This is a genomic window from Nonomuraea sp. NPDC049637 (assembly GCF_040675235.1).
Classification (GTDB): domain Bacteria; phylum Actinomycetota; class Actinomycetes; order Streptosporangiales; family Streptosporangiaceae; genus Nonomuraea.
This window is the reverse complement of record NZ_JBFAOM010000002.1, coordinates 1-55,540: the sequence shown is the minus strand read 5'-3', so window position 1 is coordinate 55,540 and position 55,540 is coordinate 1. Positions and strand designations below refer to the sequence as shown.

The 55,540-nt window shown below is 72.3% G+C and carries 55 protein-coding genes (1 of these 55 cut by a window edge); 22 read left to right on the top strand and 33 right to left on the bottom strand.

Features of this window, described 5'->3' with window-relative positions; translation table 11 throughout:
- A protein-coding gene (locus tag AB0J71_RS02680) for a helix-turn-helix domain-containing protein (protein WP_352324179.1) crosses the window boundary here: on the top strand, positions 1-390 show its end. Its footprint begins 591 nt before the window's first position; 390 of the gene's 981 nt are visible here — the last part of the coding sequence; its start codon lies beyond the left edge, outside the window; the stop codon is at positions 388-390.
- Between the two features lie 348 nt (positions 391-738).
- Here AB0J71_RS02680 and AB0J71_RS02675 read toward each other — a convergent pair whose 3' ends face one another.
- Both AB0J71_RS02675 and AB0J71_RS02670 read right to left on the bottom strand, forming a co-directional pair.
- Positions 739-1,230, bottom strand: a complete 492-nt coding sequence (locus AB0J71_RS02675) for a hypothetical protein (RefSeq protein WP_364391731.1) — start codon at positions 1,228-1,230, stop codon at positions 739-741.
- Between the two features lie 465 nt (positions 1,231-1,695).
- Positions 1,696-2,178 carry a DinB family protein gene (locus AB0J71_RS02670; protein WP_364391734.1) on the bottom strand — a complete coding sequence of 161 codons (483 nt, stop codon included), beginning with the start codon at positions 2,176-2,178 and terminating at the stop codon, positions 1,696-1,698.
- Positions 2,179-2,526: 348 nt separating this feature from the next.
- On the opposite strand from AB0J71_RS02670, the gene AB0J71_RS02665 reads away from it, so the two are divergent.
- Complete coding sequence (locus tag AB0J71_RS02665; protein WP_364412250.1) at positions 2,527-2,952, top strand: nuclear transport factor 2 family protein; 426 nt, start codon at positions 2,527-2,529, stop codon at positions 2,950-2,952.
- 213 nt (positions 2,953-3,165) lie between these two features.
- On the opposite strand, the gene AB0J71_RS02660 is transcribed toward AB0J71_RS02665, so the two are convergent.
- Positions 3,166-3,354: a hypothetical protein gene (locus AB0J71_RS02660; RefSeq protein ID WP_352331174.1), complete on the bottom strand. Its 189-nt coding sequence runs from the start codon at positions 3,352-3,354 to the stop codon at positions 3,166-3,168.
- 76 nt (positions 3,355-3,430) lie between these two features.
- On the opposite strand from AB0J71_RS02660, the gene AB0J71_RS02655 reads away from it, so the two are divergent.
- Positions 3,431-4,489 (top strand): cobalamin-independent methionine synthase II family protein, encoded by a 1,059-nt coding sequence (locus AB0J71_RS02655; protein ID WP_352331176.1) that lies wholly within the window; start codon positions 3,431-3,433, stop codon positions 4,487-4,489.
- A gap of 218 nt (positions 4,490-4,707) precedes the next feature.
- Here AB0J71_RS02655 and AB0J71_RS02650 read toward each other — a convergent pair whose 3' ends face one another.
- Together AB0J71_RS02650 and AB0J71_RS02645 are read right to left on the bottom strand one after the other, a co-directional pair.
- Positions 4,708-5,712, bottom strand: a complete 1,005-nt coding sequence (locus AB0J71_RS02650; RefSeq protein ID WP_364412247.1) for a hypothetical protein — start codon at positions 5,710-5,712, stop codon at positions 4,708-4,710.
- Positions 5,709-6,194 carry an RNA polymerase sigma factor gene (locus AB0J71_RS02645; RefSeq protein WP_364412244.1) on the bottom strand — a complete coding sequence of 162 codons (486 nt, stop codon included), beginning with the start codon at positions 6,192-6,194 and terminating at the stop codon, positions 5,709-5,711. The genes AB0J71_RS02650 and AB0J71_RS02645 overlap by 4 nt, the downstream gene beginning before the upstream one ends.
- A gap of 1,228 nt (positions 6,195-7,422) precedes the next feature.
- Between AB0J71_RS02645 and AB0J71_RS02640 the strand changes: the two genes are divergently transcribed.
- From AB0J71_RS02640 to AB0J71_RS02630, 3 genes are all read left to right on the top strand, one after another.
- Positions 7,423-7,839, top strand: coding sequence for a hypothetical protein (locus AB0J71_RS02640; protein ID WP_352322684.1), 417 nt, complete (start codon positions 7,423-7,425; stop codon positions 7,837-7,839).
- 122 nt (positions 7,840-7,961) lie between these two features.
- Entirely contained in the window at positions 7,962-11,360 is a 3,399-nt protein-coding gene (locus AB0J71_RS02635; RefSeq protein ID WP_352322683.1) for a WD40 repeat domain-containing protein, read from the top strand.
- A gap of 391 nt (positions 11,361-11,751) precedes the next feature.
- Positions 11,752-12,807 (top strand): FAD-dependent monooxygenase, encoded by a 1,056-nt coding sequence (locus tag AB0J71_RS02630; RefSeq protein WP_364412241.1) that lies wholly within the window; start codon positions 11,752-11,754, stop codon positions 12,805-12,807.
- Between the two features lie 75 nt (positions 12,808-12,882).
- On the opposite strand, the gene AB0J71_RS02625 is transcribed toward AB0J71_RS02630, so the two are convergent.
- The gene (locus AB0J71_RS02625) at positions 12,883-14,745 is read right to left on the bottom strand and encodes an ABC transporter ATP-binding protein (protein WP_364412238.1); all 1,863 of its coding nucleotides are present in this window, start codon (positions 14,743-14,745) and stop codon (positions 12,883-12,885) included.
- A gap of 82 nt (positions 14,746-14,827) precedes the next feature.
- Between AB0J71_RS02625 and AB0J71_RS02620 the strand changes: the two genes are divergently transcribed.
- The 7 genes from AB0J71_RS02620 to AB0J71_RS02590 all read left to right on the top strand — a co-directional run bounded on the left by AB0J71_RS02620 (position 14,828) and on the right by AB0J71_RS02590 (position 22,711).
- Positions 14,828-15,658, top strand: coding sequence for an AraC family transcriptional regulator (locus tag AB0J71_RS02620; RefSeq protein WP_364412235.1), 831 nt, complete (start codon positions 14,828-14,830; stop codon positions 15,656-15,658).
- A 33-nt stretch (positions 15,659-15,691) separates the two neighbouring features.
- Entirely contained in the window at positions 15,692-15,859 is a 168-nt protein-coding gene (locus tag AB0J71_RS02615) for a hypothetical protein (RefSeq protein ID WP_352322679.1), read from the top strand.
- A 36-nt stretch (positions 15,860-15,895) separates the two neighbouring features.
- The gene (locus AB0J71_RS02610; RefSeq protein WP_364412232.1) at positions 15,896-18,583 is read left to right on the top strand and encodes a lanthionine synthetase LanC family protein; all 2,688 of its coding nucleotides are present in this window, start codon (positions 15,896-15,898) and stop codon (positions 18,581-18,583) included.
- A 247-nt stretch (positions 18,584-18,830) separates the two neighbouring features.
- Positions 18,831-19,034, top strand: coding sequence for a hypothetical protein (locus AB0J71_RS02605; protein WP_364412229.1), 204 nt, complete (start codon positions 18,831-18,833; stop codon positions 19,032-19,034).
- Between the two features lie 80 nt (positions 19,035-19,114).
- Entirely contained in the window at positions 19,115-19,309 is a 195-nt protein-coding gene (locus AB0J71_RS02600) for a hypothetical protein (RefSeq protein ID WP_352322676.1), read from the top strand.
- Positions 19,310-19,427: 118 nt separating this feature from the next.
- A complete protein-coding gene (locus tag AB0J71_RS02595; protein WP_364412227.1) occupies positions 19,428-19,910 on the top strand; it encodes a hypothetical protein in 483 nt (160 codons plus the stop codon).
- Positions 19,907-22,711: a tetratricopeptide repeat protein gene (locus AB0J71_RS02590; protein ID WP_364412225.1), complete on the top strand. Its 2,805-nt coding sequence runs from the start codon at positions 19,907-19,909 to the stop codon at positions 22,709-22,711. The genes AB0J71_RS02595 and AB0J71_RS02590 overlap by 4 nt, the downstream gene beginning before the upstream one ends.
- A gap of 52 nt (positions 22,712-22,763) precedes the next feature.
- Here AB0J71_RS02590 and AB0J71_RS02585 read toward each other — a convergent pair whose 3' ends face one another.
- Genes AB0J71_RS02585 through AB0J71_RS02545 form a run of 9 tightly spaced genes read right to left on the bottom strand, consistent with a single transcriptional unit; the run spans position 22,764 to position 31,011 of the window.
- Positions 22,764-23,645 (bottom strand): ABC transporter substrate-binding protein, encoded by an 882-nt coding sequence (locus AB0J71_RS02585; protein ID WP_364412222.1) that lies wholly within the window; start codon positions 23,643-23,645, stop codon positions 22,764-22,766.
- On the bottom strand, positions 23,645-24,742 hold the full coding sequence (locus AB0J71_RS02580) for an LLM class flavin-dependent oxidoreductase (RefSeq protein WP_364412220.1): 1,098 nt from the start codon (positions 24,740-24,742) through the stop codon (positions 23,645-23,647). The genes AB0J71_RS02585 and AB0J71_RS02580 overlap by 1 nt, the downstream gene beginning before the upstream one ends.
- Positions 24,732-25,520, bottom strand: a complete 789-nt coding sequence (locus AB0J71_RS02575; RefSeq protein ID WP_364412217.1) for an LLM class flavin-dependent oxidoreductase — start codon at positions 25,518-25,520, stop codon at positions 24,732-24,734. The genes AB0J71_RS02580 and AB0J71_RS02575 overlap by 11 nt, the downstream gene beginning before the upstream one ends.
- Positions 25,517-26,014 carry an NADPH-dependent FMN reductase gene (gene ssuE / locus AB0J71_RS02570; protein WP_364412215.1) on the bottom strand — a complete coding sequence of 166 codons (498 nt, stop codon included), beginning with the start codon at positions 26,012-26,014 and terminating at the stop codon, positions 25,517-25,519. The genes AB0J71_RS02575 and ssuE overlap by 4 nt, the downstream gene beginning before the upstream one ends.
- 1 nt (position 26,015) lies before the next feature.
- Complete coding sequence (locus AB0J71_RS02565) at positions 26,016-27,488, bottom strand: hypothetical protein (RefSeq protein WP_364412213.1); 1,473 nt, start codon at positions 27,486-27,488, stop codon at positions 26,016-26,018.
- Positions 27,489-27,508: 20 nt separating this feature from the next.
- On the bottom strand, positions 27,509-28,219 hold the full coding sequence (locus AB0J71_RS02560) for an ABC transporter ATP-binding protein (protein ID WP_352322668.1): 711 nt from the start codon (positions 28,217-28,219) through the stop codon (positions 27,509-27,511).
- A complete protein-coding gene (locus AB0J71_RS02555) occupies positions 28,216-29,055 on the bottom strand; it encodes an ABC transporter permease subunit (protein ID WP_352322667.1) in 840 nt (279 codons plus the stop codon). Before AB0J71_RS02555 ends, AB0J71_RS02560 begins: the two co-directional genes overlap by 4 nt.
- Positions 29,052-30,044 carry an ABC transporter substrate-binding protein gene (locus tag AB0J71_RS02550; protein WP_352322666.1) on the bottom strand — a complete coding sequence of 331 codons (993 nt, stop codon included), beginning with the start codon at positions 30,042-30,044 and terminating at the stop codon, positions 29,052-29,054. Before AB0J71_RS02550 ends, AB0J71_RS02555 begins: the two co-directional genes overlap by 4 nt.
- The gene (locus AB0J71_RS02545; RefSeq protein WP_352322665.1) at positions 30,037-31,011 is read right to left on the bottom strand and encodes an ABC transporter substrate-binding protein; all 975 of its coding nucleotides are present in this window, start codon (positions 31,009-31,011) and stop codon (positions 30,037-30,039) included. The genes AB0J71_RS02550 and AB0J71_RS02545 overlap by 8 nt, the downstream gene beginning before the upstream one ends.
- Positions 31,012-31,136: 125 nt before the next feature.
- Here AB0J71_RS02545 and AB0J71_RS02540 point away from each other — a divergent pair, with 125 nt between their 5' ends.
- Positions 31,137-31,910: an IclR family transcriptional regulator gene (locus AB0J71_RS02540; protein ID WP_352322664.1), complete on the top strand. Its 774-nt coding sequence runs from the start codon at positions 31,137-31,139 to the stop codon at positions 31,908-31,910.
- Between the two features lies 1 nt (position 31,911).
- Here the strand turns inward: AB0J71_RS02540 and AB0J71_RS02535 are convergent, their stop codons facing one another.
- On the bottom strand, positions 31,912-32,763 hold the full coding sequence (locus AB0J71_RS02535; protein ID WP_364412211.1) for a helix-turn-helix transcriptional regulator: 852 nt from the start codon (positions 32,761-32,763) through the stop codon (positions 31,912-31,914).
- 139 nt (positions 32,764-32,902) lie between these two features.
- Here AB0J71_RS02535 and AB0J71_RS02530 point away from each other — a divergent pair, with 139 nt between their 5' ends.
- From AB0J71_RS02530 to AB0J71_RS02515, 4 genes are all read left to right on the top strand, one after another.
- Positions 32,903-33,628, top strand: coding sequence for an alpha/beta hydrolase (locus AB0J71_RS02530; protein ID WP_352322662.1), 726 nt, complete (start codon positions 32,903-32,905; stop codon positions 33,626-33,628).
- A gap of 139 nt (positions 33,629-33,767) precedes the next feature.
- On the top strand, positions 33,768-34,196 hold the full coding sequence (locus AB0J71_RS02525; RefSeq protein WP_352322661.1) for an RICIN domain-containing protein: 429 nt from the start codon (positions 33,768-33,770) through the stop codon (positions 34,194-34,196).
- Positions 34,197-34,314: 118 nt separating this feature from the next.
- A complete protein-coding gene (locus tag AB0J71_RS02520; RefSeq protein ID WP_364412209.1) occupies positions 34,315-34,764 on the top strand; it encodes a VOC family protein in 450 nt (149 codons plus the stop codon).
- 184 nt (positions 34,765-34,948) lie between these two features.
- Positions 34,949-35,845: a type II CAAX endopeptidase family protein gene (locus tag AB0J71_RS02515; RefSeq protein WP_352322659.1), complete on the top strand. Its 897-nt coding sequence runs from the start codon at positions 34,949-34,951 to the stop codon at positions 35,843-35,845.
- 23 nt (positions 35,846-35,868) lie between these two features.
- On the opposite strand, the gene AB0J71_RS02510 is transcribed toward AB0J71_RS02515, so the two are convergent.
- From AB0J71_RS02510 to AB0J71_RS02490, 5 genes are all read right to left on the bottom strand, one after another.
- A complete protein-coding gene (locus AB0J71_RS02510) occupies positions 35,869-36,558 on the bottom strand; it encodes a response regulator transcription factor (protein ID WP_364412207.1) in 690 nt (229 codons plus the stop codon).
- The gene (locus AB0J71_RS02505) at positions 36,555-37,739 is read right to left on the bottom strand and encodes a histidine kinase (RefSeq protein ID WP_352322657.1); all 1,185 of its coding nucleotides are present in this window, start codon (positions 37,737-37,739) and stop codon (positions 36,555-36,557) included. The genes AB0J71_RS02510 and AB0J71_RS02505 overlap by 4 nt, the downstream gene beginning before the upstream one ends.
- Before the next feature lie 132 nt (positions 37,740-37,871).
- Complete coding sequence (locus AB0J71_RS02500; RefSeq protein WP_352322656.1) at positions 37,872-38,519, bottom strand: hypothetical protein; 648 nt, start codon at positions 38,517-38,519, stop codon at positions 37,872-37,874.
- Entirely contained in the window at positions 38,516-40,459 is a 1,944-nt protein-coding gene (locus AB0J71_RS02495; protein ID WP_364412205.1) for a M48 family metalloprotease, read from the bottom strand. The genes AB0J71_RS02500 and AB0J71_RS02495 overlap by 4 nt, the downstream gene beginning before the upstream one ends.
- Entirely contained in the window at positions 40,456-40,911 is a 456-nt protein-coding gene (locus AB0J71_RS02490) for a hypothetical protein (RefSeq protein ID WP_352322654.1), read from the bottom strand. Before AB0J71_RS02490 ends, AB0J71_RS02495 begins: the two co-directional genes overlap by 4 nt.
- A gap of 121 nt (positions 40,912-41,032) precedes the next feature.
- On the opposite strand from AB0J71_RS02490, the gene AB0J71_RS02485 reads away from it, so the two are divergent.
- Positions 41,033-41,836, top strand: coding sequence for an endonuclease/exonuclease/phosphatase family protein (locus AB0J71_RS02485; RefSeq protein WP_364412203.1), 804 nt, complete (start codon positions 41,033-41,035; stop codon positions 41,834-41,836).
- On the opposite strand, the gene AB0J71_RS02480 is transcribed toward AB0J71_RS02485, so the two are convergent.
- From AB0J71_RS02480 to AB0J71_RS02445, 8 genes are all read right to left on the bottom strand, one after another.
- Positions 41,816-43,633 (bottom strand): ABC transporter ATP-binding protein, encoded by a 1,818-nt coding sequence (locus AB0J71_RS02480; protein ID WP_364412200.1) that lies wholly within the window; start codon positions 43,631-43,633, stop codon positions 41,816-41,818. The genes AB0J71_RS02485 and AB0J71_RS02480 overlap by 21 nt on opposite strands.
- Complete coding sequence (locus AB0J71_RS02475; protein ID WP_352322651.1) at positions 43,630-44,115, bottom strand: hypothetical protein; 486 nt, start codon at positions 44,113-44,115, stop codon at positions 43,630-43,632. Before AB0J71_RS02475 ends, AB0J71_RS02480 begins: the two co-directional genes overlap by 4 nt.
- The gene (locus AB0J71_RS02470) at positions 44,115-44,612 is read right to left on the bottom strand and encodes a MauE/DoxX family redox-associated membrane protein (RefSeq protein ID WP_364412197.1); all 498 of its coding nucleotides are present in this window, start codon (positions 44,610-44,612) and stop codon (positions 44,115-44,117) included. The genes AB0J71_RS02475 and AB0J71_RS02470 overlap by 1 nt, the downstream gene beginning before the upstream one ends.
- A 121-nt stretch (positions 44,613-44,733) precedes the next feature.
- Positions 44,734-44,913 (bottom strand): hypothetical protein, encoded by a 180-nt coding sequence (locus AB0J71_RS02465; protein WP_125645566.1) that lies wholly within the window; start codon positions 44,911-44,913, stop codon positions 44,734-44,736.
- Between the two features lie 96 nt (positions 44,914-45,009).
- Positions 45,010-45,882: a winged helix-turn-helix domain-containing protein gene (locus AB0J71_RS02460; protein ID WP_364412194.1), complete on the bottom strand. Its 873-nt coding sequence runs from the start codon at positions 45,880-45,882 to the stop codon at positions 45,010-45,012.
- A 51-nt stretch (positions 45,883-45,933) separates the two neighbouring features.
- Complete coding sequence (locus tag AB0J71_RS02455; protein ID WP_352328004.1) at positions 45,934-46,377, bottom strand: S26 family signal peptidase; 444 nt, start codon at positions 46,375-46,377, stop codon at positions 45,934-45,936.
- A 203-nt stretch (positions 46,378-46,580) separates the two neighbouring features.
- Positions 46,581-46,772, bottom strand: coding sequence for a hypothetical protein (locus AB0J71_RS02450; protein WP_352328003.1), 192 nt, complete (start codon positions 46,770-46,772; stop codon positions 46,581-46,583).
- Between the two features lie 190 nt (positions 46,773-46,962).
- On the bottom strand, positions 46,963-48,240 hold the full coding sequence (locus tag AB0J71_RS02445) for a serine hydrolase domain-containing protein (RefSeq protein ID WP_364412191.1): 1,278 nt from the start codon (positions 48,238-48,240) through the stop codon (positions 46,963-46,965).
- A 275-nt stretch (positions 48,241-48,515) separates the two neighbouring features.
- Between AB0J71_RS02445 and AB0J71_RS02440 the strand changes: the two genes are divergently transcribed.
- Entirely contained in the window at positions 48,516-49,583 is a 1,068-nt protein-coding gene (locus tag AB0J71_RS02440) for a serine hydrolase domain-containing protein (protein WP_364412188.1), read from the top strand.
- Positions 49,584-49,662: 79 nt separating this feature from the next.
- Here AB0J71_RS02440 and AB0J71_RS02435 read toward each other — a convergent pair whose 3' ends face one another.
- Positions 49,663-49,803 carry a hypothetical protein gene (locus AB0J71_RS02435; protein WP_352328000.1) on the bottom strand — a complete coding sequence of 47 codons (141 nt, stop codon included), beginning with the start codon at positions 49,801-49,803 and terminating at the stop codon, positions 49,663-49,665.
- Positions 49,804-50,037: 234 nt separating this feature from the next.
- On the opposite strand from AB0J71_RS02435, the gene AB0J71_RS02430 reads away from it, so the two are divergent.
- Positions 50,038-50,730, top strand: a complete 693-nt coding sequence (locus AB0J71_RS02430; RefSeq protein WP_364412186.1) for a hypothetical protein — start codon at positions 50,038-50,040, stop codon at positions 50,728-50,730.
- 49 nt (positions 50,731-50,779) lie between these two features.
- Here the strand turns inward: AB0J71_RS02430 and AB0J71_RS02425 are convergent, their stop codons facing one another.
- The gene (locus tag AB0J71_RS02425) at positions 50,780-51,406 is read right to left on the bottom strand and encodes a DUF6461 domain-containing protein (RefSeq protein WP_364412183.1); all 627 of its coding nucleotides are present in this window, start codon (positions 51,404-51,406) and stop codon (positions 50,780-50,782) included.
- 164 nt (positions 51,407-51,570) lie between these two features.
- Here AB0J71_RS02425 and AB0J71_RS02420 point away from each other — a divergent pair, with 164 nt between their 5' ends.
- Complete coding sequence (locus AB0J71_RS02420; RefSeq protein WP_352327996.1) at positions 51,571-51,777, top strand: hypothetical protein; 207 nt, start codon at positions 51,571-51,573, stop codon at positions 51,775-51,777.
- Positions 51,778-51,809: 32 nt separating this feature from the next.
- Here AB0J71_RS02420 and AB0J71_RS02415 read toward each other — a convergent pair whose 3' ends face one another.
- A complete protein-coding gene (locus AB0J71_RS02415) occupies positions 51,810-52,820 on the bottom strand; it encodes a pyridoxal-phosphate dependent enzyme (protein ID WP_364412180.1) in 1,011 nt (336 codons plus the stop codon).
- Between the two features lie 17 nt (positions 52,821-52,837).
- The coding region (locus AB0J71_RS02410) for an MFS transporter (protein ID WP_364412177.1) at positions 52,838-55,540 on the bottom strand (2,703 nt) is incomplete at its 5' end.

The following is a 55,540-nucleotide window of genomic DNA, read 5'->3' as shown; positions in this document are numbered from 1 at the left end:
GGCCAGGCCCAGTACATCGAGCGCCCCGTGCCCGAGCCCGCGGCCGCCACCACCTCCGCCACCCGCGCCTGGGCCCTGCAGGAACTGCACCGGCCGCTCACCCTGGCCGAGCTGGCGGCCAACGCTGGAATGAGCGTCCGCACCTTCTGCCGACGCTTTCGCGAGGAGACCGGCCTGCCACCCGGCCAGTGGCTCACCCGCCAGCGGGTCGAGCAAGCGCGCCGCCTCCTGGAGACCACCGACCTGCCGGTCGACCGGGTCGCCGCCCTGGCCGGCTTCGGCACCGCCGCCTCGCTGCGCCAGCACCTCGCCACCACCATCGGCGTCCCACCCTCGGCCTACCGCCAGTCCTTCCGCGCCGCGACCGGTGCCATCGAAGGGGCGATGTGAGGGCGCGATCGGCCCAGTCCGGCTGCGGCCAGGTGACCTGACGCTTCAGCACTCACCTCGTGCCGACGGACCATGATCTCGACGTCCTCGGACGCCTGATCACGCCCAGCAAGACCGGCCATGCAGCGGGCCGTGGTGGGGAGGTGGGGAGTTACTGCTGCCGAGGTAGGACCCGCCGCCGTAGCAAGTTGCGGCGTGCGCGGTGGTGGACCGACCAGCACCCCCGCGAGCGAGGAGCAGGGCAGCAGGGAGCCGTGGCCGAGTCAGGTGGACGAGGAGGGGGTCGGTTCTCACAAACCGTAGGGCCCGGCAGACCACCCCACCCATACAGTGCCTGGCCGAGGGCGGTCAGCCTGCCGCCGGGCTCTGCTCGCCGTCATGGCGAACCGTCCCGAGGGGGATGCAGTTGTCCGGGGTGCCGGTACGTACCCCCTCGCACAGCTGAGCCCGCGACAGGTCGGCCTTCTCCGGTACCAGTTGCCAGGCGCGAGTCCAGTACGGAGTGTCCGCCGCCAGATCGCCGAACTGCTTCGATACGCCGGTGCCGTACTCGGGGGAGCGCATGTCCTCTTCGGTGAAGTAGTTGGTCCCGTTGTCCATGCCACCACAGCTGACCTGGCTGTTGGCGTCCTGGGCGGCCTTGCATCCGTCGTACCGGACCACCCAGTACGCCTGGGGATGCGGGGCCTTCAGGGGGCGTCCCGGAGTGCTGGTGACCTTCAACACGAGCTGGATGTATGTCAGGCCCCGCGGCGCCGGGGACTGCGGAGCGTCGGGACTGAGCTGGGCGTCCACAATCTGAACCGAGTGCGGATAGGGCCCCTTCTTCACAGACAACACCGGACCGCGTCCCTCGAACGAGGCACCCGACGGAGTTGGCGACGGACTCACCGGGGCAGACGTCCCGGGCGTGACCGCCAGGTCCGGGGCAGACCGGTCCGGTTGCACCCACCCTCCGCACGCAGCCAGAAGACCACTGCAGGCCAGGGCAAAACCGCCGCGCGCCCACCGGACCAGACGTATGCGTCCACCGTTCCCCATAGATCCTCCTGTTGCTTGCCATGGGGTCGGGCTCCCGGCCACCCCCTTCTGATCTTGGGCACACAGTAGCGAAGGTGGTGGGTCGGACTTACTGCGAAGTTCCCGAAAGCGGCCGAACATTATGTACGGCCCCATGCCCACGAGCACGTAAACCTTCGTCGGCCGGCTCGGCGTCCTGGAGCTACGGCTGACCACCGCTCAGCTGATCAGCGGGTACGTCGGTGAGGTGGCAGGACCTGGATACGGGTGATGCAGGGAGAGCCGCTATGCTCCCGTAACCCCATCGATGCGCTCTCGGATCAGGTCGGCGTGCCCGGTGTGCTGCGCGTACTCCTCCAGGAGGTGGATGTAGATCCAGCGGAGGCTGACCTTGCCGGTCGGCGCCCGGGGGTCGTCGGCCAGCTCCTCCAGGTCGATGTCCGCAACCGCGGCATCGCAGGCAGCCGTCTCCGCGAGGAAGGCGGCGTAGTCGGCCTCGGCGTCGGCGTCGGCCACCAGGTCGAAGTCGCCGTCTTCGTACTCCTCCGTGATGTACAGCTCGGGCAGGTTCTCGTGCAGGAACTTCTCCCGGAACCACCAGCGCTCGACTTCCGTCATGTGTCGCAGGAGGCCGAGCAGCGTCAGGTTGGACGGCTCCACGGCGGCGGTCTTCAATTGCTCGGAGGTGAGGCCCGCGCATTTGCGTAGCAGGAACAGCCGGCGGAGCTTCAACCAGCTGTCCAGCATCTCGCGTTCGCCACAGGCCATGTCCGTCCGAGGTCCCCGCTCTACGTCGGGTGCTGTCCACGTCATGTCACCATCATGACGACCTGCGCGACCGCTTTCGCCGGGTACGCGCGTCTTCTGCCCGCCGCCGGGCGTATCGCTCGAAGATGGGGCTCGACCAGGGCATCCCTGTCCCACCAAGCCCCTCGCAGCCACGGCCCTCGCGTTCAGCCTCGCGGGCCGCGTGCGGGCTGCCGCGTCATCGTCCTTTCCTGGCCGGCAGGTCGCGTCTCATCCTGTCCGAACCGGTCGGGGCAAGGCTTGAACATCGGTGCGCGACCATGATTCCGTATGCTGTACGGTACATTGTACGACTTGAGGAGGAGCAGCATGTACCAGCCGAGCGCCGAGGAACTGAAGAACATCGACGATTGGTTCGCCGCCTACGACGCGCTGGCCGAGGAGGGCGCGATCGAGCAGCTCGCCGACCTGGCGGTCTTCCCGATGAACGTGGCCACCGACGTGCCCGGCGGCCACGCGAGCGTCCGCCAGTGGACGCGGGCCGAGTACGTCGAGAGCATGAAGCAGTCCATGGACGGCGGCACCGCCGGGCTCGACCTGCGCTCCACGCGCACGCCGCGCTTCGTCAGCCAGAACCTGGTGGTCGTGGAGACCGAGGCGACGATGACGATCGAGGGCGAGGAGCACCGCATGCACTACGCCGACCTGCTGGTGCGCACCGAGGACGGGTGGGCGTTCCAGACCATGGTCCAGGGCGGCTGGGGACACGGCTGGCCGTCCGCCAGGCGCGGCTGACCCCGCGGTCGCAGGTCGGGGCGCACCTGACCGGCGCTACCGGACGCCGCCGCGGGTCATCCTCGCGGCGGCGCCCCGGAGCAGCCCGGGAGCCAGCCGGCGATGGTTCGCCGACAGTAGCGGGCCACGCGACGCGCCCGACGCGCCGGTCAAAGCGCAGGAGGGTGGTCAGCGACACCCGCCCGTCCGCCGTCCGGACGACGAGGTTGGCGGTCAGTCAGGGTCGGGGCGGTGGGAGGGCCACCGGCGGCGTGGGGCAGGGGAGTCGTTGTAGCGCAGGTGGGCGGCCAGGATGCACTGAGCCGTCAGGCGGACCTGGCGTTCCTCCTGCGGGTCCGGCCCGCCGCCGGTGGCCGAGCGTGCCGGCCCGCGGGTGCTGCACGGCGCGGATCTTCTCGACACGGTCTGTCCGCGAAGCGGGCGACCACGCGTACGGGAAGCGATTGATCAGATACGCGTCGTTATCTACGCTGTCATCATGTCACTCCCCACCGAGCCGATCGGCAGCATCCCCCGCCCCCCTGCCCTGCTGGCCATCGCAGCCTCCGAACCGGCCGAGGGAGCGTCCGCGCTGGCCGAGGCGCAGGACCAGGCCGTCCGCGACACCGTCCACCGTCTCCAGGAGTTGGGTTCGCCGGTGGTCACCGACGGCGAGCAGGCCAAGCCCAGCTTCGCCACCTACCCGATCGCCGGGCTCGACGGACTCGTCCCGGACGGCGTGGTGATCCCCTTCGCCGACGGGCACCAGCGGCAGTTGCCCCGGCTGACGGCCGGGCCGTTCCGCTACCAGGTCCACGCCGAGCGCTACCTGCGCGCCGCCCAGCGCCACGCGAGCGTGCCGGTCAAGCAGGCCGTCATCGCGCCGTCGGCGCTGAGCCTGCTCTACCCGGCCGAGGGCATCGACGGCTACCCGCGCGAGGCGTTCCTGGCCGACCTGGCCGACCAGGCCGAGGCCGACATCCGCGGCTGCCTGGAGGCCGGGGCGCACGTGGTGCAACTCGACTTCACCGAAGGCCGGCTCTCGCTCAAGCTCGACCCGAGCGGCGGGGTGCTGGACGACTTCGTCGCGTTCAACAACAGCGTGCTGGAGCGCTTCACCGACGCAGAACGCGCGCGCATCGGGGTGCACACCTGCCCCGGCGGCGACCAGGACTCCACCCACAGCCTCGATGTCGACTATGCGGCCCTGCTGCCCAAGCTGTTCCGGCTCAAGGCGGGTAACTTCTACCTCCAACTGGCCAGCGAGGCCGACCCGGACAAGGTCCTGGCGGTCGCCGCCGAACACCTGCCCGCCGACGCGCGGATCTTCGTTGGGGTGATCGACCCGGTGGACCCGCGGGTCGAGACCGCCGAGGAGGTCCGCGACCGCGTCCTGACCGCCGCCCGCCACCTGCCCGCCGACCGGCTGGGCACCTGTGACGACTGCGGGTTCGCGCCGTTCGCCGACGACACCTCCACCTCACGGGAGACGGCGTTCGCCAAGATCCGGGCCCGGCTGGAGGGCACAGAGCTGGCCTCGGCCGAGCTCGGCATCTGATCGTTCCGCCTGATGGTCGCCGTCGCCCGACCTGGGCAGGGCGACGACGGCCGTGAAGCGATCACTCTACGCTGGGAAACGATCTTCCGGCTGTCTTGGCCGACCAGGTCAGGCCCTGAACACCTTCCATCGTGCTCGATCACCTGCGGGGCGGCCTCTGGAAGTACGGCCCGGACGCGCTCTCCGTGCTCACCGCACCGCAATCCAGTACGCGTGTTCTAGAGCCGGGCCGTACAGCGGACGCATCTGGAAGGCGGCACGGGCCGCACATCGCTCCAGCCCGCCTTCCTGACGATCTCGGCGCCCCAGGCGACGCCCTCGGGAGTGAGCCGTTGCCTCCCGAGCAATCGGCCAGTCATGCGGTCGATCACGATCTGCCCCCACGGGAATTGGAGGGCCAGCCCGTCGAGCCCGAACGTCCCGGGAATGTCGTAGACCACCTTGATGCCCGGCGCCTTCGCCAGGAGAAGGTAGGCGGCAGCCCTGGTGCCAGGCGTCGCCGGCGAGTTGATGAGCCGAGAGACGGCCCCCTCCAGCCATGGCTCGCGCTCGGCGGCCACCTGAGGGTCGTAGCTTTCCAGCAGCCGTGCCCTGAGCGCCGCCGGCTCCTTGGGGAGGCTCCGCAGCTCTGTCAACGTCGGCTTCAGTCCATCGGCGAGCTCCAGCCCCAAGTCCAGGTCCGCCGAGCCGTATGCGGGCATGTTCTTGTCGCACCCCCGCGCGGGGCACAGCCTGGGGGAGCCGTCCTGCCGCCACGCTTCCAGGCCCTTGGTCGTGTACGGCTTCGACGAGATCGGCTCGTGCCAGCCGTAGACCTCGCGGTTGGGGCCGAAGGCGAGGACCTCCATGGCCCGTTCCTCAACCTTGTAGTCATTGCCGTTCACCGTCCTCATGACATGCTCGGTGTCGCGTCGCCAGAAGCGGCCCTTCGCCTCCGGTGTCGCCGCCAGCCTGGCTGCCGCAGCTTCCAGTCTCTGCATGGGCGTGACCGCGACCGGGTCCGATGCAGGTCGGGGTACGAGGATCACCACCGCGCCGACGATGAGCGCGACGGCCGCCGCGACGAGCGCCATCCCTGTCCACGACCTCCTGCCCGCCCGTACCACGGACACGGAGGGTGCCTGTGCAGCTGCGAGCACCCGCTCCCGCGCCGCCGTCAGCTGGTCGGCCGACGGGGGTGGCACATCGGGCATCACCGAGTCGATGACCTGGAACTCGTTCATCCCAACACCTCACGCAGCTTGGTCCTGGCCCTGCTCAACCGGGACGCGACCGTCCCCGAGGCGATGCTGAGCGCCGCCGCCACCTCGTCGTATCTCAACCCGCCGTACGCGATGAGGAGCACCACGTCGCGTTCCCCCTTCGACAGCCGCGCCAGCGCCCCGGCCAGCCGATCAACCGTCACGCCCGCACTGAGCCTGTCCACGATCCGCTGGTCATGTCCCTCGTCGTCAGGTGGCGGCCCTGTCCTGGCCATGGCGCGGTACCTGCGCACCTCGGCGCGCCGGTGGCGGCCGATGAGGTTGGTCGCGATGCCGTACAGCCACGGCCTGACCCCGCCCATGGCCGAGTCGAAGTGTTCGCGTTGCCTGAAGGCGATGAGGAACGTCTCCGCGGCGAGATCCTCGGCCACATCGGGGTCGAGCCTGCGACCGATGTAGCGCCGGATCTCCACGTAATGGGCTTCGATCCTGCCAGCCTGCACCCGCCGTCGCGCTCAGTTCCTCCTGCCACTCGCGGTGCCGCATCAGCACTTGCACGGTCTCTCGATCCAGGGCCACTATCCGGCATCTGGCGGCGCTCTTCGGCGGGTCGACCATGACCTGGCTGTCGGCGTGCACTCGCTGCGGCGCCACCGTCAGCTCCGCACGTTGCAGGTCGACGTCCGTCCAGCGTAGACCGGCCAGCTCGCCCCGCCGCAGGCCGCACAGCGCGGCCAGCCTTGGGCGGCGTACAGGCCGTCCTGTGTCAGGTCGGTCAGGAACGTCGCGAGCTGTTGTTCTGTCCACACCGCTGTTGCCGGACGTTCTCCTGACTGTTGCCAGCCAGCTGCCCGTCCGGCTGTCCCGATCACCGGATGAGGTCGACGGGGATGAGGCAGTTCGGTTTCGGTAGTGGCCTTGAATGCCAGCCCTACGCCGACACGAAGGCATACGCTGACTTCCCGTCAGGTACCGCGACATGAGGTCGACTGAGGGCAGATTGATGCTGACGTGGATCGAGGCTGTGGCATCCGGGGCAGCCGGTGGACTGATCGCCGAAGCAGTCGTCACCTACGGACGTCTACGAAACTGGCAAGATGCGCGACATGCGGCGCTGGCTGCAGAGACACCGCTCCCACCGCTCGGCAGGTTCATCGATCCGCTTGCGGACTCACTCGCCGCACTCATGCGCGTGGCGATGGGAGGCGCGGCCGGGTGGCTGCTCCACACCGAGGTCACCGGTATCTACGCAGCGGTGACCGTGGGAGCCGCCGCCCCGGCACTACTGGCCCAGATCGGCCGTGCGGCCACACCAGCCGAGGCTCTCCGCGCACCCGGCGAAGCTCCGCTGGAGACACCTCCGACGCCAGCGGATCAAGGGGGAGCGCCTCCCGTCCCCAGAGAGGCGTCGTCATGAGCATGAGCTCGGTCGTCCGGCGCTCCTGGCGCTCGTTCACTGGTGGCGCGGTCGCCCACCGCCCGCTGACGGGGGCTCGCGCCCGCACGGGGTACAGGCTGCGGCAGCGGCTATGGGCCTCGTTCATCGGCGCCGACCTGCCCTCCGCACCGTCCGCCAGCGAGCCTTGCCTCCGGGAGGAGCCAGCCGGGAACCCGCATGCGCCTTCCAAGGCTGCGCGTGATCGGTCACGTTCTCAGCCGCTGGGTCCGGGTTGGTTTCATCTCCCACAGCTCCCGCGGGCCGGTGGCTTGGCCGCCGCAGGAGGCGACACCGTGCTGCTGGAGGCATCGTCCCCGGACGGTGCCGCACGGTTCATCGTGCGGGGGAACAGGGACTCCGTCCCTGGGTACAGCTTGGAACTTGTGGTGCACGGCATCGAGGGCACCGCGCCCCTCATGACGGCGGTCAGGTACGCCGACGGGGCCGGTTCTGGGCGAGTGCTGCTCGTGCCTGTGGTGCGGAGGCGTTTTGGCCAAGCTGCCTCGTACGTCCGGCTCCCGGGGTACGTCGGGGAGGAGTGGACGGCTTCCCTGGTACCGGTGACGCCGGACAGTACGTGGGACGTCGCGACGGTCACGCTGTCGGTCGACGCCTCGCTCAATGACGCGACCCGTGATGCCTGGCGCGAGGTGCGGGAGCTGATCTCGGACGCCGGTCTTCGTCGCGCCATTGACCAGGAACTGCGATGACCGGGCCAACGGGGCCTGGGCATCCCGCGAGTACTCGGGAGGCAGCCCCCTCAAAGGCCGTGGCGACGCGCCGGACGGGCCGGCGCTGGCCCACGATCCGCGGCGGCCCTGCGGCTCGGGCAGTGGTCGAGAACGTGCTGGAGCGGGCCTCCGGCCCGCAGGCTGCAGTTCGGGAGATGCTGGGCGAGTCGGCGCTGTGGTGGAGCTGCTGCAGCGAGGCGGTTCGCGACGATCCGGCGTGGCTCGCCGGTCGCGGCTGCGAGGAGCTGCACGCCTGGCTCAGGGCGACCGCGCCGGACCAGGAGCGCGCGGCCGTGGTACGAGCCGATCACGCCCTCCTCCTGGCCAGGGCGCTCGTCGCGCCGAAGGACGGTGCCGAGGAGTACGACGACGAACTCGTGCGACTGCTCGAAGCGTGGGAGGACAGCGGGCTGCTGTGCTCCGAAGCCGCTCCTGGGCCCGCAGAGCCCTCCGGCAAGGGACTCGCCGAGCTCTCGCCCCGTCTCGCCGGCGGGATCGACACGCTCCTCCAACGAAGCCGGCAACTGCGCCGTGCCGCGGCTCTGGGCGGGCCGTCGCCGGTCGCCGAGAGACTGCTGGTGATCGCCGCGCTCATGATGGCGGGCGTCGCACCGCGCGGGCGCCCTGTCGTACGGGTCCCGGTGGTCTTCGGCCGCTCACGCGGGCGGAACGGGGAGATCTCGGACGTGGAGGGCGTCACCGGCATCCTGGAACTGCGCGAGTTCACGCCGGGACCGGCAGGGCTGTATCCCGACCCGCGAACGATGGACGGGGTGTGCAGCCCGAACCCCCAGTTCGCCTCCGCGCTGGCCACGGCCTGGCACCTGGCCGGTACGCAGGCAGAAGGACACTGCGTGGTGTGGCGGATCATCCTGTCCGACGAGTCCCTGCTCCCGGAACGGATCGAGGGGCCCTCTCTCGGCGTTGCCTTCGCGCTCGGGCTTCGTGCCCTGCTGCGGAGCCGGTCCGGTGCGGGCTGGCTCCGGGACGTCTTCTTCGGACTGCGCCCGCGCACTGTGGTGACGGGCGCCCTCGACGCGGACGGTCGCTTGCTCAGGGTCGCGGATTTGGACGCGAAGCTGCTCGCCGCGCGCCGCAAGGGCTTTCGGCTGGTGGTGCCCGAGCCTAACCGGCTCGAAGTCTCGGCGACTGCTCCCCGTCCCGGTGACGTGAGGTTCGCCGCCACACTGCGCGAGGCCGACCGGTACGCCCGGCAGTTGCGCGCTGGTCGCATCGCCGTCACAGCGCTCGTCCTCGCCGCCGTGACGGCGGGAGCATTCGGCCTCCACCAGCGCGATCTCGCCTGGACCCAGCAACAGAACGCGCTGTTCAGCCAGGTTACGGCGCGAGCGGACCAGCTACGCGCCACCGATCCTTCGCTCGCGGCCAGGGTCGACATCGAGGCCTATCGACTGAACCCCGCCGGCGATGGTTACACGCGCCTGATCGAAGACGCGAACAAGCCCCTGTCCACTGTCCTTGAAGGTTTCTCCCTTAGCGTCCACAAGGTGGCCTTCAGCCCTGATGGCCATACGCTCGCCGCCGCCGGCCGGGACCACGCAAAGGACACAGGCGTCGTGCGGCTCTGGGACATGACGAACCCGGCACATCCCATCCCGCTCGGCAAGCCCCTCAAGGTTCCTGGGACTGCCTGGATGGTGTTCAGCCCGGCTGGAGACGTACTCGCCACATCCGCCGGCCCGCTCGGCAACGCCGGAGTACGACTGTGGGACATCACGGATCCCACCCGTCCCCGCGCGCTCGGCGATGCCCTCCCGGACACCGTCGGTGGCAGCCCGCTGGCGTTCAGCCCTGACGGGCACACGCTGGCCACCGGCACCCGCAGCTACACGGAGGAACAACTCTGGGACGTGCGCGACCCCGCCCGCCCGGTCCCGCTGGGCCACCCCCTCAAGCACGCGTCCGCAGTCAACGTCGTCACGTTCAGCCCTGACAGCCGGTCCCTCGTCACCTCCTCCGTGGAGGACGGTGCACGGCTGTGGAACGTCACGGACCCCGCGCACCCTGTCCTGCTGGGCAAGATCTGGGACGCTCTCGGCGTCGCGCTCTTCACACCGGACGGCCACACCCTCGCCGTCGGCGACGGCGGCACCGTCCAATTGCTGAACGTGACCGACCCGGCGCGGGTGGTCGCCTTGGGCGGTCCTGTGACGAGTTTCCTCGGTGATATCCATGCGATGGCGTTGAGCGCGGACGGCCGCACGCTCGCCACCCCCGGCGAAGAGCGGACGTTCCGGCTGTGGAACATCGCCGACCCCGCTCATCCGTCGTCCATCGCTCCGCCCATGCCCAGCCGGGGCATGGGCAACATGTCATTCGCCCCCGATGGCCGCACAGTCGCCACCATTGACGGTGACCGCGTGGTGCGTCTGTGGCACCTGCCCACCGCCCTGCTGACCGGCCACACGAAAGTCGTCATCTCGACCGTGCCCTCTCCGGACGCCCGCATCCTCGCCACTGCCTCCGCCGACAACACCGTGCGACTGTGGAACACCTCGGACCCGGCGCACCCCACCCCCCTCAGCATGATCAACGGCTTCAGCGACGCCGTCATTTCCTTGGCGTTCAGCCGCGACAGCCGCATCCTCGCCACCCTCCCCAACGGCGAGAGACGCGTGATCCTCTGGAGCCTTGAGGAACCGACCAAGCCCGCTGTGCTCTCACAGATCCACTTCCCCTTGGGAGCTGGGACCGGCGTCTCGTGGGTGGAGTTCAGTCCCGACGGGCAGACCATGGCCATTGCCATCAGCACCTCCGTCGTCGGCGGCGAACACAGCGTGCGACTCTGGGACGTGTCGGATCCCGTCCACCCCCGGCAACGCGGCAAATCGATCAACACTGACGGTGACGGCGCCTACGGTCCGATGCAGATCCGCTTCAGCCCCGACGGCCGCACTCTGGTCATCGCCGGGCGCTACACGTCCAACACGGTGCAGTTGTGGGATGTGAACGATCCGGACCACCCGATCCGCTCGGGGCCCCCCATCGCCGGCGGCGCAGGGTCGATGGCACTCAGCCCGGACGGGGCCACCCTGGCCACGGTCAGCTCAGCCCCGGTCAAGGACGGCCCGGGAGACGGTGACGTCAAGCTGTGGGACATCTCCGACCGCAACCACCCCACGCTCCTCGGGCCGCCGCTGAGCGGCTACACCGGCGATGTCACCGCCCTGGCCTTCAGCCCCGACGGGCACACTCTCGCCACCAGCGGAGACGGGGTGCGCCTATGGAACGTCAGGGACCCGGCCCACCCTGTGGCGATCGGCCGGCCCCTCGCCATCAGCACTGCCGAACTCACCTCACTGGCATACGTCCCCAACAGCCAGATTCTCGCCACCGGCGGACGGGACAACACGGTGCGATTGTGGCCGCTGGCAGTGGACGTGAGCGTCCGCCGGATCTGCACCAACACCGACACCCCGACCCGCCCGCAGTGGCAGCGCTACCTGCCCGCGCTCCCTTACCACTCCAACTGCGGCTGACAGTGAATCGCCGGATCACTCGTCGGACTCCGTGGCCCGTGCCTGCCGGGCGGGGGTACGCCGACGAGACGGGCTCGGTGGCGTCCTTCGTGAGTACTCACATGCCGCTTGAACTGCATGGATGTGATTTTCGGCAGGCGTGGAGCGCCACCACCCCGATGGATGGTCGTGGATGCGTGCGAACAGCCGGCCGGGTCCGGCGTGGTGTAGCGCGCGCGGTAGCGTGCCGCGCGCATATAACTACTCTGTGTCAAGTGAAGTGCGGAAGGTGATTTGTGTCGGTGGCGGGCCCGCCGGCCTGTATTTCGCGATCCTGATGAAGCTGCGCGATCCTTCGTGTGACATTTCCGTTTTCGAGCGCGATCCAGCTGGTTCGACATACGGCTGGGGCGTGACGTACTGGGGCAGCCTGCTCGACCGGCTGTACGAGAACGATCGCGAGTCGGCCCGCGCCGTCGGAGAGGCGTCCGTGCGGTGGCATGACGGGATGGCCCTGATCGGCGGCCGCACCACCACGCACCGCGGCGACGAGGGCTTCGGCATCGGCCGCCACCGGCTGCTCGGCATCCTGGCCGACCGGGCGATCGCACTCGGCGTGCGGGTGGAGTTCGAGCGCGAGATCCTCGGCGAGGTCCCGGACGCCGATCTGGTGGTGGCCGCCGACGGGGTGAACAGCCCGCTGCGCGGCCGCCACGACTTCGGCACCGAGGTCGCCACTGGGGGCAACACCTACATCTGGCTCGGGACCACCAAGGTCTTCGACGCCTTCACCTTCGCCTTCGTGGAGACCGAGCACGGCTGGATCTGGTGCTACGGCTACCCCTTCGACGACGAGCGCAGCACCTGCGTGATCGAGTGCGCGCCCGCCACGTGGCGCGGGCTCGGGCTCGACCGCGCCGACGAGGCGGGCAACCTGGAACTGCTGGAGAAGCTGTTCGTCGACCTGCTCGACGGGCACCGGCTCATCGGGCGCGGGCAGGGCGTCGCGCAGTGGCTGCGCTTCCGGACCGTGACGAACCGCACCTGGCACCGCGGCAACCTCGTCCTGCTCGGCGACGCCGCGCACACCACGCACTACTCCATCGGCGCCGGGACCACGCTCGCGATCGAGGACGCCATCGCGCTGGCCGGCGCGATCGAGCGTCACCCCGCCCTGGCGCCCGCGCTCGCGGCCTACGCGCGGGAGCGCAAGGCCGCGCTGTTGCCGGTCCAGAGCGCCGCCCGCTACAGCGCGCGGTTCTACGAGGACCTGCCGCGCTACCTGCGCCTGGAGCCCGCGCAGATGTTCGCGCTGCTCGGCCAGCGGCACTCGCCGCTGCTGTCGTACATGCCGCCGCGGCTGTACTACCGGCTCGACCGGGCGGCGAGCCGGATGGAGGCGCTGCGCAAGATCAAGCGCCGGGCCGGGCACTGGATCGCCGGGTCACTGCAGTCGTTGTCGGGCTGACGGGGTCGGCGCAGGTCGACTGTGCGGGCTGCGGTCCGTGCACAACCTGTGCGCCCTGCGCCCGGGGCGGGGGTCCTACCGGTACGCGCTGGCCTGCAGCGTGTACAGGTCGGCGTAGAGGCCGTCGCCGTCCACCAAGGTCTCGTGGGTGCCGTGCTCGACGACCCGGCCGCGTTCCAGCACGTAGATGCGGTCGGCGTAGCGCACGCTGGCCAGGCGGTGGGTGATGAGGATGACCGTCCGGCCCTCGGCGTGGTCGCGGATGCGCTCGAACAGGGCGTGCTCGGCGCGGGCGTCCAGGGCGGCGGTGGGCTCGTCGCAGATCAGCAGTTCGGCGTCCCGGTGGAAGCCGCGGGCGACCGCGATGCGCTGCCACTGGCCGCCGGACAGCTCCTGGCCGTCCTTGAACCGCCGGTCGAGCAGGGTGCGGTAGCCGTGCGGCAGCGCGGCGACGACCTCGTCCGCCCCGGCCACCGACGCCGCCGCGTGCAGGGCGGGCTCGCCTCGGCCGGTGCCCATCGTGATGTTGTCCCGTACGGTCAGCGGCCACCGGGTGTGGTCCTGGGCGATCACCGCGGTACGGCGGCGCAGGTCGTCGGGGTCCACTTCGGCCAGGTCGGTGTCGTCCCAGCGGACCACGCCCGACTCCGGGGCGTACAGGCCGGCGAGGATCTTGGCCAGCGTGGTCTTGCCCGAGCCGTTCTCGCCGACGAGCGCCACGACCTCGCCGCGCTCGATCTCGACGGACACCCCGCGCAGGGCGGGGGCGGCGGCGCCGGGGTAGGTGAAGGTCACCTCGCGGGCGGTGAGGCGGTCGAACCCCGCCGGGGCGGGACCGCCGCCGGGCCTGGGCAGGCGGCGCTCGGCGTCCGCGCAGAACTGCAGGAAGTCGGTGAAGTACAGGCCCTGCTCGTAGAGGCTGTTGGTGGCGAACATCAGGTTGCTCAGCGACTGCTGCCCCGACCTGATGGCCAGGACCGCGGTGCCCGCCACGGCCAGCGGGATCGCCCCCACCGCGAGGAGCACGCCGAGCGCGGCGTAGACCAGCCCGGCGCCGAGCCCGCCGAGCGCCTGGCCCACCAGCCTGGCGACGGTCTGGCGGCGGGCCAGCCGGAGCATCACGTCCTGCTCGGCGCGGGCGACGGCGTCGTACAGGCGCAGCAGGAACGGGCGCATGGTGAACGAGCGGAGCTCCGCGGCCGGCTCCCGTTCGGCCAGCAGCTCGGCGACGATCCACTTGCGGCGGCGGGCGGGGATGAGCCCGTGCATGGTGGTGTAGCGCATGCGGGCGCTGCGCACGGCGGCCCAGGTGTCGGGCAGCACGGCCAGCAGGAGCAGCGGCAGCAGCGCGGGGTGCAGCACGCCGAGCACCCCGGCCGTGGCGGCGATCCCGATCAGGGCGGTCATCACGTCCACGGCCTCGGAGACGACCGAGTCGGCCACGACCGCGCCGCGGTTGTTCGCCCGTTCCAGCGCGTCGTGGAAGCCGGGGTCGTCGTAGGCGACGAGCTCGACGTGGCTGGTCAGGCCGTACAGGCGCTGCTCGGTGGCGCGGGAGATCTGTGGGGTCAGCCGGGCCTGCGCCCAGCCCGCGCCGCCCTGCACGGCGGCGCCGAGCGCCGCCGACACCCCGACGAGGACGAGGCTGGGCAGCGCGGCCATCACCCGGTCGGGGGTGGGCCCCTGGCTGAACAGGGCGGTCAGCACGCCGGTGGTGGCCAGCAGCCCGAACGCGGTGAACACCCCGCCGAGCAGGTGGAGCCCGATCGCGGCGGCGGTGTCGCGGCGGCTGGCCGTCCAGGCGATCCGCATGGCCCGGGCGACCAGGGAGGGCAGGCGGCGGGCGACCGTCAGGAAGCCGACCTCGGCCATGGTGTCGGAGTGGGGGTACCAGTCGGCGACGGAGACGTCGTGGAGTTCGAGGGGTTCGTCCGGCATAGGCCGAGTGTGCGTCGCGAGAGCGACGGTGATCAACAAGAACTCCACAGATGCTCAACACGACGATGATCATGATCGGCCGGTGCAGGACCCTCTGGAATCGCCCTGGCCGCCTACGTCCGGGAGCGTGGCGCACCGCGCCCGGCACTGGTACCAGCTCGGACACGAGCCGGGCCTGCCCGGCGGGCACGTGCTCTATCCGCACGGGCTGGCACACCTCGTCATCGTGCTGGACGGCGGGCCGTGCGAGCCGGCGGTCTTCGGGCTGCGCACCCGGCCCGTCGAGGTCGGCGTGCCGGTCGGGGCGCGCAGCCTGGACGTCTGCATGACGCCGCGCGTCGCCCACGCCGTGTTCGGGCTGCCGATGAACCGGCTGGTGGACGCGCCCGTGGAGCTGCGGGAGGCGACCGGTCGCGCAGGGGAGCGGCTGGTCGGGGCGTTGCGCGCGGCGTCGTCCTGGCCGGAGGTGTTCGTGCTGGCCGACCGTTTCCTGCGCGACCGGCTCGGCGGGTACGTCCCGGAGACCGACGTGGTCACCCGGGCGTGGCGGCTGCTCGCCGGCCGCGGGGGCCGGTTGCCGGTGGCCGAGCTGTGCCGGCGGACCGGCATGAGCGAACGCCTGCTGGAGCTGCGCTTCCGCGAGCAGGTGGGCCTGCCGCCCAAGGCGTCGGCGCGCCTGCTGCGCCTGTGGCGGGCCCTGCGCCTGCTGGCCCGTCGCCGGCCGGGCGCTCGGGTGGCGATCGAGTGCGGCTTCTACGACCAGGCCCACCTGGCCCGCGACTGCAAGGCGCTGACCGGACGCCGTCCGTCCTGGTTCGCGCGGGCTGATCGTGCCGTTCGGCAACATGTCGAACATTTCGGGTTTGTCCAAGACTGGCTCGTCGGCGTGGATGACCATGACGAAGGCGGGTGATCGGCACCCGCCCACGAGGGGAGAGGCAAACCGATGACGGCGCTTCTGGAACTGGAACCGCGGCTCGCCGGCGAGACGACGATCGAGCCCGCCGCCCTGTTCGACGACGAGTACGGCAGCCTGCACCTGCGGCTGGGCTGCGTGCCCACCTGCATCTGCCGCAGCGGATCGAGCAACTGCCAGCGCTCGACGGTGGTGTGACGGAGCCTCGGCCGGACCAGTCGATCACTCGCACCGATGATGACCGACACTGATCACGAGCAGATCGAACGCCTTGTGCGGCGCCTCGCCGAGGGGCGTCCACACACCGTCCGTAGGAGCTCGCTGTGGCTGATGGTGGACGTCCCGGCGTTCGATCTGCCCGACCACGGGTGGAAGCTGCACCTGTCCTCGCGGGAGTCCGGGTACGCGGAGTTCGCCGAGTTCGTCGTCCCCGCGCTGCTGGACCTGGGCTGCCCCTTCAAGCTCGCGCGCACCTCCGTCCTGCTGGGCGCGCTCAATGACGGGCTTCGCAACCCGGCCGCCGTCGGCAAGGCGTGCACGGTCTACCCGCCGCAGGACCGCGTCCGCGAGATCGGGCTGTCGCTCGCCGGGCTGCTGCGGGGCCGCAAGGGGCCCCGCGTGGTGAGCGACCGGCGGGTGGCCGACGACGCGCCCGTCTACTACCGGTACGGCCCCTTCATCGCCTCCTGGCACGCCAACGCGGGAGGCCAGGTCGCCACCCGCCTGTACGGCCCCGCCGGCGAGGTCTTCGACGGCGAGGCGTCCCTGACCTACCGCCAGCCCCCGTGGGCCGAGGACCCGTTCACCGGCGCCGCCGCCGGCCCGACCGGCCAGGCGGTGATCGGCGGCCGGTACCGGATCACCGCCGGCGTGTACGAGTCCGCCCGGGGCAGCGTCTTCCGCGCGCTCGACGAGCGGAACGGCTCGACCGTCGTCGTCAAGCAGGCCAGGGCGTACGTCCTGGAGTCCGAGGACGGGCTGGACACCCGCCTGCGGCTGCGCAACGAGCGGCGGGTGTTGTCGATGCTCGGCGATGTCGAGGGCGTGCCGCGTTTCCTCGACCACTTCCGGCACGGCGACGACGAGTTCCTGGTGATCACCGACGCCGGCGAGCGCAACCTGGAACAGGACCTGCTGGCCGCCGGGCGTTATCCGGTCGCCGCCGAGGACCCGCCGCCCGGCCGTGCCCTGGAGGACCTGGCCTGCTCTCTGGCCCGCACGCTCTCGCAGGTTCACGAGCGCGGCGTCATCATGTACGACCTGGCCCCCAAGAACGTCGTCACCGGCGCGCGGCCCTTCCTCGTCGACTTCGGGTTCGCCGCGGCCGGCGGCCTGCACATGAAGGGCGGCACCTTCGGCTACATGCCCGAACGGCAACGCCGCCGGATGGAGCCGCTGGACCACGACGACTGGCACGGGCTCGGCATGACCCTGTGGTACGCGGCCGGCTTCCAGCAGCCGGTCGAGTCCGACGACGACTTCGACCTGCCGCGGCGGCGGGCCCTGCAGCAGATCCACCGCGCCTTCGGGCCGGCCCCGCAGGGCGTGATCGGCGCGATCGCCGAGCTGTTGAGCGGCGACCCCGACCGCGCCCGAGCGGCGGCCCGTGCCCTCGCCCACGACGGCGGCGCCACCTTCCGCGTCCTCTACCGCCCCTCTTCTGGCTCTTCCAACTCTTCCGGCTTCTCCGGCTTCTCCGGCTTCTCCGGCTTCTCCGGCTTCTCCGGCTTCTCCGGCTTCTCCGGCTTCTCCGGCGCGGAAGGCGGTGGTGACGGGGCCGGCGGCCGGGCGGAGACCGAGGGCGTGCCGGAGCTGCCCGCGCCGCCGCGGGTGGACCGCGCCCTGATCGCCGACCTGGTCCGCAGCGTCCGGGCCGACCTGGTGGCGCAGACGGCGACGGTGATCGACGGCCACTCCGACTCCTCGGCCGAGCACGACGCCAGCCTCTACAGCGGCTCGGCCGGAGTGGCGGCCGAGCTGCTGCGGCACCGCGACGACCCCGACGTGGCCGCGCTCCTGCCCCGGCTGCTGGAGCACGCCAGGACCACCGCCGCCCGCACCGCGCTCCCGCACGGCCTGTACGCCGGCCGTACGGGCGTGGACCTCGTGCTCCAGGAGGCCGGGGTCTGCCCGCACCCTCCGGTGCCGGGCGAGGACTGGACCCCCGAGGGCCCCGACGTCATCATCGGGGCCGCCGGGGTCGGGCTCGGCCACCTGATCCTGCACGGCCGGGGGCTCGGCGACGACCATCTGCGGGTGGCCGAGCGCTGCGTGGAGCTGATCGCGACCGGCACGGCGCCGTCGCCGTACACGAGCGAGCGGTATCCGGAGACGGCCGGGTTCGAGACCGCCGTGGGCTACGCGCACGGCCTGGCCGGCGAGATCGACTTCCTGCTGGAGTACGCCGAACGCACCGGCGAGGACAGGGCGGCGGAGCTGGCCGCCGTCAAGCTGCGCGAGCTGGCCGGGCGCACCGAACCACTGCTGGCCAAGGCGGCGGGACGGGCGGCGATGCCGCTCGCGATCTCCTGGTGCCAGGGGCACGCCGGGGTCGGGCGGGTGCTGCTGCGGGCCGGGACCGTGCTCGGGGAGCCGCGCCACACCGAGTTGGCGGTCCGGTGCGCCGAGGTGTGCCTGGGCTGGCTGCCCCGGCTGGTCGTGGTCGGGCCGTGCTGCGGCGTGTCCGGGGTGGGCCACCTGCTCGTGGACCTGGCCGTGGCCACCGGCGAACCGCGCTACCGCGACGCGGCCCGCGACGCCGTGACCCAGCTCCTGCTGCGCAGCGGCGGCACGCACGACCGTCCCGTCTTCGTCACGGGGCTGCCGGGCGAGGGCGGGCCGTCGTGGGCGCAGGGGCTCACGGGCGTCCTGACGTTCCTGCGCCGCCTGCGCGACGACGGCGGCCCGGTCCTGCTCTCCTGACCACACCCGGCGGCGAGGCAGAAACCGTGGGCGCGGACACCGTGGGCGCGGCACCTCGACCTCGCTCGCCGGCCTCAGCGTGACCGACGCCCGCCCCTGGCTCGCGGCGTCACCTCCGAACGGTCCGGGCGGCCGGTTGTCGCGCGCCGCCGGCCGCCCGGCTCTCTTTCCTCAACTCGCTAGGCAGCCCGCCACGACGGCTCTACGCCGCGCTGTGGCTGACCTCGGTCTCGTCCAGGCGTGGCAGATGTGGTTCGACAACGTGCAGGTGAATCAACACACGCTCCATGGATGGTCGATCCTGGCCTTGGGGCGTGCGGGCAAGCTGGTCACCTTCACCGCCGGCTTGACGATCATCCTCGACATCGCGGGACAGCAACGTCTCACAGCCGTCGCCACATGGCTTGCCGTGAACGCGATCGAGCCGACCTCCTGCTCTTCGGACTCCTGATGACCGTCTGGTGGTTCGCCCTGGCGGCGCTCACTCCCGACTGGCGACCTCCGAACGCGGCTGTTGGGATACTCACGAACATGGCCATCGGGCTGATCGGCACCGTTGTCGGTGGCTTCGCGGCCTGGTGGGCATGGCTGGGCACGCGCTTGCTGATGGGCTGGACACTGGCGAACCTGGCCAAGTGGCTGGAGCATCCACAAGCTGTGCACTTTCGTGTCCTGTCGCTGGTGGCGCTCGTGGTCGGCTTCCACTTCGACCTGCTCAGCTCATAGGCGACGCCGGAGACGTATCCGGCTGCCGGCCGCCACGGCCTGCCTCCAGCACGCGCAGGCTGGTAACGCCTTCGCTACTTCAGGTCCGCCGCCGCCGGCTCCGGGGCACCCTGGAGACATGTCGAAGACGTCGTCCGGGGCAGGACGCGCGACGGGATCGCAGCTGTGGCGGGTTGTGGCGATCGCCGCGGCCGTCGTGCTGGGGCTCTGTCTGGTGGCTGGGGTGCTGTGGTTCTTCGCCGATCCCTTGCACCTGCCCGACCAGGTGCTGCAGGTGCTGGATCAGCGGGCAAGCGTGGTCGGCATGTTCACCGGCATGGCGCTGGGCGCGGCGGCCCTGCTGGTGGCGGTGCTGGCGTTGCGTGCGCAGTTGCGCGCCGAGCAGAGCCCGACAGCGGCCGGGCAGAGCCCGGCAGCGGCCGGGCAGGGTGCACCGCCTGGGGTGCCGGACTCCAGCGAGCGGACGGTCGCCATCGGCGGAGACGATTCCGGCATCGTCTCGACCGGTGACGGCGCGCGGAACGTGCAGATGCGGGCCGAGGCATCCGGGGAGGGCCGGGTGTACCAGGCAGGCGGCGACCAGACCATCAACGAGCGATGACCACCACCCCGCTGGACGAACCTCGGGAGCGGCCGGACGTCCAGATGGATGGCAGCGCTCGCGAGCACGGCCGAACGTACCAGGCGGCCCACGACCAGATCATCAATGAGATCACCCACCAGGGCCCGCGGCGGCCGCTGCCTCCCGTCGGCGCTGTGCGGGTTCCGGCGGGGTTGTCGGGCCTGCCGCGCCGCCCCGCGGCCGCCTTCGTCGGCCGGGCCCCGGCCATGACGGCTCTGCGCCGGACGCTGCGGGACACGACGGCCGCGGGCCTGATCAGCCAGGCCGTGCTCGGGCTGGGGGGCGTCGGCAAGAGCGAACTGGCCCTGCAGTACGCCTGCCACCACCACGACGAGTATCAGCTGGTGTGGTGGATCGACGCCGACGGCCCCGACCGGATCCGGGCCGGCCTGGCCGCCCTGGCCAGGGCGCTGACCTGTGGCGTCGACTCGATCGCCGCCGGGCAGACGACCGTCGAGGAAGCCGCCGCCTGGGCGTTGAGCTGGCTGGCCACCCACCCTGGCTGGCTGGTCGTGCTCGACAACGTCGAGGAGGTCGCCGACGTCGAGCCGTACCTGGCCCGCCTCGTGCACGGCCACGTGCTGATCACCACCCGCCGCGACATCGGCTGGCAGCACCTGAACGTCACCCCGCTCCGGCTGGAGCTGCTGACCCGCGAGGCGGCGATCGGCCTGCTGGCCGGCCTGGTCGGCCCGCCGGACTCCGCCGACCCGGGCAGGCTGGCGGAGCTGGCCGAACAGCTGGGGGATCTGCCGCTCGCGCTGACCCAGGCCGGCGCCTACATCGCCCGCACCCCTCGCATGAACCTGGCCGCGTACCTGCGGCTGCTGAGCGACATCCCCGCCAGGATGTACGCCACCACCGCGACCGCCGGGGGCGACGCCGAGCGCGTGGTGGCCAAGGTGCTGACGCTCAGCCACCTTCGCATCCAGGCCGTCAACCCCCTGGCCATCGACGTGCTGAACCTGCTTGCCTGTTTCGCCCCCGACAACCTGCCCGGCTCCGTTCTGGACGGCCTGCCGGAGACCGACCAGATCGAGGTCGGCGACGCACTGGCACTGCTGGAGTCCTACAGCCTGATCACCATCGCCCGCGGCCCCGTCGAGCTCGTGCCCGGTGAGCCCGAGGACCTCGTCAGCGTGCACCGGCTCGTCCAGGCCGTCACTCTGCACCAGCTCACCCCCGCCCAGCGCGATCGAACGCACCGCATCGCGTCGGATCTGATCCTGTCCGCGCTCCCCGACGATCCGGACACGATCGGTGCCTGGCCCGCCTACCAGGCACTCCTCCCGCACGCCCGCGCCGTGCTGCCGGGGGGCTCACCCGGCCTGAACCGGCTCGTCACCTATCTCAGCGCCAGCGGTGACTACGCCAACGCCGTCCGGCTCCAGCAGGACATCTACACCCATGCGGCGGCAACGCTGAGCGCCGAACACCCCGTCATCCTGTCCATCCGGCACAACCTCGCCTCCTACACGGGGCAGGCGGGGGACGCGGCCGCCGCCCGCGACCAGTTCGCCGCGCTGCTCCCCGTCGAAGAACGCGTCCTGGGGGCGGACCATCCCGACACCCTGACCACCCGGCACAACCTGGCCCGCTGGACGGGGGAGGCCGGGGACGCGGTCACCGCCCGCGACCAGTACCCCGCCCTGCTCCTCATCCACGAACGCGTCAAAGGCGCGGAACACCCCGACACCCTGACCGCCCGGCACAACCTCGCCTACTGGACCGGGCGGGCCGGGGACGCGGCCGCGGCCCGCGACCAGTTCGCCGCCCTGCTCCCCGTCCACGAACGCGTCCAGGGCGCGGAACACCCTGACACCCTGACCACCCGGAACAACCTGGCCCGCTGGACGGGGGAGGCCGGGGACGCGGCCGCCGCCCGCGACCAGATCGCCGCGCTGCTGCCCATCAGGGAACGCGTCCAGGGCGCGGAACACCCTGACACTCTGGCCACCCGGGCCAACCTGGCCCGCTGGACGGGGGAGACGGGGGACGCGGCCGCCGCCCGCGACCAGTACGCGGCGCTGCTCCCCGTCGAAGAACGCGTCCGGGGGGCGGAACACCCGGCCACCCTGATCACCCGGGCCAACCTGGCCCGCTGGACCGGGCGGGCGGGGGACGCGGCCGGCGCCCGTGACCAGTACGCCGCGCTGCTCCCCGTCCACGAACGGGTCCAGGGCGCCGAACACCCTGACACACTGGCCACCCGCGCCAACCTGGCGCGCTGGACGGGGGAGGCCGGGGACGCGGCCGCCGCCCGCGACCAGATCGCCGCGCTGCTGCCCGTCCGGGAACGCGTCCAGGGCGTAGAGCACCCCGCCACCCTGACCACCCGGGCGAACCTCGCCCGCTGGACGGGCGAGGCGGAGGCTGACGCGGCCGCCGCCCGCGACCAGTACGCCGCGCTGCTCCCGATCGAAGAACGCGTCCGGGGCCCGGAACACCCCCACACCCTGACCACCCGAGCCAACCTGGCCCACTGGACCGGGGAGGCGGGGGCCGACGCGGCCGCCGCCCGCGACCAGTACGCCGCCCTGCTTCCCATCCACGAACGGGTCCAGGGCCCCGAACACCCCCACACCCTGACCACCCGGCACAACCTCGCCTACTGGACCGGGCTGGCCGGGGACGCGGCCGCCGCCCGCGACCAGTACGCCGCGCTGCTCCCCATCCACGAACGCGTCCAGGGCGCCGAACACCCCCACACCCTGGCCACCCGGCACAACCTCGCCTACTGGGCAGCGCGAACAGCGGAGACGGAGCCGAGTGACGGATGATCGTCGAAGGCCGGTCTCTCCGCTGCCGCGTGGGCGGCGGTGCGGGCAGGAGTCACCGGGTTCGCGTCACCAGCTCGCCGATCTCGGGGAGGACGGCGTCCGCGACCGTGATCTTCCGCTGGATGAGCCCGTTGGCGTGGAACAGGTCGGCGGCGTGCTGCTGCTCGGCGACGAACTCCGCGCTGACCGGGTGCAGCCCCCACGGGCGGGTGCGCAGCGCGTGCTCCCACGCGTCCAGGTCGCCGTCGAACAGGGCCGCGGCCTCGCGCGGGTGCTCCTCCGTCCAGCGGTCCGCCCGCTGCAGCGCGGTGACGATCCTGGCCAGCTCCTCCGGCTGTTCCTGGGCGAAGTCGCGGCGGGTGAACCAGAGCGAGCGGTGGCTGAACAGGCCCTCGGTCTCCACCAGCGTCCGGGTGCGCGACTCGACCGGCGTCAGGTCCGGGTAGGAGCCCACCCAGGCGTCCACGTCGCCGTTCACCAGCAGCTCGGCGGCGTTGCCGTAGGCGTCCACCGGGACGATGTCGCCCCACCCGAGCCCGGCCCGCTCCAGCGCCAGCAGCAGCAGGGTGGTCTGCCAGGAGCCGTGCCCGAGCGCCACCCGCCTGCCCTTCAGCTCCGCCACCGAGCCGATCGGGGAGTCGTCCCGCACCACCAGGCGGCCGTTCTCGACCCGCGGCCCCGAGATCGCCACGTACACGATGTCGTGCCCCTTGGCCTGGGCGGTGACCGGGGGCGTGGAGCCGGTGCCGATGAAGTCGTATCCGCCGTCGAACAGGTGGTCGCCGTGGGCGGACGGCAGGGCCCGGGTGGGATCGACGCGCTCGCCCCGGCCGAGGGCGTTCAGGTCCACCCATTCGACGTCGGGCAGCAGGTCGCGGTGGCGGGCCACCCAGAGCGTGTTGTTCTGCGGGAAGAAGCCGACCTTGGTGGTCATCAGGAGCGTCCTTTCAGTAGCGGCAAAACGTGGCGGCCCACGCGGCGGGCCTCTTCGAGATGGGGGATCCCGGCCAGGATGAGGGCGTCCACCCCGAGGTCAAGCAGCCGGTCGAGCTGGTCGGCGACCTGGTGGTAGTCGCCGACCAGGCCGAAGGCCGGGCCGTCGCGCAGCTGGCTGAACCCGCCCCACACGTGGGGGGCGACCTCCAGGGCGCGGGGGTCGTCACCGGCTCCGGCGACGAAGGCGCGGCTGCGCCGCACGCCGACGGAGTCGCCCTCGCCGGCGTCGCTCTCGCGCGGCCGGGCCCGCCAGCCGGCCTCGATCTCCGCCCACGCCTCCTCCTCGCTCTCCCGGGCCAGCAGGTCCACCCGCACGGCGAACCGGGGCGGCGTGGCACTGTGCGCGCGCACCGCGTCGAACTTCTCCTTCAGCGCCTCGAACGGCTCCAGCCAGGACAGGTAGTAGTCGGCGTGCCGGCCGGCGGCGTCGATGGCGGCGGGGGAGGAGCCGGAGAAGAAGATCTCGGGGAACGGCTGCCCGGCCAGCTCCTCCGGCAGCCCGGCGTTCTCCACCTGGTAGAAGCGGCCCCGGTGGGTGTGCCCGCCCTGCCAGACGCCCTTGAGCACGTCCAGGAACTCCGAGGTGCGCGCGTAGCGGTCGTCGTGGTCGACCTTGTCGCCCCACCAGAGCTGCGCCGGGCCGCCGCCGCCGGAGATGACGTTGTAGACGATCCGGCCGCCGGTGGCCCGTTGCAGCGTGGCCGTCATCCGGGCGGCCTGGACGGGGTGCAGGAAGCCGGGCTGGAAGGCCACCATGAAGCGGTACGACGTGGTCTCGCGGGCCAGCGTCGCGGCGGCGGCCCACGGGTCGTCGGTGTGCGGGAAGTTCGGCAGCAGCCCGCCGGTGAAGCCGCTGTCCTCGGCGGCCCTGGCGACCTCGGCCATGTAGTCGGCGTGGGTGTAGCCGTCGTCGCGGCCGTCCCTGGTGCCGGGGGCGGTGCCGCCGGGGGCGAAACCGCCTCGGCTGCGGACGCGGCGGCGCAGCGAGGGCTGGTCGCCCTCCATGTGGATGCGCCAGTAGATGTCAACGGTCAACAGACCGCTCCTTCACGTGCTCGCCGAGGCGGTAGACGTCCTCGGTCTGGAGGAAGAACTCGGTGACGCCGAGCGCGGCGTACTCGTCGGCGGCCTCGACCGAGGGCAGGCGCACGCCGTAGCGCAGGCCGGGCAGCTCGGGGACGAGGGCCGCCACGTCGTCAGCGGCCGCGAAGACGTGCACGTCGGCGTGGCGGCGCGACAGCTCCAGGGCCTCGGGCGAGGCGCCCGACAGGTGCACCTCGGGGAAGGGCGGGGACGACAGCGGCGCGCCGATGCCGCCCTTGACCACTTCGTAGAAGTCCCCGGCGAAGTCGAACGGGCCGCCGCCCCAGACGCCCTTGGCCACGGTGAGGAACTCGTCGGCGCGGGCGAACCGGGCGGCGCCGGTCAGGAAGTCGCCCTGCGCCCTGGCCACGGCCGGGTCCAGGTCCACCGCGAGCCGCCAGCCGAGCCGTCCGGCGGAGAAACGCTGCAGGGACGCCGACAGCTTGGCCGCGTAGACCGGCGTGGCCACGGCGGGGTGGAACTCGGCGACGACCCGCAGGTGGCGGGTGCGGCGCAGGGCGTTGGCGGCGACGACGAGAGATTCCTGGCCGGCGGCGTCGAAGGGCGAGAGCGCGCCCGCCCACCCGGACAGGTCCGCGGCCACGGCGGCCCGTCCGGCGGGGTCGGTGAGCGCCGGCCGCACGTCGGTGACGAAGGCCGGCAGCTCGGCGGGGGCGGGGCTCGTGGTGGGCAGGACCAGGTGGAAGCGCGCGGTGCGGTGCGTCGTCATGCCGCCGCCCCCAGCGGGACCTCTTCCAGCAGGGCGTCGATGCGCGGGAGCAGCTCCCCGGCCAGCGGCTCGATCTGGGTGTCCAGCACGAACAGGCCGCGCGTGACGTGCCGCGCGCCGAGCACGCTCAGCACCGGGCGCAGGGCGTAGTCCACGGCCAGCAGGTGGGCCGGGGTGCCGCCGGTGGCGATCGGCACCACCGTCTTGCCGGCGAACGCGCCCTGCGGCAGGACGTCCAGGAACGCCTTCAGCAGGCCGGTGTAGGACGCCTTGTAGATCGGGGTGGCGACGACGATCGTGTCGGCCGCGGCCACCTGCGCGGTGGCGCCGGCCAGCTCGGGATGGGCGGTGTCGCCGCGCAGCAGGGCCTCGGCGGGCAGGTCGCGAAGGCGCAGGACGGTGGCGGGCCGGCCCAGCCGCCCGGCCAGGTGGTCGAGCAGGCGTACGGTGCGCGAGGCGGCCGATGGGCTGCCGGAGATGAGCAGGACGGACATGTCAGATCTTTCCTAGGGGTTCAGCGGAAACGGGCGGCGTCCGGGTCGGCCGCGGCGACTGGCCCGTCTCGTCGAGGAAGCCGGGCGGCGGCAGGTGGTACGGCGGCTCGGCGCCGGCCGGCAGGAGCGCGGGCTCGCGGTCGCGGGAGTCGAACTCCGCGCCGACCGCCGCCAGCGTCTCGGGCTGCTCGACCAGCGTGACCGCCGCCGTGGCCAGGTAGCGGGCGGCGGCCAGCAGCCCGGCGTGCGCGATCGGGGTGCCGGTCGCCGCGGTGGCCGCCCACGAGTGCAGGGGCACCCCGAGCGGCACCACGGCCGCGACCAGGCTGAGGTGCGGCGCCGTCCAGCTCACCTCGGAGGTGTCGCTGGACGGGCCGCCGAGGTCGGGACCGGCGGGCGGGCGCAGCGGCAGCACCTCGCCGGCCAGGCCGGCGGCCGGCCGGCCGATCGCCGCCTGCAGCCGCCGCGCGAACGCGTCGTCGGCGTCGGTGAACGCCGGTGGCCCCAGCTCGCTCATCGTGTGGTGCAGCAGCTCGGCGCCCGCCCGGTTGCCGAGCCCCTGCCTGATGGCGGTGACCAGGCGGTGCTCCAGCCGGGTCCCGCTGCCGGCGGCGGCGGCGTGGGCGCAGGTCACGACCTGGTCGTAGAGGGTCCTGGCGGCGGCGGCCGTGGACTCGCGGACGTAGACCCACACCGTCTGGAGGTCGGGGGTGACGTTGGGGGCGCCGCCGCCGCTGATCATGTAGCTGACCCGGCCGGAGGGGGAGACGTGGCCGGCGCGCAGGCGCTCGACCATCTCCGTCAGCAGCAGCGCGCCGTCCAGGCCGCTGCGGGTGCCCAGCGGGTTCGAGCCGTGGCCGGGCGAGCCGAGGAAGGAGAACGTGGCCGAGTACAGGGCGCTGGTGACGTCCCAGCCGGTGCCGGTGACGGGGGCGGGGTGCCAGTCGAGGAAGGCGTCCAGCCCGTCGTAGGCGCCGTCGCGCACCGCGTACGCCTTCCCGACCAGGTGCTCCTCGCCGGTGGAGGCGAACACCTTGATCGTGGCCCGGTTCCCCAGTGCCGTGGCGGCGGCGATGGCCGCGCCTGCCGACGCCGCCGCCAGGGCGTTGTGGCCGCAGCCGTGGCCGGGGCCGTAGGCGGGGGCGTACTCGTCGCCCTCGACCGTGACCGGCTCGTGCCGGGCCGCGCCGGCGCGCTGGGACAGGCCGGGCAGGGCGTCGTACTCGACGTTGAAGCCCAGCACCGGCCCGCGGTCGCCGTGGGTGGCGACGAACGCGGCAGGAAGGCCGGCCGTGCCCCACGCGATCGTGAAGCCGTGCGCGCGCAGGAGCGCGGCGGTGGCCAGGGCCGAGCGCCATTCGCGCAGCGACGGCTCGGCGTAGGCCCAGATCCGGTCGGCGAGCCCGGTCAGCGCGGCGGCGTTCCCGGCGATCCAGCCCGCCGCCGTCGTGGTCCTGCTCATGGCCCTGCTCACGGCACTTCTCCCGGGCGCCGTCATGGCGCCGCTCCCGCGTGGGTGTCCACGCCGAGGTCGGCGAGCAGCCGGCGGCGCAGCTCGACGAAGTCGGGGTCGGTGCGGTCGCGCGGCCGGTCGAGCTCGACCGGCACATCGGTGACGAACGTGCCCGAGCGCAGCACCGCGATCCGGTCGGCGAGCAGGATCGCCTCCTCCACGTCATGCGTGACCAGCACCACGGCCGGGCGGTGCCGGGCGCACAGCTCGGCGATCAGGTCCTGCATGTGCAGCCGGGTCAGGGCGTCCAGCGCGGCGAACGGCTCGTCGAGCAGCAGCAGCTCCGGCTCGCGTACCAGGGCCCTGGCCAGCGCGACCCGCTGGGCCTCGCCGCCGGACAGCGTCGCGGGCCAGGCGTCGGCGTGGCCGCTCAGCCCCACCTCGGCCAGGGCCGCCAGGCCCTTGGCACGGGCGGCGCGGCCCTGCCCGATGATCACGTTGGCGAGAGCGCGCTTGGACGGGACGAGCCGCGGCTCCTGGAAGACGACGGTGCGCACCGGCGGCACCAGCACGCTGCCGCCGCCGGCCGCGTCCAGCCCGGCCAGGATGCGCAGGAGCGTGGTCTTGCCGGTGCCGCTCGCGCCGAGCAGCGCCAGGAACTCGCCGCGCCGCACGTCCAGATCCACCCCGTCGAGCACGGCGCGTTCGCCGAAGACCTTGCGCAGCCCCCGGGTGCGTACGGCGAGGCTCATCGGATCGTCACCGCCCTGCGCCAGGGCATCGTGACCCGCTCGGCCAGCCGCAGGGCCAGGTCGGCGGCGAGCCCGATCACCGCGTACAGCAGCACGCACAGAGCGAGGATGTCGGTGCGCAGGTAGTCGGTGGCCCGGGCCATGAGGTAGCCGAGCCCGGCCGTCACGTTGATCTCCTCGGCGGCGATGAGCGCGATCACGCTGAGCGTGGTGGACAACCGCAGCCCGGCGAAGATCGACGGCAGCGCGCCCGGCAGCACGACCTCGCGGGCGATGGCCAGCCGGCCGAGCCCGAACGAGCGGGCCGCCTCGACGACCTTGCGGTCCACGTTGCGCACCCCGCTGGAGACGTTGATGTACATGGGGAACGTGCAGGCCACCCCGATCAGCAGGATCTTGGACGCTTCCTCGATCCCGAACCACACGATGAACAGCGAGGTCAGCGCCAGGAACGGGATGGCGCGCAGGGCCTGCATCGAGGAGTCGACGAGCTCCTCGCCGAGCCGGGTGAAGCCGGAGACGACGCCCAGCGCCAGCCCCGTGGAGGCGCCCAGCAGCAGGCCGAGCCCGGCCCTGGTGACCGACACGCGCAGCGCCTCGGGGAGCTGGCCGTCGGCCCACAGCTCGCCGAAGGTGTCGACGACGTCCTGAGGGCCGGCGAGCACGTCCTGGGTGAGGGCGCCGGTGGCGGTGGCCGCGTACCAGGCGGCGAGCAGCAGGACGGGGCCGGTGGCGCGCAGCGCGAGCGTGACGGCCGGGTGGCGGCCGGACGAGCGCGGCGGCTGGGGGGCGACGAGCCCTTCGACGCCGGCCTCCGTGTGCGTGGCCAGGCTCATGACCGGGCGCTCCCGAGCGTGGTCACGTCCACGACGTGCTGGGAGACGTCCAGCGGCGCGGTGAGCACCTTCTGGTCGAGAAAGAACCTCGCCACGTCCTGATATTTCGTGATTTCGGCGGCGGTGACCGCCTGGGCGGGCCTGCCCTTCTTCTGGATGCCGACCACGAGCTCCTTCTGCTCGCCCTGCACGGCCTGCGGGCCGGTCTGGGTGAAGACGTTCAGGTACGCCGCCGGATCGGCGATCTCCTTGGCGCTGCCCTCCTTGATGAACGCGAACAGCGCCTTGACCACCTCGGGATGCTCCTGCAGCAGCTTGTTGGCGGCCACGTAGATCACGTAGTTGTCCGACTTGATCGCCTCGCCGTCGGCCAGGACGCGCGCGTCCAGATCGGTGACGGCGGGGATGAGGAAGGTGGAGAAGGTGGACCAGGCGTCCACCTTGCCCGAGCCGAAGACCGGCGCGGTCTGCGGCGGCGGCAGGTAGACCCGCTTGACCTTCTCGACCGGCACGTCGAACGTCTGCAACGCCTTGAGCAGCAGGTACTCGCTGGTGCCGCCGTGCCCGACGGCCACGCTGCGCCCGGCCAGATCGGCCACGGACCTGATCGGCGAGTCCTTCTTCACCACGATGCCCTCCCCGGCCAGGTCGGGCGGGACGGTGGCGAAGATCTTGAAGCTGGGCTTGACGGCCAGCGCGGTGACGCCGGAGGTGATCGAGCCGGTGGCGATGTCGAGCGAGCCCGCGTTGATGGCCTGGGCGGCCGGGGCGAACACGGAGAAGTCGCCGGCCCACTTGACCTTGGCGTTGACCTTGGCCAGGGCCGCGTCCAGGCTGCCGTCCTTCTTCGCGACGGCCAGGAAGCCGCTGTTGCCGGGGTCGGAGATGCGCACGACGACCTGCTCCTGGCCGGCGGCGGTGGTGGTGTCCTGGCCGCCGCAGGCCGTGGCCAGGAGGGCGAGCGGAAGGGCGAGCAGCAGCTTACGCATGGGTGACTCCTTGGAGCGGGGTGTGGTCGGCCCAGGCGGCGACGTCCACGGGTGATTCGAGGAAGCCGTGGCCGCGCAGGAAGCGCTCCTGCTCGGCCAGCAGGTCGAGGCGTTCGGCGGACAGGTCGAGGTGGAGGGAGGCGCCGGGGCGGTAGGCCGCGGCCACGCCGGTCGCGCCGGCGCCGGTCTCCGCGCCCAGGATCCTGGCCACCTCGGACGGGTGCGCGGCGGCCCAGTCCGCGGCGCGCAGCAGGACGGCCAGGAAGCGGGTGACCACCTGCGGATGCTCGTCCAGCAGGCGCTGGTGGACGGTGATCGGGCGGGGGGTGCCGTTGTTGATCCGCGCGCGCCGGTCCGGCACGGCGTCCAGGTCGATGCCCACCTCCGCGCCGTGGCGCAGGGCGGCCTCGACGGCGAGCGCGCCCTTGACGTAGACCGCGTCCACCCGGCCGGCGGCCAGCGCGGCCAGCTCGGCCTCCCACTGGCCGCCGCCCGGCTCGGCCTCGACGTCCACCAGCTCGGCGTCACCGAGCCCGAGCCCGGCCAGGGAGAGCGCGCCGTGGAAGCCGCGCAGGGCCATGGCCCGCCAGAAGTCGATGGCGATGCGATGCCGGGGCGCCGCCAGCCGCAGGCCCTTGAGCTGCTCGGGGCTCTCCAGGGCGGTGCCGCCGCGCACCAGCACGACCTGCCGCTCCTCGATCCAGGTGAGCCCGATGAGCCTGGTCGCCTCGCCGCGCGAGCGCGCCCACAACGCCGGCACGTTGCCTCCCTCGCGGAACAGGCCGGTCAGGGCGTGGGTGTAGTGGGTCTCGCGGGGCACGCCGGGGTCGTCGTCCTGCAGCGAGCGGACCTCGATCCCGTCGCCGGCGAACTCTTCCGCCAGCCAGCCCTGGTCGGCCGCGATGCCTGTGGCGGTGGGGACGGGACAGCGGGTGAACCAGATGGCGTCGAGTGCGGCTGTGGTCATGGGCAGAGTTTGCTTGTAAATTGGTAGGGAATGCAAAGATTGTCCCGCGATGCGGGAAGCGTTCCCGGCCGGACCGGCTCTCACCTGGTCCCCGATCTCCCTACTCGGAAGACGGAGTTTCCCGCATGGCAGCAGACGACAGCGTCCAGTCGGTGCGCAGGGCGATCGGCCTGCTCGGCTGCTTCGGCGGCGGTGACGCCTCGCTCGGCCTGTCCGACCTGGCGCGCAGGATGGGGCTGTCCACCTCGACCACCCACCGCCTGGCCAGGACGCTGGCCGCCACGGGCTTCCTGGAGCAGGAGGCGCGCACCGGCCGCTACCGGCTGGGGCCCTCCATCACGGAGCTGGGGCAGCTCTCCTTCCACCGGCGCGGCCTGCACCGCATCGCCCCCGAGCTGGCCGAGCTGGCCCGCGTCACCTCCGCCACCGTGGACCTGGCCGTCCGCAACGACCGGCACGCGGTCATCCTGAGCGGCGGCTCGCTCAACCCCGACAGCGGCGCCGGGCTGCGCCGCCCCCTGCACTCCACGGCGCTGGGCAAGGTGCTGCTGGCCTGGGACCCGGAGGGCAGCGCCGACCTGGAGGCGCTCGGCCCGCTGCCGGCGCTGACCGGCCGCACCATCGTGGACCACGCCGAACTGCGCGAGGAACTGGCCCGCGTGCGCGAGTCCGGGTACGCGCTCAACGACGGGGAGTCGGGCGACGGCATCCGCACCGTCGCGGTGCCGGTGCTCGACCGGCACAACCACGTCCGCTACGCGCTGGCCGTGCGCTCCACGCCGCTGGTGATCAGCGACGCGCGGATCGACTGGTTCGCCGCGCACGCGCGGGCCTGCGCCCGAGCGCTGGAGGTGCTGCTGATCCCACCGGCCGAGCGCCGCCTGCGCCCCTCCGCCTGAGTCACGCCTTCCACCGGCCCTCGCGGGCCGGCGGCGGCGAAGCCATGGCGGAGGCGAGGAGCGCCAGCTTCTCGGCGCTGCCGGTGCCGGGGTCCGGATGCAGGACGACGAGCGTCTGGCCCGCCGCGCCGCTCACGCCCAGCCTCTCCCGGTTCAGCCACAGCTCACCGACCTGCGGATGGTCGAGGCGCTTGGGCGCGCCTTCGCACGTGTTCACGTCGTGGCGGGCCCAGAGCCTGCTGAACAGCGGGCTGGCGAGGGAGAGCTCGCCGACGAGTTCGACGAACCGGGGATCGTCGACGTCGGCGCCGACGGACTTGCGGAAGCCGGCGACCATGCCCTGCGCGGCGTTCTCCCAGTCCGGGTAGAGAGCCTGCTCGGCGGGGTCGAGGAACACGTCCCGCAGGCGGTTGCGCCCCGCCGCCAGCCGCGGCGACAGGGTGGTCGCCGGCGCGTTGGCGGCCAGGACGTCGAAGGAGCGGCCCTCCACGTACGCGGGCAGCGCGAGCGCGGCGACGAGCTTGGCGATGCCCGGGGGAACGCTCTCCCTGCGCCGCCGCCGTCGCCGCCGGGGATCGCCCGCCCCGAGGCGCAGCAGGTAGGCCGTCGCGTCGTCGTCGAGCCGCAGCACGCGCGCGAGGGACACCAGCACCTGCGCGGACGGGTTGCGGTCGCGGCCCTGCTCCAGGCGCAGGTAGTAGTCGGCGCTGATGCCGGCGAGCATCGCGACCTCCTCCCGGCGCAGGCCCGGCACCCGCCGTACGCCCACGGAGGGGATGCCGGCCTGCTCAGGAGTGACGAGCTCCCGGCGGGCGCGTACGTATTCGCCCAGAAGGTTGGATTCGCCGCTCATGCGTCCCACGGTAATGGCGCACCTCGGCGCGTGCCTGGCCCCCTCACCCCCAGGATCGCGAGGGCTCTGGCTGCGCCGGCGGACGAGCGGAAACCTCACTCGGGACCGAACACCTCTTTCGATGAGCAAGGAGCCGCACATGTCGACGTACGTGCTGGTACACGGGGCCTGGCACAGCGGACGATGCTGGGACCGGGTGGTCCCGCTCCTGACCTCCGCCGGGCACCGGGTGGCCGCGCCGTCGCTGACCGGCCACGGCGACAAGGCCCATCTGCTCGGCCCCGAGGTGGGGCTGGACACCCACGCCGGCGACATCGTCGAGCTGATCACCGCGAACGACCTCACCGACGTGATCCTGGTCGGCCACAGCTACGCCGGGCTGGTCATCTCCTCCGCCGCCAACCGCATCCCGGAACGCATCGCCCACCTGGTCTACCTCGACGCGATGGTCCCGGAGGACGGCGAGAGCGCGGTGGACGTGCACCCCGTCACCCAGGCCCTCATCGACCGCGCCGCGCGGTCCGGGACCGGCTGGCGCATCCCGCCGATGCCCGAGCTGCCGCCGCCCCTGGGCCTGTTCGGGGTCACCGACCCGGCGGACGTGGCCTGGCTGCGGACGATGCTGTCCGACCAGCCGGCGCTCTGCCTCCAGCAGCCGGTCCGGCTGGACAACCCCGCCACGCACGCGATCCCGCGGACGCACATCCACTGCGTGGCGGGCGTACCGGAGGGCATCGAGCGGCGGCCCGTCCCGGCGACGCAGCCCAACGGCAGCCCGGCGCAGGTGTGGGAGTTGCCGACGGGCCACGACTGCATGATCACCATGCCGGCCGAGCTCACCGAACTGCTGCTCAAGCTCGGGTGACCCGCTGTGACGACCAGGTGCGGTCGGAGACCCTGTCCGCAAGCGGTCACGGTTGAAGGGTGATTTCCCATGCACGATCGTCTCTTATGGAGGCAAGGCGGCGTCCCGCCACCTCCTGCCCCAGCCCGAGAGGACCTCCATGGACATCCCGGCCCGAGCCACCCTGATCAACAAGAAGTCCGGGCTCGCCCTCGACATCATGGAATGCGACATGTCCGACGGGGGCTGGGTGATCCAGTGGACCCCCCACGGCCGGGCCAACCAGATCTTCCGCCTGGAACCCGCCGAGGGCGGCTACAAGTTCATCGCCGAACACTCCGGCAAGGCCCTCGACGTCACCCTGGCGAACCAGAACGCCGACTTCGCGATGCAGTGGGGGATCAACGGCAGTCCCAGCCAGATCTGGTACCTCAAGGAGCACGAGGCGGGCGTCTACCGGCTCATCGCCAAGCACTCGGGCAAGGTTCTGGCGGTCGCGAACGCCTCCACCGACCCGGGCGCACGCGTGGTGCAGTTCGAACCCGGTCATGACACGAACGAGCTCTGGCTGCTCAAGGCCGTCCCCTGACGCCGGTACGCGGACTCGGTCGCAGCGGTGGACAGGTCCCAGGAGAGGGAGGGCCGGTCCGGAGGCGTCGGTGCCCGCGGGTCCGTCGAGGCCATGGCAGCCGGGCAGGATGGCTGCCATGGTTTCCTTCCAGCTGGTCATCGACTGCGCCTCGCCCGACCGCATGGCCCGGTTCTGGGCGAGCGCGCTGAGGTACACGGTGGAGCCGCCGCCGGACGAGTTCGGCACATGGCGGGAGTACTGGCTCAGCATCGGCGTGCCCGAGGACGAGCTGGGCGAGGGCGACTGCAACGACAGCATCGTCGATCCCGAGGGGCACGGCCCGAGGATCTGGTTCCAGCAGGTGCCCGAGGCCAAGACGGTCAAGAATCGGCTGCACCTGGATGTGAAGGTGGGCGGCAAGCGGGCGGACGTGCCGTTGGAGGTCCGGCGGGCGCGGGTGGACGCCGAGGTGGAGCGGCTGGTCCAGGCAGGGGCGTCCGTGGTGCGGGTGTTGTCGCAGCCCGGAGTCGATCACTATGCGGTGGCGATGGCGGACCCAGAGGGCAACGAGTTCGACGTGGCGTAGCGCGCGGCGGGCACCGGTGCGAAGGGGCGGCGGCGCGCAGGGGCAGAGACCGGGACGGTTCCTGATCCCTCCTGAGAGCTACCGCTCTGTCCGTTCCAGGGGGATGGCATGCCCGGCTGCGATCCCTAGCCTCGGTTGAGCCGCGGAAGACACCGCGGCCCACTTGATCGAAAGGATCGAGATCGTGGCGTCCCCGGAGCATCCGAAGACCACCCCTCCGCACACCGGTCCGGCCACGGCGCGTGGCCGGTTGCGCAGGTTCCGGTTCCCCGTCCTGCTGGTCGCGCTGTTCGGTGTGATGTCGGTGACGACGGGGATCAACCAACTCGTCTCGCCCGTACCGATCCTCGCCCTGCCGGTGGGGGTCGGCCTGGCCGTCCTCGCCGTCGCCTGCTACCGCTGGTTGTGCCGGGCCGTCGAGCTCCGTCCGGACATCCCCGAGGTCGGGAAGACGCGGCGATGGTCCCAGCTGCTGCGCGGAACGTTGCTCGGGGCGGGCCTGTTCATCGGGTTGATGGCGCTGATCGCGGTGTTCGGTGGCTGGCAGGAGCTGTCGTGGGGATCCTTCGGCGGCTTCCTCGGCAGCGCGGGGTTGATGGCGGGCGTCGCCGTCACCGAGGAACTGCTGTTTCGCGGGGTGGTGTTCCGCATCATGGAGGAGCGCACCGGCACTGTGATCGCCCTGGTCGTGTCCATGCTGCTGTTCGGCGCGATGCACCTGGTCAACCCCCACGCCACCCTGTGGGGCGCGTTCGCGATCGCCTTGACGGGCGGAGCCATGCTGGCCGCCGCCTACGTCGCCACCCGATCGTTGTGGCTGCCCATCGGCCTGCACTTCGCCTGGAACTTCACCCAGGCAGGGATCTTCGGTGTCACGGTCTCCGGAGCGGCCGCGCCGCCCGAGGGCCTGCTGAACGTCACGCTGTCCGGCCCGACCGTGCTGACCGGCGGCGTCTTCGGCCCGGAGGCCAGCCTGTTCGCGCTGCTGGTCTGCATGGTGCCCACGATTCTCCTGCTGCGGCGGGCGGCCCGCGCCGGCCGGATCCGGCCTCGGCCGCACCGCGCCGAGCTCTCCGCCTGATCGCAAGGCGGCCGGCCGCCGCGTCAACCCTGATCGGCGGACACCAATCCCACCCGGTAGGCGAGCACGACCGCCTGCACACGGTCGCGCAGGTCGAGTTTCGTCAGGATCCGCGACACGTACGTCTTGACGGTCTCGGTGCTGATGGACAGCCGGGTGGCGATCTCCGCGTTGGACAGGCCCTGAGCGAGCTGTTCGAGAACCTCCAGCTCCCGCTGGGTCAGTGCCCGCACGACCTCCTGCAGGGCCGGCCGGGCGGAGTCGGTGGGGCGCAGGCGCTCGGCGAAGTGGCCGATGAGGGCCCGGGTGACGGCGGGCGCGAGCAGGGAGTCGCCGCGCGCGACGGTGCGTACGGCGTCCACCAGTTCCGCCGGCCGCGCGTCCTTGAGCAGGAAGCCGCTGGCGCCCGCCCTGAGCGCTTCGTAGGCGTACTCGTCGACGTTGAACGTGGTCACCACCAGCACCTTCACCGGAGCGACGACGCCTGGCCCGGCCAGTCGCCTGGTGACCTCGATGCCGTCCAGGACGGGCATCCGGATGTCCATCACGACGACGTCCGGCAGCAGCCGCCGGGCGGCCTCGAGCGCCGCGCGGCCGTCCGCGGCATCCCCGACGACCTCCATGTCGGGCTGGGCGGAGAAGATCGTGGTGTAGCCGGTACGCACCAGCTCATGGTCCTCGCAGATGAGCACCCGGATCGGCGTACTGGTCATGCGGTGCTCCTGAGGGGGATCAGAGCCCGGACGCTGAACCCGCCCCCGGGCCGGGCGCCGGCGGACAGCTCGCCGTTCAGCATCTGGAGGCGCCGGCGCAGCCCCTCCAGCCCCCGTCCTCCGGACGGCACGACGGGGCCTTCCAGCGGAGCGGACCCGTCGGTGGTCACCTCGATGTCGAGGTGGCCGGCGCGGTGGTGGACCGTGACCCTGGTGGGCCGGCCCGTCGCGTGCTTGATGGCGTTCGTGAGCGCTTCCTGAACCACCCGGTACGCGGCCAGCTCGACGTCGACGGGCTGAGGCAGGCGCTCGCCGTGCTCGGTCAGTTCGACGGGCTGGCCGGAGAAGCGGGCCTGCTCGACCAGGTCGGCGAGATTGTCGAGGCCCGGCGTCCGCTGCGTGAGCGCGTCGTCGCCGGTCGCCTCCAGCACGCCGAGCAGATGCCGGAGCTCCGTCAGCGCCCGCCGGCCGGTGTCGCCGATGGCGGCCAGCCCTTGCCCGGCGCGTTCCGGCGCGGTGCCGACCAGGAACTGTGCCGCGTCGGCCTGCACCACGATGGCGGTCACGTGATGGGTGACCACGTCGTGCAGCTCACGGGCGATGCGGGCGCGTTCCTCGGCGCCGGCCGCCAGCGCGCCGAGCCGCCGCCGTTCGGCCTCCTCGGCCCGCCACCGGCGCAACACCGCACCGGCCATCCAGATCACCGCCAGAACCAGATAGAAAGCGAGGAAGTCCGAGATCCGGTTGGCAGACCCCCACCAGCTCAGGACGACCGCCAGCGCGGCGTAGCCGGCGCTCACCGCCGCCGCGAGCGTGCGACGGTGCCGGGCCTGATGGGCGCCGGCCGTGAACAGGGCCAGGTAGAAGCCGATGCTGGCGAACGTCGGCGGACAGCCGAGCGCCTGATGAACGGCGAAGGCGGCGCCGATGACGGCCAGGCACGCCGCCGGGTGGCGGCTGCGGAGCGCCAGCGGCGCCGACTGCGCCACGGTCAGCACGACCGCCAGGGCATCGGCAGGCCGCCGCGGCAGGTCGCCGAGCTGCGCTCCGATGACCGACAGGGTGGGGACGAATGCCAGCGCGGTGAGCGTCGCCGCGAGCGCGCCGTCCTTGACCGAGGGCGGCCGGGCTCTCCACCAGGCCGGCCATGAGCGGACGGCCAGGGGAACGCGCGCGAACACCGGTGTAGTCTAACGGCCCTCCGCCCGCCTCCCGGGCACACCCACGGCCCTGGGACGGCGTCGGTGACGCGTCGAGCCCGGACGGACCGGAGCCGGCCGGCGCGCGGTCCGCCGCCCGGCCGGCTCTCGCTGTCAGCCGGCCACCTTGCGCATCCTGGCTGCGGCCCGGTCCGCGATCGCCTGGGCGGTGTTCGGAGAGGGTCTCCTGAAGCCGAGCTGGGAAAGGATCATGAAGGTTCCCCGGACTCTGGACAGCACGAGGATCTCGCCGTACGTCCACGTGCCGTTGGTCTTGGCGGTGACCCAGAGAGCCTTGCTGCGCGAGCCGACCTTGGCCATGCGAATGGGCGTGAGTGTCACCGTGATGACCGCGGGATCCTGGCCCGTGTAGGTCTGGCTGAAGGCGGAGCAGCCGCTCAGGACGTCGAGAATGCGGGTGAAGTCGTGGTCGGCCGTGCTCGCGTCGGGATACCGGCGCAGGTTCTCCATGATCCAAGGCCCGAGATCGCCCTTGGCGAAGCCGGCTCGGGCGTATTCGACGCCGCGGAACCTGGGGGTGCTGAACTCCAGCTCGTCCATGGTCTTCGAGCAGGCGGGCTTGCTGCTGGCGCTGTACGCCTGGTGTTCGGCGGTCCAGGCGTGATAGCCCTTCGGCAGGTCGGCGGCGGTGAGGAGGCCGCGGCTCAGCGGCGGGAGCGCGCCGGCCCGGGCGGTGCCGGTAAGGAGGCCGAGAGCCATGCTGACGACGAGGAGCAGCCGGCCGAGTGGCATCTGGTTCACCAACCTTCAGTGGGAAACGGGGGCGGGGGATCGGACACGGCCTTGTCGTGGTAGCGGTTCAGGTGGTCGCAGCGCCTGACGAAGGCGGTCCAGGCCAGGGCCGCCAGGTCCGTCGACCTGGTGCTCGCGCTGCGCAGGAACATCTCGCCGATCTCGTTCAGCAGGCTGTCGTCAGCGGCGCGGAGCAGCCGGCCGAGCCGTTGCCTCGCGGCATGATCGCCGGGGTCCCCGTAGACGCCGATGCCGGCGATGTACAGCCCGAGGCAGATCGCTCCGGCCTGGGTGGAATCAGGCAGGGCCGGCTGCCGGACGGTGGCCGTCACCTGGACGGGACTGGAGGACAGCGCCAGGTACGACGGCAGCAGAGCCATGGCGATCACCACCGCCGCCACCGCGTGCACGGGCGCCCCGCGCACGAGTGGCCACAGCGCCGACAGGGCGATCAAGGTGAGCGCCGAGAGCACGATCGCGACCTGAGGAGTGATCACCAGGGCGGCGACGCTCCGCGGGCTCCATCGTTCGGACGCCGCCAGCCGCGCCGCGGCGAACCACGTGCCCATGACCACCCCGAAGAGCACCGCGGCGAAGGGGGCCGCGTACCGCCACGCGCGGGGCCCCGACCGCGGCAGCCAGGCGCCGGCGGCCAGCGCCAGCCAGCCGAAGACCGCCGTGGTCAGGAGGAGGATCGCGGCCGCCATCCAGATCGCCGTACCGGGCGGGATCTGCTCAGGGCCGATGACGGACGCCTGGTCGGGCGCGCCGGCCAGCCACCGGCTCCACTGCACGCTCGTCCTGGGCGCCAGGATCGCCCCCGCCAGGAGCCCGGCCCCGAACGCGAAGCCCGCCGCCAGCGCCCGCCCTACGGCGAACGGCCGGACCAGGGCGCCCCGCCACACGCCGAGCCCGGCGACCCCCGTCACCGGCACGGCGACCACGAAGCCGGCGACCCAGTACGCGACCAAGGGAGGCGCGGGGAGGACGGTGTGCAGGATCACGCCCGATTCGGTGACGACGACACCGGCGGCGATCCCCGCCGTCACAGCCTCGGCGATCGAGGGGCGCAGCAGCCTCCCGGGATCGCGCAGCGCCTTGAGCCGCTCGTCGAGCCGCGGGTGGAGCCGCAGGAGCCGGCGCTGTTCCTGGCGGCCCCTGGACAGCAGGCCGAGCATGTCCGCCCGCCTGAACTGGCCTGCGCGCAGGTCGGCGTCGTGCTCGCGGGCCCTGATCACGGCCGTGAAGGTCGTGGTGACCAGCAGGCAGACCACCGCCGTACGCCAGGCGACGGCCAGCGCGGGGGCCGGCCCGAGCGTGGTGGTGGCGGACAGTGCCATCGGCAGGGCCACCAGCAGCGCGAAGCCGGTGACCGCGAACACGCCGAGGTAGGTACGGTCCACGTCCCGGTTACGCAGGTGACCGAGTTCGTGGGCGAGCGTCGCGGTGACCGTGGAAGGGTCGGTCCTGGCGTAGGCGCCGACGGAGCGGGCGAGCATGATGCGATGGTGCGGGCGTCTGCCGTACGTGAACATCCAGGGCAGCATGCCCCGATCGCTGAGCATCAGCACGGGCGGGCTGCGCAGGCCCGCAGCCTGGACAGTCTGCTGAACGACGGCGGGCCACGGTTCGAGCCGCGCCGCGCCGTACCGGAGGGTGATCACGTACGGCGCGGCCACGTGGGCCAGCAGCACCAGCAGCGCCACAAGAGCGGGCCCGGCGAGTGGGACCAGCGCCTGCAGGACGAGGACCCTGGTCGAGCAGTCGAGGAAGCCGGCCACGTCGGTGAGCTGGGCGCACGCCCGGTTCCGTGCGCCCCAGCCGTCCCGCGCGAGCACCAGGAACCAGTAGCCGGCGAAGAACGCGCCCGCCCCCACGGTGAGGAACAGCAACCGCAGACGGGAGGTGCTGGGCGGGGGCAGGGCGAACGGGTCGGGGGGCGCGCTCACGGTTCCTGAGGCTCGCTTTCGCGCTGGAGCTCACCGGCGACCGCGTCGCTGAGGAGTTGTGCCCGCTCAGGCGACATGCCGAGCGCGCGGGCGCGGGACAGTACGGCCGCGCAGATCCTGCGGCGCTGCTCCCCGTTCAGCGCCAGCGGCTCAGTGAGGGCTTGCCGCCTGGCCTTGCGCCTGGCTCTCCACCCGAACACGCCGCGGGTACGCTCGGTGATCTCCTCTTTGAGCGCCTCCAGTACGGCTCCGCCGACGAAGGAGACAACGATCGGCGCCCAGCCGGCGACGTCGGCCAGAACGCCCGAGCCAAGAAGCCGCTCCCCGGCGCGCTCAGGATCGGGATGGTTGACGTAGGCGGCCCAGAGGTCGGGCACGAGCTCCACTTCGTCGGGCCTGAGCCTGACGACCACTGCCTCGACGAGTTCGTACGTGGTGCGCTGTTCGGACACGAGCACCCCCTGCCGGAGTACGTTTCAGGAGGGAAGATCCGCCGATCGCATAATCTGATACACCTCTGTCTCCACCAGATCCTGCGTATCGACGAGGGCTGTCGCTGACCGAAGGAGGCCGATGATCAGGCAGCTCATGATCGCCGGGCTGTTGTTACCGAACCTGTCCGTACAGGCGCAGCCCCCTGTCCGCCACGTGATGACGTGGAACGTCTGCGCGGGCACCAACGCCGGGTGCGCGCTCTATCGCCGCTCGGCCGCCGAACTGGCCTGGCACGTGGCGGTGCTGGCGACCGAGGCGGACGTGGTGTTCCTCCAGGAGTTCTGCACGGGCGCCGACGCCGACCTGGAACACGAGCTCGAACGCCGTACCGGCCGGAACTGGAGCGTCCGGTCGGCCGGGCTGAAGTACTCGGACGGTTCCCCGTACCAGTGCCTGCCCGACAGGAACGGCAGGCCGCGAGGGGTGCTGAGCGTCACCCTGGCCGTGGCCGGGGCGGACACCGGCCTCGTCGTCCACCCGCTGACCTCGCCGCCGTGGGGAGCCCGCAGGTACGCCGTCTGCACGGCCGACCGGGCGTTCTGCACCGCGCACTTCTCGTCGGGGTCGAGCTACGACGACAGGCAGAAGGGCAGGCCCTACCGGCACATCCAGTTGCGCGAGCTGTTCGAGCTCGGCCGGGGGGTGATCGGCGGCGACCTCAACCTCGTGCCGCGCGACGCCGCCGCGGCCTACAAGGGCCGCGACGAATGCGACCCGCGCCGGCGCTGGACCTACGTGACCGGCAGGCGGAAGATCGATTACGTGTTCGCCGGCGCGGGCCGCGTACGGAAGTGCTTCGTCGATCACGCCCGGAGCACTTGGTCTGATCACGTCCCGCTGCACGCCTGGGTGAGCGCAGGCTCAACGCCGCCCGCGTCTTGAGGCGAGGTCGGCGGTGTAGCCGCTGGCCTGGAGGGTGAACAGGCGGGCGTATTCGCCGGCCGCGGCCATCAGGGTGGTGTGGGTGCCCTGTTCGGCGATTCTGCCCTCCGCCAGCACCACGATGAGGTCGGCGTCCCTGACGGCGCTCAGCCGGTGGGAGATCAGCAGGCTGGTGCGGCCGGTTCGATGCTCGCGCAACCTGTGGTGGACGGCGTGCTCGGCCTCCGCGTCGAGCCCGGCGCTCGGCTCGTCCAGGACGAGCAGGTCGCGTTCGCCCCTGATCAACGCTCTGGCCAGGGCCAGCCGCTGCCACTGGCCGCCGGACAGCACGACGCCGGAGGTCTCGGCGGCGTCGAGGAAACGGTTGCTGAGCATCGTGTCGTAGCCGTGCGGCAGGGCGTCCAGCGCCGTGTCCACCCCGGCCAGCCGGGCCGCTGCCCTGACCTGCTCGGGTGAGGCGCCGAGCGAGCCGAGCGAGATGTTCTCCGCCGCCGTGAAGTCGTAGGCCACGTAGTCCTGGAAGACCGCGGTCAGCCGGGAGCGCAGCTCGGCCGGGTCGGCGTCGCGCAGGTCCGTCCCGTCCCAGCGGATCGCGCCGCGCGACGGGTCGTAGAACCGGCACAGCAGTTTGACCAGCGTCGACTTGCCGGCGCCGTTGAGCCCCACGAGCGCGACGCAGGCGCCGTGCGGGATGGTGAGATCCACCCCGCGCAACACCCACGGTTGCCCCTCGCCGTAGCGGAACCAGACGTCTCGCATCTCGATCCCGGAGCGGAGGGCGGGCAGCGGGCGGGGGGGCAGGCGTACGGGAAGGTCGGGGGCGGCGGAGACGACGGCGCGGTAGTGTCCGAAGACCAGCAGCGCCTGGTGCAGCCGGGCCAGCTGGGTGACCCCGCCCGACAGCGCGCCCTGCACCCCGGCGACGGCGGCGGCGAAGACGGCCACGTCGCCCACGCCGAGACGGCCGCCGGCGACCGCCCAGATCAGTCCCGCGCCGCCGATCGCGGCGCCGAGCAGGGCGAGCAGCCCGTGTCCGGCCAGCGCGCGCCGTTCCAGGGCCTGCTCCTGGTGGTTGACCGCGCGGATCTCGCCGAGGAGACGGTCGCGCAGGTACGCGCCCAGCCCGAACAGCCGCACCTCCTTGGCCGGCTCGACCGAGGTGAGCAGGTCGGCGTAGAAGATCTGGCGGCGCATCGCCGGGCTGATCCGCCACTCGAGACCCACCTTGCGCCTGCTCAGCGACAGCTGCACGCCCAGCGACGGCAGCGCGGACAGCAGGACGATCGCCGTCATGACCGGGCTCAGCGCCATGAGCGCGGCGACGAACCCGGCCAGCGTGACCAGCCCGCGCACCAGCGACAGGCTGGGGGCCAGGATCTGGTTGGCCGCGCCGGTCCCGGCCTGCTCGGCCAGCCTGAGCCGGTCGCGGAAGCGGGGGTTCTCGAACGGGCCGAGGCCGACGAAGGTGTTGACCGAGGTGAACAGGCGTTCGCGGGTCAGCAGGGCCATGCCGCGGCGCAGCCGTCCGTCGGTGTGTTCGGTCAGGTGCGGCAGCAGCGCGGCGACCAGCCCCACCGCGCCGAGCATGATCGTCGGCATCAGGACGGCACGGCCGCCCGCCAGGCCGTCCAGGATCAGCTTGGTGCACCAGGCGGCGGCCACCGGCGTCGTGCCGCCGGCGAGGACGGCGAGCACCGAGCAGACGGCGGCGAGCGGGGCGGCCCGCCAGGCCAGCCCCCACACCGTCACGGCCCGCCCGGCCAGCCGCACCACGCCGGGCGGGACGTCGTGGGTCATGCGGTGACGGGAGCGCCGAGCCCGGCCACGGTGACCGCGCGCGACCTGACCCGGCCGGAGTCGTCGAGCAGGTAGAAGGCGGGGAAGGCGGAGTTGGGGAAGGCCAGGCAGACCGGCCCGTTGGCGGGCTCGGCGATCACGGTGGCGCTGCCGCGCAGCGCGTCCGCGTAGCTCTCCCCGCCGGGGCCGGACACGACGGCGAGCACCTGCGCGGGGGAGTAGCCCGCGTCGGCGACGAGCTGGAGGAACGGCGGCAGCTGCCCGGGACAGGCCTGGCACTCGGTGTCGAAGAAGCCGATCACCGAGGGCCGTCCGATCCCGCGCACGTCGGGGACGGTCGAGCCCACCGGCAGCAACGGCGGCCCCGAGGGAGCGGCGTGCTGCTCGGCGTGGCGCACCCTGCGGATCACCGCGAACGTCAGCACCAGGTTGAGCGCGCTCATGACGCCCACGATGACCAGGGCTGCGATGACGTACGGCATCAGAGGTTCCTCTCCAGGAGAAGGTCGGCGAGGTCGTCGAAGAGCACCAGCACGGCGGCGAGCACCGCGGCGGCGGCCAGCGCCAGCGCCACCCCGGCGAGTTCGACGGGCCCGCCCGGCGTCGCCCAGCCGGTGACCGCGACCACGATCAGCACCAGGTTGCGGACGATCTGGGCGCGGCTCAGCGGAGCGGCGGTGACGCCGAAGCACCGGCAGGCGGCGGCGGAGCCGCGGCGCAGGGCCCGCAGGATCGCGGCGGCGAAGGCCGCGAGCAGCACGGCGGCCAGCACGAACCCGGCGCGCTCGCCCAGGACGAGCAGCGCCACGGCGGCGCTCTCGCCGGCCAGTGCGGCCACCGCGACCGGCGCGGCGGGCACGCCGGGAACCAGACCGGGGACGGACGACACGAAGGCGCGCCAGCCGGTGGCCTTGCCCGCCAGCGCGGCCAGGAAGACGAGGCAGAGCACGGCCCTGCAGCCCAGCTCTACGTACGGCATGGCTCTATGTACGGCATGGCTTCGGGTACGGCACGGCGCTCCTTCACGGGCGGGTCCTCGCACTCACGGGTGGGGCCGCCCACGGCCCGCTGCGGTGGGGTCGTGGGCGGGGTGTGGAGGGTCAGCAGCACTCGTAGCAGGACACGTAGGTCGTGCAGTCCGGCCGCACGCAGGTCCACGCGGTGTGGTCGAGCCAGTGGTAGCACCAGCACTCGTAGGGGCACCCCCTGGCGTCCGCGGTGCTGGCGGGCAGCAGGGCGCCGAGCATCCGGTCGCCCAACGCCTTGAGTGTGCGAGTCATCCGACCTCCTGGGTGAGAGGGGCTGTGTTCGCCTGATCATCACCATCGGGTCAGGGGAGGGGCAATCCTTTCGGACTGCCACCGAAATGCGACAAATCAGGCACTGTATTCGAGCAGTTCGTGCCCCAGCGAGGTGAGCACGTGCCGCACCGCCCGGCCCTCGCGGTAGGTGTTCACCAGTCCCGCCAGCCGCAACGCCGTCACGTGCTCGGACACCGTGGAGGCGCTCACCGCCAGCGACCTGGCCAGCTCGCCGGTCGCCGAGCCGCCGCCGATCGAGCGCAGCACCCTGGCACGGGCCTGCCCGACGACCTGGGCCAGGGCGTCCGGCGTCGCGGGGCGGAGGGCGCCCTCGTCGCTGACCGGATAGGCGATGACGGCCCTTTTGTCGCCGCGCGGCGGCGACAACGCGAGGAAGCGGCGGCTGGCGCACATCAGCGGCGAGAGCGTCACGCCCCCGTCACCGAGCTCCACCGGCGACGGGCACAGGTCCGAGGTGTCGATCTGCAGGGCGCAGCCGTACCAGCTCAGCCTGGGGGTGAGCCTGGGCAGCGTACGGCCGAAGCCCCGCACGCAGATCAGCTCGGAGCAGCGGTTCACGTGCGCGCTCAGGCGGAGGCGGATCGCGTCCCACTCGGGGGCCACGCAGCTGACGTAGAAGGCGCGCAGCGCGTCGGCGACGTCGCCGAGACCGGGCTGGACGTCGAGCTCGTCGTTGAGCGTGCCCGCTCCGGGCGGCAGCGGCAGATCGGCCCAGAGGAAGCCGGACACGCTGTGCGGCGCGTGGTGGACACGACGTACGAACGGCATGGCTCTGGCAGGCGTCCTGCGCGCCAGATCCCGCCACGGCGATCCGGGCACGGCGAAGCCGGGATGATGCAGGCACAGGGCGGCGAACAGGGTGTGATGCAGTGGGGAGATGGTGAACGTCGTCGCGGCCAGCCCTGCGGCAGAAAAGACCAGACGCATATCCCAGCCCCGTTGTCAGGAAATGTCCGGACATACTGGAGTATGCGGCTGTTAGGACCTGCTAACAAGGGTGCGGAGGACGACCCCCAGAACCCGATCGGCCGGGACGAGCCCCCACAACCGCGAGTCCGCGCTGACCTCCCCGTCGCCCAGCACCACGAGCTTTCCGGGCGGCACCGTGGCGGGCGAACCGGGGCACTGCGGCGGCACCGGCTCACCCGGCAGCGCCGCGACCCGCTTGACCACCCAGTCGGCGGCCGCGACCGGCGGCAGCGGCCCGTCCCGCCAGCGCATCCCCGGCCCGATCGGTTCGAGCACCACGATCTGCCCGCGCCGGAGCGCCTTCCCGCGCTGCACCAGCAACCGGTCGCCGGGCCGCAACGCCGGCACCATGCTCTCCCCCCGCACGGTCACCACCGCCAGCCGGCGCCTGGCCCCGTACACGACCGCGACCAGCAGAGTGATGAATCCGGCGAACACGGTGATCATGGGCATGGCGCGAGCGTAGACGTCCGGACTGTGGGGCTCAAGAACTCGTCCGGTCGGACGGGGGGCTGAAGTCTCGTCCGCGACGAACGCCGTCACCCGGCGAGCGTGACGCTCGGACGGCGTGGGGCGCCCGTTCCCCGGGGGCGGACACTCATGGGTACGGGCGCGAGCGCGAAGGCTTGAAGGGGCGGCATCGCGGTGGTGACCCGCTAGTCGGGGGAGCGCAGGAGCATTGCCTCCACCTCGGAACCGGCATCGGCCGTGCAGACGTACGTGGGTCTTCCGCTCGCCGGGTCAACGGCGTACAGGGTCGCCCGCTTGCCGCACTTCGAGCACCAGGCGTCAGGCCCGCCACCGAGCTCGGCCAGGCCGACCTTGATCTCTGGGATAACAAAAGCCATGCGGGCAGCGTAGGTCGGCCTGGTCGGGACGTCCGTGGTGACAGGGCGTCTTGCGGAATCCATGCCCGTAGATTGTTCGACACGGGAGTGACGGGCTCGGTGGGACACCGGGACAGTCGCCGTCCAGGCATGCGAGAGCTTCCCGCCTGACCGGCCTCACGTGCCGGAAGCCGGTCGGCGGTGGGTTTTGTCAGAGGTAGGTGCCGTAGAGGTCCACGGTGGGCCAGGTGGTCACCGCGTTGGCGGCCTTGTGGAGGGCCGGGTCGATGTCGGCGTAGCTCAGGCCGGAGGCGTCGTCGCGCTGGTTGAACAGGGCGGCCCAGGTCAGCCCGTCATACCGGCGCACCAGCAGGGTGTAGGTGCCGGGGAGGCTGCCGGTGTGCCAGGTGTTGCGGCCGCCGGTGACGTTGCGGACCGACCAGCCGCAGCCGTACCACCAGCCGTCGCCGTTGACGCCGGTCTCGGGCTGCGCGAAGGCCCGGGAGATCGACGTCGAGGTGAGCACCGAGCCGGCGGCGTCGAAGATCCCGGCGAAGCGCACCAGGTCGACCGCCGTCCCCAGCCAGCCGCCGTGCGCGTCCATGTTCTCCAGGTTGAACGAACCGTACGGAGCCGGGACGGAGGTTCCGGAGGCGTCGAACACCGTCTTCCCGGTGTACTTCGAGACGTACGGCACCTCGCCGGTGACGGCGTTGGCCTTGAGCGTGCGCCCGAGCCTCATCCGGGTGATGCCGCGCGGCCCGAGGATCTTCTGCTGCACGTACGTGCCGTACGGCATGCCGCTGACCTTCTCGATGATCCGGCCGAGCAGCAGGTAGTCGTAGTTGGCGTAGGCGTAGGTGCTGCCTGGGTCGTGGTCCAGGGGGAGGCCGCTGGCGTACCGCATGATGTCGGCCTGGCGGACGGGCAGCGCCGCGCCGAGCGCCCTGGAGACCGCCAGGTCGCTGAACATCGGATCGGCCGTGACGGAGGAGTCCCAGCCGCCCAGGTGCTGCAGCAACCTGAGGACGGTCACGTCCTTCAGCCGCGGATCCACCGTCCTGCCGGACGGCGGCGTCAGGGGGAGCAGGTCGGGCAGCCGGTCGGTGAGCTTGAGCTTGCCGTCCTGCACCAGCTTGAGTACGGCCGCGCCGGTGATGGGCTTGCTCAGGCTGGCGATCCGGAACAGCGAGGTCGGCTGGGTCTTCAGGGTGGTGCTGGTCGTCCACGTGTAGCCGCGGGCCAGGACGAGCTTGCCCTTGCGGGTGACGGCGAGCGATCCGCAGGACAGGTTACGGGCCTGCATGAAAGCCTTCATCGTGCTGTCGAAGCTGCCCAGCCCGGCTCCCAGGGTTCCGGTCGTCTTCCACGTCCCGGCGGCGGCGTCCGCCCGGCCCGGCTGACCGGCGAGGAGCCCGGCGCCGGCCAATCCGAGCCCGGCCAGGCCCATCGTCCGGCCGAAATCGCGTCGGGTCAGCCTGTCAGGCATCTGTCTTCCTCCTTGATCGAACAAAACAACAGGGGGCAAACTATCTGAAACTTCGCTGATGGTGGCGTCGATCGCCCGAGCTTGCGGGGGCACGGCAGGCCGGGCTCATGACGATCGTGCACGTGCGGCCCGGTCCTGACCGCGCCCCCGGCCGGGGAAGTTCCGGGCGTGGTAGGGCAGTCCCCACCATCGGGACACCGGTCGGCATGATCGATTCCGGCGCCCGGCGGCCGAAGGATGGGCACGTCACCTCGTCCAAGGGAGTTGCCGAGAACATGCGTGAGTATCTTGCCGTCGCTGCGGCCGCCGTCGTCCTGCTGGGCGCCGCGTCGCCGGCGCCGGCCGCCGCCAAGCCGCCGTCGCCCGCCCTGCAGCAGCAGCTTGACCGGTTGACCCGGCAGGACGGTTTGGCGGGTGCGCTGGTGTCGGTGCGTGAGCCCGGCGGCCGGGTCAGGACGTGGACGTCCGGCGTCGCCGAACGCGGCGCCGACCGGCCCATGGTCGGCGCGGACGCGCACTTCCGCATCGCCAGTGTGACCAAGTCGGTCGTCGCGGCCACCGTGGTGCGCCTGGCGGACCAGGGTGAGATCGATCTGGACGCCCAGGCGGAGCAGTACGCGCCCGGCCTGCTCGACGGCAGGCCGATCACCGTGCGGCAACTGCTGACGCACACCAGCGGCCTGCCCGAGTACCTGCCGCTGATCGACCCGGCCCACATCGGCGGCGACGCCGGCTTCCTGCGTCTGGCCCTGGACGCCGAGCCCACCGGCGAACCCGGCGAGAAGTGGGCCTACTCCAACACGAACTACCTGGTGGCCGGCATGCTCATCCAGAAGGTCACGGGCAAGGACTTCCGGACGGTCACCCGCCAGGGCGTCCTGAAGAACCTGCGGCACACCTACTGGCCGCGTCAGAACGAGCTGGACATCCGCGGCAGGCACGCCCACACCTACGGCGTGAACCCGTTCGACCCGAAGGGCCACGGCAAGGTGGTCGACACGACCCTGGAGCCCGGCTACCGCTTCGGCGCCTCGGGCGGCCTGATCTCCACCCCCGACGACCTGAACCGCTTCTGGCAGTCCCTGCCCGCCTCCACGATCAGGACGATGCTCGCCCGGACCGTCCCGGCCGACGACCCGCCGAAGGCCGACTACGGCCTGGGCGTCTACTCCTACCCGTTCGCCTGCGGCCCGGCCTGGATGCACGACGGCGGCCTGCCCGGCACCCGCGTCCTCAGCGGCCGCGACCGCTCGGGCCGCGCGGTCACCCTCTACGTGACCGGCACCCCGAAGAACGACGCACACATCTTCGAAGCCTTCGGCACCGCCCTGTGCGGCAGGTAGCCCTGGCCATCCGGGGGCGCCGTCACGGGCGGGAGCCCGAGGCATGGTCCGGGTCGGCTGCCTTCTCGCGCCACTGGCATCAACGGCGCAGCAGCAGGCGCAGCAGGCGTAGTGCTCGGGAGCGGCGGCCCGAGTCGGTCGAGAACATGTAGATCATGGCGGGGAGTGTCACCAGCGCGGCGCTCGTCACGACCAGTGCGGCCAGGTGGGGCAGCATCATGGAGCTTCCCTACGATTCCGGAGATCGGCGTTCACCTCGGCCGGTGCCGAGGGCGTGCACCGATCCGTCACGGGTGGGTGTGCGTTCCCCGGGATTCTGGAATCCTGACATCACCATGTCTCCGCAAGCCCCCTGCCGGAGGATCCCCTGGCCGTTCTGCGGGAACGCCTGCGGGACCTGCATCTCCACGCGGGCGAGCCCAGCAGCCGGGCTCTGGCCAGGCAGACGGGCGCGATGAGCCACTCCACCGCGCAGGGGGTGATCCGCTGCGTCAGCCTGCCTCGGTGGGGCAACCTGGAGCTCGTGGTGGAGGCGTCGAAGGGCGACGTCACGGAGTTCAAGGCCCTGTGGATCGCCGCCCACGACCTGCGTTCGCAGCGCGGTCGCCCGCCGGACGCCGAGACCGGGTCCACGGTCCGGACGGAACACCCCCCGGAGCCGGTCCTCGATCCCCTGCATGAGCTGTACCGGCCGGTGGAGGGGGCGGAGGCGGAAGGTCACTCCGGCGCCGTCTGGTCGGTGGCCTTCCATCCGGACGGGCACCTCCTGGCCAGCGGCGGCGACGACGAAACGGTGCGGTTGTGGGATCCCGCGTCGGGACGCGCCACGGCGCCCCCCTTCGTCGGCCCCATCGGCCCGGTCCGGTCGGTGGCCTTCCACCCGGGGGCGGACCTGGTGGCCAGCGCCGGCGATGACGGGTTGGTCCGGTTGTGGCAGCTCGATTCCGGGCAGCAGGTGGGGCGGCCTCTCGACGGCCACACCGGTCCCGTCCGGGCCATCGCCTTCCATCCGCACGGCCATCTGCTCGTCACCGCGGGCGCCGACAGGAAGGTGCGGCTGTGGAAGAGCACTCAACCGCCCGACCACCAAGTGCTGTACCGGCGCATCGACACCTTGCACGCCCGCCTGCGCCGGTCGCGTTCATAGCGGCGATCGCCGGGCGAACACATCGGGACCCGTACCGACGGAGTGCTGATCATTCGTTCCTGATCACGATGGCCAGGAATCGCGAGTCCAGCATGCTCCGGGAGAAGGCGAAACCAGTGAGCTTCTTCGCCAGCGCGAACGACCGTTGGAACGAGGCGTGGATGCCCGGGCCCTGCCGGTCGTGGTCGGGATCCAGCCCTACCTCCCGCATCTCGACGAGCAATCGGTCGGGATCGCTGCCCATGCGCGCATGAGGGGAGAGGTGGTTGAAGCGAGTGATCTGCTCGCCGTCGGTCGCGTAGGTGAAGTGGTCGTCGGCGTGGAGGTTCCGCTCGATCGACACGACCTCGGTCCCGTGGGAGAGAGCCGGCAGCAGGCGGTTGCAGCGGGCTGGTGGCGTCCAGAGTTGGACGAGCACCGTCCAGCCCGCCGTCTCCAGTGCGCCCACGTAGCCACCGCGCAGGTGGTCGGCGTCGATGCACTCCATCGTTCGTTCCTGAAGACCGTCGAAGGTCACCTGCTCGATGTCGCCGGGCCCTGCGCCGAGGCGGGTCAGCGCTTCGCGAGGGGTGAGGGATCGGGCGAAGGACACGTACGAGACGTCATGGAACGGGCCGTACGTGGCCAGCCAGTCGAACTCCTTGTACACGTCCGTCAATCCAGCGCTGAAGCTCATCGGCGCGACCGATGGAGCCAGGTGGCGAGCAGCGAGGCCACGAGCCAACCCCAGCGCCCGCCCGGCTGCGGGGAGCCGGGAGCGGGGACCGAAGGAGTCGTTGCGGATGACAGGTGGCGGCAACGGTGCGACTGTGAAGGCAGGGCGACCTGCTGGAGGAGATCGTGGAACACCCCGAGCTGACCACGGACATGGTTCTCGCCGCCGTCCGGGATCACGGATTCGCGGCCTACGACGTCCTGGTCAAGGACTTTCCGTCGGACGTGGTGGTCGCGGAGTTCACGAAGGCGGCCAGGTCGGGCTTCACCACCTTCGGCGTGGGGGTGCACCTGGCGTCCTTGACGGACAAGGGCCGGGAGCGTCTCGGTTAGGCCCGGTTCGCGCACGTTCCCGACCAGCGGGATCATTCCCGCCAGTCGGGCGCGCGCGACGAAAGGCGATCACGTGCTTCGTGCCAGGGGCTCCTGTCTGGTTCCGTGTTGATCGCGACGTTGCCACCAGAGAGGACGGCGACGACCGGTCCCGGCGGCAGGTGCGCCTGGTGGGCGAGGTAGGCGGCGGTGGCCACCGCGCCGCTGGGTTCGGCGCGTTCGCCCAGCTCCCGCTGGAGCAGGCCGGCGGCGTCGTCGATGGCGTCCTCGGTCACGGTCACCATGTCGTCCACGTACCGGTGGATGTGCTCCCAGGCCAGGGGACCCAGCACCGGCGCGCGCAGTCCGTCGGCCCGCGTGCGGTAGGTCAGCTCCACCGGCCACGCCGTGCGCGTGCCCGACCGGAAGCTGGCCGTCCCGTCGGCGGCCAGTTCGGGCTCGACGCCGATCACCCGGATCGCCGGGTCGGCGGCCTTGACGGCCACCGCGATCCCGGCCAGCAGGCCGCCGTTGCAGACGGGCACCAGGACGGTCCCGGCGTCCGGCAGGTCCAGGCAGATCTCGGTCCCGGCGCTGCCGTGCCCGGCGATGACGTCGAACGCGTCGGAGCCGATCACCGTCGCGCCGAACCGGTCGGCCAGCGCCAGGCAGGCCTCCTCCCGCAGCGCGGGCGGGACGATCACCACCTCGGCGCCGAGCCGGCGCGCGGCGCCCACCTTCAGCTCGGGCGCCGTGTCCGGCAGGACGACGGTCGCCCGCACCCCGTGCTCGGCGGCGGCGTAGGCGATGGCCTGGGCGTGGTTGCCCGACGACTGCGCCACCACGTGCCGGACGCCGCGCCCGGCCAGCCGGCCCACGGCGTTGACCGCGCCGCGTACCTTGAACGAGCGGGTGGGCTGCCGGTTCTCCGGTTTGACCCAGAGCCGTTCGCCGGACAGCCGCAGCAGCGGCGTGCGCCGGACGTACGGCGCGATGCGGTCACCGGCCGCCCGGACGTCGGCCACGGTGACCAGCCGCACCCCCGCCGCCTTCTCCGTTTCCATGGGCTCAGCACCGCCGTTCATGCGCTCAGCACCCTCTCCTGGATGGCGTCCAGGTCGGCCGCGGCCTCGGAGGGCGGGGCGGCGTCCGGGACGAGGTCCTCCAGGTGGTGCAGCGGCCGGTGCCGCAGCCCCAGCAGCCCCCAGAGCACCAGGAACACGCCGCTGGCCAGCAGCACCACCCCGGCGCCGCCGCCGGGCCCGTCGGAGAACCGTCCGGCCCAGTCCGCCAGCGGGCCGGCGGAGAGGAAGCCGATCGGCTGCATGGCCGTGGCGATCATGATGTTCACCGCGAGCACCCGCCCCTGCAGCTCGGGCCCCACCTTGACCTGGATGATCGACAGCCAGTGCGCGTTGCCGATGCTCATGCACGCCAGCCGGACGAACAACCCGGCCGCGACCAGCCACACGACCGGCCACACGCCCATGAGCACCACGCCGAGCCCGGACCCGACGACGAAGCCGATCATGCCGGTCGCCCGCCGCCGGGTGCCGCCCCACACCAGCACCACGCCGGTGCCCACGGCCGCGCCGACGCCGCCGACGGCGGTCACCGCGCCGAGGTCGGCCGAGTCGCCGATGGCCAGCACGACCGGGGTGACCAGCACCCACATCAGCGCGGTGCAGAAGTTGACCACCGCGAAGTAGAGCGCCATCACCATCAGCGGACGCCGCCGGCGCAGGAACCGCCACCCGCCGGTGAGCGCCGCCGTGAACGTCTCCTCGCGCCGGTGGAACAGCCGGTCGGGGAAGCGCACCAGCAGCAGTGTCAGCACGCCGACCGCGAACGTGGCCACGTCCACGGCCACCACCGCTGACAACCCGAACAGGCCGATCAGCGCGCCGCCCGCGAGCGGCGCGACCACGTTGCCCGCGCCGAAGCCCACGTTGGCCAGCGCGTTGGCCTGCGGCAGGTACGGCTTGGGCACCAGCTGCGCGATCGCCGCCAGCCAGGCGGGCTGCTGGAACGCCGACACGACCGAGGTCACGCCCACGATGAGGCAGACGTTCCAGAACTCCAGCCGGTCGGTGGTCAGCAGCAGCACCAGCGCCACCATGGCGATCCCGGACAGGGCGTCGCAGGCCAGCATGATCTTGCGCCGGTCCACCCGGTCGGCCAGCGCGCCGCCCAAGGGCGTGAGCAGCACGGCGGGGATCTGCGCCAGCATCGTGATCAGCGCCAGATCGAGGATCTCGCCGCTGCGCTGGTAGGCCCACACGCCGAGCGCGAACGAGCTCAGCGCCGTGCCCAGCGCCGAGACGATCTGCCCGCCGGCGACGGTGTAGAAGGGCCCCAGTCTGGTGCGCTCGGGCGGGCGCACCGGATCGGGCAGCGTCCCGGCCGCCCAGCGGGTCAGGTGCGCCAGCACGACGGCGGCCAGCGGCTCGGCCTGGTGGCGCAGGAAGTAGTGGCCGGCCCTGGGCAGCACGGCCCGCTCCACCCGCGGCGCGAACGCCGCCCACTCGGTGTAGCGCTCCTCGTGCAGCTCGGTGGCCCGGTCGCGTTCCCCGACCAGGCTGAGGATCGGGGCGCGCAGCGGCGTGCCCTCGCCGGCCAGCTCGTGGCCGAACCACTCCTGCGCCTGGTCGGCGTCGTGCCGCATGGCGCGTACGGCCGTGCGTTTGGCGGCCTCGTCCATGTCGTCGAGCAGGCCGCCCGAGGCGCGCAGCGCGTCGCGGAACAGCCGGTCGGACACCCAGCGGTCGCCGCCGAACAGCCGCCTGACCATTCCGGGCAGCCGTGCGGCCGGGAAGCTGGCGGCGGCGATCACGCCCAGCACGGGCACGCCGTCGGACTCCAGCTTCCGCGCGAGCGCGACGGCGGGCGCGGAGCCCACGCAGTGGCCGTAGATCGCGACCGGGCCCGACGCGGTCGCCGCCACCTCGGCGGCCAGCACGTCCACCAGCTCCGCCAGCGGCAGCGGCAGCTCGTCGGGCCTGGCGGGGTCGTGGCCGGGCAGCTCGGCGGACAGCACCTCCACCCGGCCGCCCAGCGCCCGGGCCAGCGGCTGGTACACCGCCGCCGACCCGCCGCCGTACGGCACGCACACCAGCGTGAACTCGCTGGTCCGGCTGCCGCCCAGGCGGTGCAGCAGCCCGCCGCCGTCCTCGCGGCCCAGGTAGGCGGCCAGGTCGGCCACGGCGGGCCGGGTGAACAGGTCGATCACCCGCAGGCCGCGGCCGATCTCCTTGACCGCGCGGACGGCGGCGAAGGAGTCGCCGCCCAGGGCGAAGAAGTCGTCGCCCGCCCCGACCCGTTCCACGCCGAGCACCCGGGCGAAGGCCCCGGCGACCAGCTCCTCGTTCGGCGTCGAGGGCGCCGCGTACGCGGCCTGCTCGGCCACCGGCTCGGGCAGGGCAGCCCGGTCGATCTTCCCGTTCGGGTTGAGCGGAAGCCGGTCCAGGGCGACGACGTGCGCCGGGACCATGTAGTCGGGCAGCCGCTCACGCAGCGCCGAGCGCACGGCCGCGGCCTCCACGGTCGCGGGCGTCACCCAGGCGGCGAGCTGCCTGGCCTTGCCCTCGCCGACGGGCAGCACCACGGCCTCGGCGACCTGGGGCAGCGCCCGCAGCGCGGTGACGACCTCGCCCAGCTCCACCCGGTAGCCGCGTACCTTGACCTGGTCGTCGACCCGGCCGCGGAACTCGATCTGCCCGTCGGCGGTGAGGCGCAGCAGGTCGCCGCTGCGGTAGCAGCGGTCTTGGCCGGTCAGCGGGTCGGG

Bases quoted from the DNA above. Each gene is read 5' to 3' on its own strand.
- AB0J71_RS02670 (WP_364391734.1), bottom strand. From the start codon at position 2,178: ATGGCCTGTGGCGAACGCGAGATGCTGGACAGCTGGTTGAAGCTCCGC.
- AB0J71_RS02665 (WP_364412250.1), top strand. From the start codon at position 2,527: ATGTACCAGCCGAGCGCCGAGGAACTGAAGAACATCGACGATTGGTTC.
- AB0J71_RS02655 (WP_352331176.1), top strand. From the start codon at position 3,431: ATGTCACTCCCCACCGAGCCGATCGGCAGCATCCCCCGCCCCCCTGCC.
- AB0J71_RS02650 (WP_364412247.1), bottom strand. From the start codon at position 5,712: ATGAACGAGTTCCAGGTCATCGACTCGGTGATGCCCGATGTGCCACCC.
- AB0J71_RS02625 (WP_364412238.1), bottom strand. From the start codon at position 14,745: ATGCCGGACGAACCCCTCGAACTCCACGACGTCTCCGTCGCCGACTGG.
- AB0J71_RS02615 (WP_352322679.1), top strand. From the start codon at position 15,692: ATGACGGCGCTTCTGGAACTGGAACCGCGGCTCGCCGGCGAGACGACG.
- AB0J71_RS02610 (WP_364412232.1), top strand. From the start codon at position 15,896: ATGATGACCGACACTGATCACGAGCAGATCGAACGCCTTGTGCGGCGC.
- AB0J71_RS02605 (WP_364412229.1), top strand. From the start codon at position 18,831: ATGTGGTTCGACAACGTGCAGGTGAATCAACACACGCTCCATGGATGG.
- AB0J71_RS02600 (WP_352322676.1), top strand. From the start codon at position 19,115: ATGGCCATCGGGCTGATCGGCACCGTTGTCGGTGGCTTCGCGGCCTGG.
- AB0J71_RS02595 (WP_364412227.1), top strand. From the start codon at position 19,428: ATGTCGAAGACGTCGTCCGGGGCAGGACGCGCGACGGGATCGCAGCTG.
- AB0J71_RS02590 (WP_364412225.1), top strand. From the start codon at position 19,907: ATGACCACCACCCCGCTGGACGAACCTCGGGAGCGGCCGGACGTCCAG.
- AB0J71_RS02585 (WP_364412222.1), bottom strand. From the start codon at position 23,645: ATGACCACCAAGGTCGGCTTCTTCCCGCAGAACAACACGCTCTGGGTG.
- AB0J71_RS02575 (WP_364412217.1), bottom strand. From the start codon at position 25,520: ATGACGACGCACCGCACCGCGCGCTTCCACCTGGTCCTGCCCACCACG.
- ssuE (WP_364412215.1), bottom strand. From the start codon at position 26,014: ATGTCCGTCCTGCTCATCTCCGGCAGCCCATCGGCCGCCTCGCGCACC.
- AB0J71_RS02560 (WP_352322668.1), bottom strand. From the start codon at position 28,219: ATGAGCCTCGCCGTACGCACCCGGGGGCTGCGCAAGGTCTTCGGCGAA.
- AB0J71_RS02555 (WP_352322667.1), bottom strand. From the start codon at position 29,055: ATGAGCCTGGCCACGCACACGGAGGCCGGCGTCGAAGGGCTCGTCGCC.
- AB0J71_RS02550 (WP_352322666.1), bottom strand. From the start codon at position 30,044: ATGCGTAAGCTGCTGCTCGCCCTTCCGCTCGCCCTCCTGGCCACGGCC.
- AB0J71_RS02545 (WP_352322665.1), bottom strand. From the start codon at position 31,011: ATGACCACAGCCGCACTCGACGCCATCTGGTTCACCCGCTGTCCCGTC.
- AB0J71_RS02540 (WP_352322664.1), top strand. From the start codon at position 31,137: ATGGCAGCAGACGACAGCGTCCAGTCGGTGCGCAGGGCGATCGGCCTG.
- AB0J71_RS02535 (WP_364412211.1), bottom strand. From the start codon at position 32,763: ATGAGCGGCGAATCCAACCTTCTGGGCGAATACGTACGCGCCCGCCGG.
- AB0J71_RS02530 (WP_352322662.1), top strand. From the start codon at position 32,903: ATGTCGACGTACGTGCTGGTACACGGGGCCTGGCACAGCGGACGATGC.
- AB0J71_RS02525 (WP_352322661.1), top strand. From the start codon at position 33,768: ATGGACATCCCGGCCCGAGCCACCCTGATCAACAAGAAGTCCGGGCTC.
- AB0J71_RS02520 (WP_364412209.1), top strand. From the start codon at position 34,315: ATGGTTTCCTTCCAGCTGGTCATCGACTGCGCCTCGCCCGACCGCATG.
- AB0J71_RS02510 (WP_364412207.1), bottom strand. From the start codon at position 36,558: ATGACCAGTACGCCGATCCGGGTGCTCATCTGCGAGGACCATGAGCTG.
- AB0J71_RS02485 (WP_364412203.1), top strand. From the start codon at position 41,033: ATGATCAGGCAGCTCATGATCGCCGGGCTGTTGTTACCGAACCTGTCC.
- AB0J71_RS02480 (WP_364412200.1), bottom strand. From the start codon at position 43,633: ATGACCCACGACGTCCCGCCCGGCGTGGTGCGGCTGGCCGGGCGGGCC.
- AB0J71_RS02475 (WP_352322651.1), bottom strand. From the start codon at position 44,115: ATGCCGTACGTCATCGCAGCCCTGGTCATCGTGGGCGTCATGAGCGCG.
- AB0J71_RS02470 (WP_364412197.1), bottom strand. From the start codon at position 44,612: ATGCCGTACGTAGAGCTGGGCTGCAGGGCCGTGCTCTGCCTCGTCTTC.
- AB0J71_RS02465 (WP_125645566.1), bottom strand. From the start codon at position 44,913: ATGACTCGCACACTCAAGGCGTTGGGCGACCGGATGCTCGGCGCCCTG.
- AB0J71_RS02460 (WP_364412194.1), bottom strand. From the start codon at position 45,882: ATGCGTCTGGTCTTTTCTGCCGCAGGGCTGGCCGCGACGACGTTCACC.
- AB0J71_RS02455 (WP_352328004.1), bottom strand. From the start codon at position 46,377: ATGCCCATGATCACCGTGTTCGCCGGATTCATCACTCTGCTGGTCGCG.
- AB0J71_RS02450 (WP_352328003.1), bottom strand. From the start codon at position 46,772: ATGGCTTTTGTTATCCCAGAGATCAAGGTCGGCCTGGCCGAGCTCGGT.
- AB0J71_RS02445 (WP_364412191.1), bottom strand. From the start codon at position 48,240: ATGCCTGACAGGCTGACCCGACGCGATTTCGGCCGGACGATGGGCCTG.
- AB0J71_RS02440 (WP_364412188.1), top strand. From the start codon at position 48,516: ATGCGTGAGTATCTTGCCGTCGCTGCGGCCGCCGTCGTCCTGCTGGGC.
- AB0J71_RS02435 (WP_352328000.1), bottom strand. From the start codon at position 49,803: ATGATGCTGCCCCACCTGGCCGCACTGGTCGTGACGAGCGCCGCGCTG.
- AB0J71_RS02430 (WP_364412186.1), top strand. From the start codon at position 50,038: ATGAGCCACTCCACCGCGCAGGGGGTGATCCGCTGCGTCAGCCTGCCT.
- AB0J71_RS02425 (WP_364412183.1), bottom strand. From the start codon at position 51,406: ATGAGCTTCAGCGCTGGATTGACGGACGTGTACAAGGAGTTCGACTGG.
- AB0J71_RS02415 (WP_364412180.1), bottom strand. From the start codon at position 52,820: ATGGAAACGGAGAAGGCGGCGGGGGTGCGGCTGGTCACCGTGGCCGAC.